The organism is Pseudotabrizicola alkalilacus, assembly GCF_003443995.1.
Taxonomy (GTDB): domain Bacteria; phylum Pseudomonadota; class Alphaproteobacteria; order Rhodobacterales; family Rhodobacteraceae; genus Pseudotabrizicola; species Pseudotabrizicola alkalilacus.
The window spans coordinates 283,127-339,111 of record NZ_QWEY01000003.1; the positions used below are offsets into that span (position 1 = coordinate 283,127).

55 protein-coding genes (2 of these 55 running past the window's edge) are annotated in these 55,985 nt (G+C 64.4%); 24 read left to right on the top strand and 31 right to left on the bottom strand.

Annotation, left to right across the window (positions count from 1 at the left end; translation table 11 throughout):
• From D1012_RS08140 to D1012_RS22800, 3 genes are all read left to right on the top strand, one after another.
• On the top strand, positions 1–239 hold the end of the coding sequence (locus tag D1012_RS08140) for a DedA family protein (protein ID WP_118150927.1). It extends 352 nt beyond the left edge of the window; 239 of the gene's 591 nt are visible here — the last part of the coding sequence; the start codon falls outside the window, past its left edge; the stop codon is at positions 237–239.
• Positions 240–278: 39 nt separating this feature from the next.
• Complete coding sequence (locus tag D1012_RS08145) at positions 279–965, top strand: M48 family metallopeptidase (protein ID WP_118150930.1); 687 nt, start codon at positions 279–281, stop codon at positions 963–965.
• Positions 966–1,062: 97 nt separating this feature from the next.
• Complete coding sequence (locus tag D1012_RS22800) at positions 1,063–1,425, top strand: RodZ family helix-turn-helix domain-containing protein (RefSeq protein ID WP_199489457.1); 363 nt, start codon at positions 1,063–1,065, stop codon at positions 1,423–1,425.
• A 21-nt stretch (positions 1,426–1,446) separates the two neighbouring features.
• On the opposite strand, the gene D1012_RS08155 is transcribed toward D1012_RS22800, so the two are convergent.
• The 3 genes from D1012_RS08155 to D1012_RS08165 all read right to left on the bottom strand — a co-directional run bounded on the left by D1012_RS08155 (position 1,447) and on the right by D1012_RS08165 (position 4,083).
• On the bottom strand, positions 1,447–1,998 hold the full coding sequence (locus tag D1012_RS08155; protein WP_118150932.1) for an RSP_2648 family PIN domain-containing protein: 552 nt from the start codon (positions 1,996–1,998) through the stop codon (positions 1,447–1,449).
• Positions 1,999–2,113: 115 nt separating this feature from the next.
• Positions 2,114–3,298, bottom strand: a complete 1,185-nt coding sequence (locus D1012_RS08160; protein WP_118151182.1) for an RSP_2647 family RNA methyltransferase — start codon at positions 3,296–3,298, stop codon at positions 2,114–2,116.
• A gap of 104 nt (positions 3,299–3,402) precedes the next feature.
• Complete coding sequence (locus D1012_RS08165) at positions 3,403–4,083, bottom strand: DUF6778 family protein (protein ID WP_147335641.1); 681 nt, start codon at positions 4,081–4,083, stop codon at positions 3,403–3,405.
• Positions 4,084–4,230: 147 nt separating this feature from the next.
• Here D1012_RS08165 and D1012_RS08170 point away from each other — a divergent pair, with 147 nt between their 5' ends.
• The 3 genes from D1012_RS08170 (at position 4,231) to eda (ending at position 7,321) form a co-directional block, all read left to right on the top strand.
• Complete coding sequence (locus tag D1012_RS08170; RefSeq protein ID WP_118150935.1) at positions 4,231–4,683, top strand: NUDIX hydrolase; 453 nt, start codon at positions 4,231–4,233, stop codon at positions 4,681–4,683.
• Positions 4,684–4,771: 88 nt separating this feature from the next.
• Positions 4,772–6,577, top strand: a complete 1,806-nt coding sequence (gene edd / locus D1012_RS08175; RefSeq protein ID WP_118150937.1) for a phosphogluconate dehydratase — start codon at positions 4,772–4,774, stop codon at positions 6,575–6,577.
• Positions 6,578–6,679: 102 nt separating this feature from the next.
• Entirely contained in the window at positions 6,680–7,321 is a 642-nt protein-coding gene (gene eda, locus D1012_RS08180; protein ID WP_118150939.1) for a bifunctional 4-hydroxy-2-oxoglutarate aldolase/2-dehydro-3-deoxy-phosphogluconate aldolase, read from the top strand.
• 118 nt (positions 7,322–7,439) lie between these two features.
• Here the strand turns inward: eda and D1012_RS08185 are convergent, their stop codons facing one another.
• From D1012_RS08185 to D1012_RS08200, 4 genes are all read right to left on the bottom strand, one after another.
• Positions 7,440–7,925 carry a DUF2383 domain-containing protein gene (locus D1012_RS08185; RefSeq protein ID WP_233517048.1) on the bottom strand — a complete coding sequence of 162 codons (486 nt, stop codon included), beginning with the start codon at positions 7,923–7,925 and terminating at the stop codon, positions 7,440–7,442.
• 102 nt (positions 7,926–8,027) lie between these two features.
• Positions 8,028–10,094, bottom strand: a complete 2,067-nt coding sequence (glgX, locus tag D1012_RS08190) for a glycogen debranching protein GlgX (RefSeq protein ID WP_118150941.1) — start codon at positions 10,092–10,094, stop codon at positions 8,028–8,030.
• The gene (locus tag D1012_RS08195; RefSeq protein ID WP_118150943.1) at positions 10,094–11,356 is read right to left on the bottom strand and encodes a sugar phosphate nucleotidyltransferase; all 1,263 of its coding nucleotides are present in this window, start codon (positions 11,354–11,356) and stop codon (positions 10,094–10,096) included. The genes glgX and D1012_RS08195 overlap by 1 nt, the downstream gene beginning before the upstream one ends.
• Before the next feature lie 176 nt (positions 11,357–11,532).
• Positions 11,533–13,311, bottom strand: a complete 1,779-nt coding sequence (locus D1012_RS08200; protein ID WP_118151186.1) for an SLC13 family permease — start codon at positions 13,309–13,311, stop codon at positions 11,533–11,535.
• A 287-nt stretch (positions 13,312–13,598) separates the two neighbouring features.
• Between D1012_RS08200 and D1012_RS08205 the strand changes: the two genes are divergently transcribed.
• A complete protein-coding gene (locus D1012_RS08205) occupies positions 13,599–14,576 on the top strand; it encodes a cation diffusion facilitator family transporter (RefSeq protein ID WP_118150945.1) in 978 nt (325 codons plus the stop codon).
• Entirely contained in the window at positions 14,573–14,884 is a 312-nt protein-coding gene (locus D1012_RS08210; RefSeq protein WP_233517049.1) for an ArsR/SmtB family transcription factor, read from the top strand. Before D1012_RS08205 ends, D1012_RS08210 begins: the two co-directional genes overlap by 4 nt.
• A gap of 108 nt (positions 14,885–14,992) precedes the next feature.
• Here D1012_RS08210 and D1012_RS08215 read toward each other — a convergent pair whose 3' ends face one another.
• From D1012_RS08215 to D1012_RS08260, 10 genes are all read right to left on the bottom strand, one after another.
• Positions 14,993–15,262: a hypothetical protein gene (locus D1012_RS08215; RefSeq protein WP_118150947.1), complete on the bottom strand. Its 270-nt coding sequence runs from the start codon at positions 15,260–15,262 to the stop codon at positions 14,993–14,995.
• Between the two features lie 16 nt (positions 15,263–15,278).
• Positions 15,279–18,047, bottom strand: coding sequence for a bifunctional [glutamate--ammonia ligase]-adenylyl-L-tyrosine phosphorylase/[glutamate--ammonia-ligase] adenylyltransferase (gene glnE, locus D1012_RS08220; RefSeq protein ID WP_118151190.1), 2,769 nt, complete (start codon positions 18,045–18,047; stop codon positions 15,279–15,281).
• 275 nt (positions 18,048–18,322) lie between these two features.
• On the bottom strand, positions 18,323–18,682 hold the full coding sequence (locus D1012_RS08225) for a HesB/IscA family protein (protein ID WP_118150949.1): 360 nt from the start codon (positions 18,680–18,682) through the stop codon (positions 18,323–18,325).
• Between the two features lie 27 nt (positions 18,683–18,709).
• The gene (locus tag D1012_RS08230; RefSeq protein ID WP_118150951.1) at positions 18,710–19,453 is read right to left on the bottom strand and encodes a DUF3307 domain-containing protein; all 744 of its coding nucleotides are present in this window, start codon (positions 19,451–19,453) and stop codon (positions 18,710–18,712) included.
• Positions 19,446–20,078, bottom strand: a complete 633-nt coding sequence (locus D1012_RS08235; RefSeq protein WP_118150953.1) for a hypothetical protein — start codon at positions 20,076–20,078, stop codon at positions 19,446–19,448. The genes D1012_RS08230 and D1012_RS08235 overlap by 8 nt, the downstream gene beginning before the upstream one ends.
• 136 nt (positions 20,079–20,214) lie before the next feature.
• Positions 20,215–20,574, bottom strand: a complete 360-nt coding sequence (locus tag D1012_RS08240) for an SUF system Fe-S cluster assembly protein (RefSeq protein ID WP_118150955.1) — start codon at positions 20,572–20,574, stop codon at positions 20,215–20,217.
• Positions 20,575–20,652: 78 nt separating this feature from the next.
• Positions 20,653–21,054, bottom strand: coding sequence for a VOC family protein (locus tag D1012_RS08245; RefSeq protein WP_118150958.1), 402 nt, complete (start codon positions 21,052–21,054; stop codon positions 20,653–20,655).
• A 4-nt stretch (positions 21,055–21,058) separates the two neighbouring features.
• Positions 21,059–21,895 (bottom strand): arginyltransferase, encoded by an 837-nt coding sequence (locus D1012_RS08250; RefSeq protein WP_118150960.1) that lies wholly within the window; start codon positions 21,893–21,895, stop codon positions 21,059–21,061.
• Positions 21,896–21,994: 99 nt separating this feature from the next.
• Positions 21,995–22,459 carry an RDD family protein gene (locus D1012_RS08255; RefSeq protein WP_233517050.1) on the bottom strand — a complete coding sequence of 155 codons (465 nt, stop codon included), beginning with the start codon at positions 22,457–22,459 and terminating at the stop codon, positions 21,995–21,997.
• Between the two features lie 103 nt (positions 22,460–22,562).
• Positions 22,563–22,982, bottom strand: coding sequence for a DUF2852 domain-containing protein (locus D1012_RS08260; protein WP_118151194.1), 420 nt, complete (start codon positions 22,980–22,982; stop codon positions 22,563–22,565).
• A 334-nt stretch (positions 22,983–23,316) separates the two neighbouring features.
• Here D1012_RS08260 and D1012_RS08265 point away from each other — a divergent pair, with 334 nt between their 5' ends.
• From D1012_RS08265 to D1012_RS08280, 4 genes are all read left to right on the top strand, one after another.
• A complete protein-coding gene (locus tag D1012_RS08265) occupies positions 23,317–23,733 on the top strand; it encodes a GNAT family N-acetyltransferase (protein WP_199489459.1) in 417 nt (138 codons plus the stop codon).
• A 102-nt stretch (positions 23,734–23,835) separates the two neighbouring features.
• Complete coding sequence (gene tpiA / locus D1012_RS08270) at positions 23,836–24,579, top strand: triose-phosphate isomerase (RefSeq protein ID WP_118151196.1); 744 nt, start codon at positions 23,836–23,838, stop codon at positions 24,577–24,579.
• 64 nt (positions 24,580–24,643) lie between these two features.
• Entirely contained in the window at positions 24,644–25,573 is a 930-nt protein-coding gene (locus D1012_RS08275) for an EamA family transporter (RefSeq protein ID WP_118150964.1), read from the top strand.
• A 10-nt stretch (positions 25,574–25,583) separates the two neighbouring features.
• A complete protein-coding gene (locus D1012_RS08280) occupies positions 25,584–26,765 on the top strand; it encodes a cytochrome P450 (RefSeq protein ID WP_118150966.1) in 1,182 nt (393 codons plus the stop codon).
• Between the two features lie 147 nt (positions 26,766–26,912).
• On the opposite strand, the gene D1012_RS08285 is transcribed toward D1012_RS08280, so the two are convergent.
• Complete coding sequence (locus D1012_RS08285; RefSeq protein ID WP_118150968.1) at positions 26,913–27,374, bottom strand: Lrp/AsnC family transcriptional regulator; 462 nt, start codon at positions 27,372–27,374, stop codon at positions 26,913–26,915.
• 138 nt (positions 27,375–27,512) lie between these two features.
• On the opposite strand from D1012_RS08285, the gene cobA reads away from it, so the two are divergent.
• The 6 genes from cobA to D1012_RS08315 all read left to right on the top strand — a co-directional run bounded on the left by cobA (position 27,513) and on the right by D1012_RS08315 (position 32,339).
• On the top strand, positions 27,513–28,280 hold the full coding sequence (cobA, locus tag D1012_RS08290; protein ID WP_118150971.1) for a uroporphyrinogen-III C-methyltransferase: 768 nt from the start codon (positions 27,513–27,515) through the stop codon (positions 28,278–28,280).
• Complete coding sequence (locus D1012_RS08295; RefSeq protein WP_118150973.1) at positions 28,277–28,594, top strand: DUF2849 domain-containing protein; 318 nt, start codon at positions 28,277–28,279, stop codon at positions 28,592–28,594. The genes cobA and D1012_RS08295 overlap by 4 nt, the downstream gene beginning before the upstream one ends.
• A 1-nt stretch (position 28,595) precedes the next feature.
• The gene (locus D1012_RS08300) at positions 28,596–30,266 is read left to right on the top strand and encodes a nitrite/sulfite reductase (protein WP_118150975.1); all 1,671 of its coding nucleotides are present in this window, start codon (positions 28,596–28,598) and stop codon (positions 30,264–30,266) included.
• The gene (locus tag D1012_RS08305; protein ID WP_118150977.1) at positions 30,256–31,005 is read left to right on the top strand and encodes a phosphoadenylyl-sulfate reductase; all 750 of its coding nucleotides are present in this window, start codon (positions 30,256–30,258) and stop codon (positions 31,003–31,005) included. The genes D1012_RS08300 and D1012_RS08305 overlap by 11 nt, the downstream gene beginning before the upstream one ends.
• On the top strand, positions 31,002–31,406 hold the full coding sequence (locus D1012_RS08310; protein ID WP_118150979.1) for a DUF934 domain-containing protein: 405 nt from the start codon (positions 31,002–31,004) through the stop codon (positions 31,404–31,406). Before D1012_RS08305 ends, D1012_RS08310 begins: the two co-directional genes overlap by 4 nt.
• Before the next feature lie 96 nt (positions 31,407–31,502).
• Positions 31,503–32,339, top strand: a complete 837-nt coding sequence (locus tag D1012_RS08315; protein ID WP_118150982.1) for a ferredoxin--NADP reductase — start codon at positions 31,503–31,505, stop codon at positions 32,337–32,339.
• 70 nt (positions 32,340–32,409) lie between these two features.
• Here D1012_RS08315 and D1012_RS08320 read toward each other — a convergent pair whose 3' ends face one another.
• A complete protein-coding gene (locus D1012_RS08320; RefSeq protein WP_118151198.1) occupies positions 32,410–33,093 on the bottom strand; it encodes a hypothetical protein in 684 nt (227 codons plus the stop codon).
• A 320-nt stretch (positions 33,094–33,413) separates the two neighbouring features.
• Between D1012_RS08320 and infC the strand changes: the two genes are divergently transcribed.
• Entirely contained in the window at positions 33,414–33,872 is a 459-nt protein-coding gene (gene infC / locus D1012_RS08325) for a translation initiation factor IF-3 (protein WP_233517061.1), read from the top strand.
• 228 nt (positions 33,873–34,100) lie between these two features.
• On the opposite strand, the gene D1012_RS08330 is transcribed toward infC, so the two are convergent.
• The 7 genes from D1012_RS08330 to D1012_RS08360 all read right to left on the bottom strand — a co-directional run bounded on the left by D1012_RS08330 (position 34,101) and on the right by D1012_RS08360 (position 44,283).
• Positions 34,101–35,240, bottom strand: coding sequence for a hypothetical protein (locus tag D1012_RS08330; protein ID WP_147335642.1), 1,140 nt, complete (start codon positions 35,238–35,240; stop codon positions 34,101–34,103).
• An 89-nt stretch (positions 35,241–35,329) separates the two neighbouring features.
• Positions 35,330–36,331 carry a molybdopterin-binding protein gene (locus tag D1012_RS08335; RefSeq protein WP_118150988.1) on the bottom strand — a complete coding sequence of 334 codons (1,002 nt, stop codon included), beginning with the start codon at positions 36,329–36,331 and terminating at the stop codon, positions 35,330–35,332.
• Positions 36,328–37,320, bottom strand: a complete 993-nt coding sequence (locus D1012_RS08340) for an XdhC family protein (RefSeq protein WP_118151200.1) — start codon at positions 37,318–37,320, stop codon at positions 36,328–36,330. Before D1012_RS08340 ends, D1012_RS08335 begins: the two co-directional genes overlap by 4 nt.
• 182 nt (positions 37,321–37,502) lie before the next feature.
• Positions 37,503–39,482: an OmpA family protein gene (locus D1012_RS08345; protein ID WP_147335643.1), complete on the bottom strand. Its 1,980-nt coding sequence runs from the start codon at positions 39,480–39,482 to the stop codon at positions 37,503–37,505.
• Between the two features lie 160 nt (positions 39,483–39,642).
• Positions 39,643–40,905: a vWA domain-containing protein gene (locus D1012_RS08350; protein ID WP_118151202.1), complete on the bottom strand. Its 1,263-nt coding sequence runs from the start codon at positions 40,903–40,905 to the stop codon at positions 39,643–39,645.
• An 85-nt stretch (positions 40,906–40,990) separates the two neighbouring features.
• Positions 40,991–41,893, bottom strand: a complete 903-nt coding sequence (locus D1012_RS08355; RefSeq protein WP_233517051.1) for an AAA family ATPase — start codon at positions 41,891–41,893, stop codon at positions 40,991–40,993.
• A 170-nt stretch (positions 41,894–42,063) separates the two neighbouring features.
• Positions 42,064–44,283: a glycosyltransferase family 32 protein gene (locus tag D1012_RS08360; protein ID WP_118151206.1), complete on the bottom strand. Its 2,220-nt coding sequence runs from the start codon at positions 44,281–44,283 to the stop codon at positions 42,064–42,066.
• A 184-nt stretch (positions 44,284–44,467) separates the two neighbouring features.
• On the opposite strand from D1012_RS08360, the gene D1012_RS08365 reads away from it, so the two are divergent.
• Both D1012_RS08365 and D1012_RS08370 read left to right on the top strand, forming a co-directional pair.
• The gene (locus tag D1012_RS08365; protein WP_118150992.1) at positions 44,468–46,738 is read left to right on the top strand and encodes a glycosyltransferase family 2 protein; all 2,271 of its coding nucleotides are present in this window, start codon (positions 44,468–44,470) and stop codon (positions 46,736–46,738) included.
• Between the two features lie 222 nt (positions 46,739–46,960).
• Positions 46,961–47,938: a phosphoadenosine phosphosulfate reductase gene (locus D1012_RS08370; protein ID WP_233517052.1), complete on the top strand. Its 978-nt coding sequence runs from the start codon at positions 46,961–46,963 to the stop codon at positions 47,936–47,938.
• Between the two features lie 22 nt (positions 47,939–47,960).
• On the opposite strand, the gene D1012_RS08375 is transcribed toward D1012_RS08370, so the two are convergent.
• Both D1012_RS08375 and D1012_RS08380 read right to left on the bottom strand, forming a co-directional pair.
• Positions 47,961–48,368, bottom strand: a complete 408-nt coding sequence (locus D1012_RS08375; protein WP_118150994.1) for a lysozyme inhibitor LprI family protein — start codon at positions 48,366–48,368, stop codon at positions 47,961–47,963.
• Positions 48,369–48,438: 70 nt separating this feature from the next.
• Complete coding sequence (locus D1012_RS08380) at positions 48,439–48,903, bottom strand: hypothetical protein (protein ID WP_118150996.1); 465 nt, start codon at positions 48,901–48,903, stop codon at positions 48,439–48,441.
• 85 nt (positions 48,904–48,988) lie between these two features.
• Between D1012_RS08380 and moaA the strand changes: the two genes are divergently transcribed.
• The 3 genes from moaA to D1012_RS08395 all read left to right on the top strand — a co-directional run bounded on the left by moaA (position 48,989) and on the right by D1012_RS08395 (position 52,488).
• The gene (gene moaA, locus D1012_RS08385) at positions 48,989–50,002 is read left to right on the top strand and encodes a GTP 3',8-cyclase MoaA (RefSeq protein ID WP_118150998.1); all 1,014 of its coding nucleotides are present in this window, start codon (positions 48,989–48,991) and stop codon (positions 50,000–50,002) included.
• A 106-nt stretch (positions 50,003–50,108) separates the two neighbouring features.
• A complete protein-coding gene (locus tag D1012_RS08390) occupies positions 50,109–51,482 on the top strand; it encodes a cytochrome ubiquinol oxidase subunit I (RefSeq protein WP_118151210.1) in 1,374 nt (457 codons plus the stop codon).
• 4 nt (positions 51,483–51,486) lie between these two features.
• A complete protein-coding gene (locus D1012_RS08395; RefSeq protein WP_118151000.1) occupies positions 51,487–52,488 on the top strand; it encodes a cytochrome d ubiquinol oxidase subunit II in 1,002 nt (333 codons plus the stop codon).
• 65 nt (positions 52,489–52,553) lie between these two features.
• Here the strand turns inward: D1012_RS08395 and D1012_RS08400 are convergent, their stop codons facing one another.
• From D1012_RS08400 to argE, 3 genes are all read right to left on the bottom strand, one after another.
• The gene (locus D1012_RS08400) at positions 52,554–53,720 is read right to left on the bottom strand and encodes a M20 aminoacylase family protein (RefSeq protein WP_118151002.1); all 1,167 of its coding nucleotides are present in this window, start codon (positions 53,718–53,720) and stop codon (positions 52,554–52,556) included.
• A 102-nt stretch (positions 53,721–53,822) separates the two neighbouring features.
• On the bottom strand, positions 53,823–55,160 hold the full coding sequence (locus D1012_RS08405) for an NAD(P)/FAD-dependent oxidoreductase (RefSeq protein ID WP_118151004.1): 1,338 nt from the start codon (positions 55,158–55,160) through the stop codon (positions 53,823–53,825).
• On the bottom strand, positions 55,157–55,985 hold the 3' portion of the coding sequence (gene argE / locus D1012_RS08410; RefSeq protein ID WP_118151212.1) for an acetylornithine deacetylase. The gene runs 332 nt beyond the window's last position; the window shows 829 of its 1,161 coding nt (coding positions 333–1,161); the start codon falls outside the window, past its right edge — the gene reads right to left on this strand; it ends in the stop codon at positions 55,157–55,159. The genes D1012_RS08405 and argE overlap by 4 nt, the downstream gene beginning before the upstream one ends.

Consider the following 55,985-nt stretch of genomic DNA (forward strand, 5'->3'; position numbering starts at 1 on the left):
CGCCCTATGCCAACCTGATCGCCGGGGCCAGCCGCATGACCTGGCTGCCCTTCACCACCGCCGCCGTGGCGGGAGAGCTGGTCTGGGTCGGCGTCTATGTCGGGGCGGGCTACGGCTTTGGCGACAATCTGGAGGCCGCGACAGAATTTGCCGGTTCCATCCTGGGCTTTCTGGCGGCGGGGGCGATTGCCGCAGGTCTGGGCTGGTGGCTCTGGCATCTGGCAAAACGCGGTGACTAGCCCTTTCCCTTTCGCGCCCCCCGCCCCATATTCCACGGCATGATCAAGTTCCTCCCCGTCATCCTCGCCATCGGCTACGCCCTGTTGATGTGGCGGTTTTCGGTGTGGCGCACCGCAAAGATGCTGGATCAGGAAAGTCAGCCGCTGACCGACCCCGCCATCACCCGGCTGGCCGACCGCATGGCGGCAGCGCTCGACATCCCCACGATCAAGGTGAACGTGTATGAGATCGAGGCGGTCAACGGCCTCGCCGCGCCCGACGGCCGCATCTTCCTGACGCGTGGCTTTCTCAACCGCAAGGCACGGGGCGAGGTCAGCGCCGAAGAGCTGGCCGCTGTGATCGCCCATGAGCTGGGCCATGTCGCACTGGGTCACACCCGCCGCCGGATGATCGACTTCACCGGGCAGAACGCGGTGTTCGTGATGCTGTCGGCCTTGCTGAACCGTTTCATCCCGTTTCTGGGCATCTGGATCGCCAACCTGATCTCGACCGCGCTGATGGCCCGCATGTCGCGCCGCGACGAGTTCGAGGCCGATGCCTATGCAAGCGCGCTGCTGGTCAAATCCGGCATCGGCACCGCGCCGCAAAAGTCGCTGTTCCGCAAATTGCAGGCGCTGACCGACAATGCCGGTGCGGGCGTGCCCGCCTGGCTGCTCAGTCACCCCAAAACCGAGGAACGGATCAAGGCCATCGAAGCCGCCGAAATCCGCTGGCAAGCCCGTTGATCTGCAACCGGCAGCCGCACTGACCCGCGTTTTGCGGGAACCCCATCACGACCTTGTGCGTTTACCCTGTGTTCAGACTCAAAATGCAGGAGACCTCATGTCCGCCCCACAAACCAATATCGAAAAGCAAAAGCGCCGCCACCGTGGCCCGCTGGTCGGCATGATCGTCGTGGTGATCGCCGTCGGTCTTGGCTATCTGTGGTGGGTCGGCTACGAAGTTGCCGAAAGCAATCCGCCTCAGGGCTCGCAAACCCAGATTGACGGCCGCACCGGAGAACAGGTGCCGCCAGACGGATCTGTCACGGGCACGACCACGGGCACGACGCCTGAGACGGTCGCCCCCCCGGCTCAGCCCGCGCAGCAAAGCTCGCCCGGCGTTCCGGTTCAGAATGTTGACCCGCTGACCCCCGCAGATGTGCCCGCTGTTGACCCGGTGCCGGAGAGCGCGCCCGCAAACTGACTTACGGTACTTGGGCGCTGCTCACGCCTCAGCCGCGTCCAATGCCTTGGCCAATCGGTTCAGCCGTGCCCGTTTCAACAGGGATTTGCGGCTGAACGCCTCACCCGACAACCGGCAGGCGGTGGCATGAACATCATTCACCACCCGTGCCACCGTTTCGGGCTGATCTGACCACAACTGCCACAGGAACCCGTCGGGATCGCGCCGCTCCACCCCTTCTTCGGCCAGCAGATGCCGTGGGAAATCCACCGCGTTAAAGGTCACGATGCAATCGGCCGAGCCACCGATCGCCACCGCCAGCACATGCACATCATCGGGGTCCGGCAATAACAGCCGCGCCTCGATGTTGGTATGCTCGCGCACCACCGCACCCGGAAACTGTGCGCGCAACAGCGCGGCCTCGCCGGTGGCAATCTCTTGCTGCACCGGCCCCAGCTTGGCCGTCGCCCGCACCCATTCGCGCAGGATCCGCTCTGAAAACAGCGGCATATAGAGTCCCGCCGCTGCACATCCCATCAGGATTTCACGCAGCACCGTTGGATACAGTACACACGCGTCCAGCACCGCCCTCATCGCGCGCGCTCATCGCCCGCGCCCGTTGCCGCAAGGTGTAGGGCGGGGTTCACCCCGCCACCCCCGCCACACGATGACCGCAAGCAAGGGCGCAAAGAGCGGCTTCCCCCGCGCATCAGCCATCCAGCCGGAAGGTCAACGCCTTGAGATAGCCCGATTCCGCCAGTTGCGGCAGCATCGGGTGATCCGGCCCGGCAAAGCCGGTGTGGATCAGCTGCGCCCGCCGCCCGCCGCGCCCGATCCCGCGCCCCGACGCATTGCGGAACGACGACAGGTCAGCGGCATGTGAGCAGGAGCACAGCACCAGATAGCCGCCCGGCGCCACCAGCGGGGCCGCCAACCGCGCAACCCGTTCATAGGCGCGCAACCCCGCCTCCAGCGCCGGTTTGGCGGGGGCAAAGGCGGGCGGATCACAGATCACCAGATCAAACTGCGCGCCCTCGGTCCCTAAAGCCTCCAGCACGTCAAAGGCATCGCCCTGACGGGTGGCAAAGCGGCCCTCGACCCCCATCGCCGCCGCCCCTTGCGACGCCAGGGCAAGCGCAGGCGCAGAGCCATCGACCGCCAAAGCACTCTCGGCCCCGGCAGCAAGGCAGGCCAGCCCAAAACCGCCGACATGGCTGAACAGATCCAGCACCCGTGCGCCGCGTGCCAGACGCGCCGTAAACGCATGGTTCGGCCGCTGGTCATAGAACAGCCCGGTCTTCTGCCCGCCCAAAAGGTCGGCCATATAGAGCGCGCCATTCATCGGCACCGTCACCGGCCCATCGACCGCGCCGCGCACAACCGCAACCTCTTCGGTCAGCCCTTCGAGCACGCGCGAGCGGCCAGAGCCGTTCTTGACCACCGACGTCACCCCGGTCACCGCCACCAAAGCAGCAACCAGCATCTCCAGATGCGCCTCGGCCCAGGCCGCGTTCGGCTGCACCACGGCCACATCGCCGAACCGGTCGATCACCACGCCGGGCAACCCGTCGGCCTCGGCATGCACCAGCCGGTAGAACGGCGCGTCAAACAACCGCGTCCGCATCGCTTCGGCCCGCGCGATCCGCGCCTCGAACCACGCCTGATCAATCACCGCCTCGGGATCACGATCCAGCATCCGGCAGATGATCTTTGATTTCGGGTTGACTGTCACCAGCCCCAGCGCCCGGCGCTCGCCATCCTCCAGCACCGCCAGCGTGCCGGGGGTCAGCCCTTGGGTGCGCCGGTCGGTGACCAGCTCATCACTGTAGACCCAAGGGAAGCCATGGCGGATCGCCCGCGCCTCGGCCTTGGGTTTCAACCGCACCACCGGCATCGCACGGGGAGCATCATCGGAAGCGGAGTCGGGGGCGTCATGCGCAAAGGGAGGGGTCATCATCCCCTCCCTTTACGCTAACTTGATGCTTTGGGAAATGCCCCTCAGCGCAGGGTCACATCACTCGGCTGCGACAGCGCCTGGCTGATCAGCATCGGGTCGGTGACCCGCGCCGACAGCTCTGACCGGATCGCACTGGCCAGCCGCTCGACAACCACCACCCGCTGGGTGCGGCCCATCTGTTCCTCGGCCACCGCCTGCGCGCCCCCGGCTGCCTTGGCATCCGCCGCCACCAGGCGCGGCCCGTCCAGCACCACCCCGGTTTCAGCGTCCCGCACCGTCAGCGTGAAGCGCATCGAATGGGTGCCGCCCACCGTGTAGCGGGTCTTTTCCGTCACCGAATGGAACCGCGTCACCTCGATATCCACCACGACCTTGCGGCCCGTGGTCATGGTAAAGGTGCCCCGGTCCATCGCCTCCTTGAAGATCGACATCACTTGCGCATGGCGGTTGCCCATCGGCTCGCCACGCCAGACGATATCGGCCACCGGATAGAACATGTTGGCTTCCGAGACCTTCAGCTTGCTGGGCACCGAGATGCGGATGTCTTGCACATCATATTGCGCCGCCAGCACCTGCCGCACCTCACCCGCCCCCGGATCGGCCCGGCCTTGGGTCGCCAGCGTCATCTGCACCCGGTCCGACCGCATCACATCCGGCCCGCCGCCCGCACAGGCAGACAGACCCATCACCACGGCCAACATCGGAAAAACAAGCGTCTTCATCACCACATCCTCCGGGGGAGGTCTTTCCCCTTGCCCTGACAGGATTACCGGCCAAACATGGCACGATTGCGCGCGAAATTGTGCAAAAGCGGGGTATTGTGGTGGCGTCCCATTGCACAGACTGCAAACGACACCGTACAAAACGCCATGACCTTCGCGCTCCCCATTCCCTCCATCCGCTTCAAGGCTCTGGGCCTGCACTGGCGCGGCAATCGACTGCTCGCCGCCGAAGTTCCGGATGCCTCCGGCCGCGTAAAGGGGGTGCGACCCCTCGGCGGAACCGTCGAATTCGGCGAAACCGCCCGTGCTGCGCTGATCCGCGAATTTCAGGAGGAACTTGACATCACGGTCGAACCTGTCGGTTCGCCGGTCTTCATCGAGAATATCTTCACCCATGAAGGAACACCCGGCCATGAGATTCTGGCTCTGTTCACCGTGCTTTTCCCAACCGGGGCCTTTGCAGAGGCAGATCGCATTCTCTTTCACGAAGATGACGGAACCACAGGCTTTGCTGAATGGTTTCCCCTCGACACGCTGGATTGGCCCGATGGACCACGGCTCTACCCCGCAGGGCTGAAAGCATATTTGACCCGCGACTGACCCCCAAACACCCATTCGCAAGGGTTGTTAGCGCTAACAAACCCTGCTACACTCCCCTCATCGCAAGCCACAACCCCAAAGGCCCGCTATGACCCTGCACCCCACCATCGCCCGCGTCACTGATCGCATCGTCGAGCGCAGCCATGGCCGCCGGGGCGACTACCTGCGCCAGATGGCCGCTGCTGTGGCGGCTGGCCCGGCGCGCAGCCACCTGACCTGCGGCAATCAGGCCCATGCCTATGCCGCGATGGAGCAGGACAAAGACACCCTTGCCACTACCCGCGCACCGAATATCGGCATCGTCACCGCCTATAATGACATGCTCTCGGCGCATCAGCCGTTCGAGCGTTACCCCGACCTGATCCGCACCGCCGCCCGCGCCGCCGGGGCCACCGCGCAAGTGGCGGGCGGCGTGCCCGCGATGTGCGATGGCGTGACCCAAGGCCAGCCGGGGATGGAGCTGTCGCTGTTCTCCCGCGACGTGATCGCGCTGGCCGCCGGCGTGGCGCTCAGCCACAACACCTTCGACTCCGCCCTCTACCTCGGCGTCTGTGACAAGATCGTGCCGGGTCTGATCATCGCCGCCGCCAGCTTCGGCCATATCCCGGCGGTGTTCGTCCCCGCCGGGCCGATGACCTCCGGCATCCCCAACGATCAGAAATCCGCTGTCCGCAACGCCTGGGCCGAAGGCAAAGCCACGCGCGAAGAGCTGATGGCGGCGGAAATGGCCAGCTATCACGGCGCGGGCACCTGCACCTTTTACGGCACCGCCAACACCAACCAGATGCTGATGGAATTCATGGGCCTGCACCTGCCCGGCTCCAGCTTCGTCAACCCCGGCACGCCCCTGCGGGAGGCGCTGACCACGGCGGCGGTGGAACGCGCGGCCCAGATCACCGCGCTTGGCAATGACTTCCGCCCGGCGGGCGAGATTCTGGATGAACGCGCCTATGTCAACGGCCTCGTCGGGTTGATGGCGACCGGCGGCTCGACAAATCTCGTGCTGCACCTGCCCGCGATGGCCCGCGCGTCGGGCGTGATCCTCGATCTGCAGGATTTCGCCGATCTGTCCGATGTGGTGCCGCTGATGGCCAAGGTCTACCCCAATGGTCTGGCCGATGTGAACCATTTCCACGCCGCCGGGGGGCTGCAATTCCTGATCAACCAGCTGCTGGATGCGGGCCTGTTGCACCCCGATGCCAAGACCATCGCCGGAGACGGGCTGGAGGCCTACCGGCAGGAACCCACGCTCAAGGATGGCAAGCTCGGCTGGCAGGATGGCCCGCGCGAGACCCTCAACGATAAAATCGTGCGCCCCGCCGCTGACCCCTTCGCCACCAGCGGCGGGCTGAAACAACTCTCCGGCAATCTGGGGCGCGGCGTGATCAAGGTCTCTGCCGTCGCGCCGGAACGTCACATCGTGCAAGCCCCGGCCCGGATCTTCCACACGCAAGATGCGGTCAAAGCCGCCTTCAAGGCTGGGGAGTTCACCTCTGACACCATCGTTGTCGTGCGCTTTCAGGGCCCCAGCGCCAATGGCATGCCCGAACTGCACTCGCTGACCCCCACGCTGATGGTGTTGCAGGATCGCGGGCTCAAGGTCGCTCTCGTCACCGATGGCCGCATGTCAGGCGCGTCCGGCAAAGTCCCCGCCGCCATCCACGTCTCGCCCGAGGCGGCCAAGGGCGGCCCGCTCGCCCGTCTGCGCGACGGCGACGTGATCCGGCTTGATGCGGTCGCGGGCACCCTTTCGGTCCTCGCCGACGACTTCGACGCGCGTCCCGCCATCACCGCTGACCTCACGGCCAACAGCCATGGCATCGGGCGCGAACTGTTCAACGTCTTCCGCCAGACCGTCGGCACCTCTGATACCGGCGCGGGCGTGGTGATCTGACCCACGATCCGGTGCAAACCCCTTGCCGCATTTTCTGTCTTCAAATATCCCCGCCGGAGGCTCCCGCACGTTCCGCCTCCCCGCCGCCAAAGGACGCACACCATGACCCCCTCCGAACAATCCGCCCGCGCGCTCGAGGTCTGCCGCCTCGCCCCCGTTGTCCCCGTTCTGGTGATCGACGATCTGGCCCATGCCAAGCCCCTTGCGCAGGCCCTCGTCGCCGGTGGCCTGCCCGCGCTTGAGGTCACCCTGCGCACCGCTTGCGCGCTCGATGCCATCCGCGCCATGGCCGAGGTTCCGGGCGGTGTGGTGGGGGCCGGCACGCTGCTGACCCGAGCCGATGTCAAGGCCGCCAAGGCCGCCGGGGCCACCTTCGGCGTCTCGCCCGGTGCCACCGACGCCCTGCTTGATGCCTGCGCCGAATATGAGCTGCCGCTGCTGCCCGGTGCCGTCACCGCGTCCGAGGTGATGCGCCTGCTGGAAAAGGGCTACACCGTGCAGAAATTCTTCCCCGCCGAACAATCCGGGGGGGCAGCTTTCCTGAAATCAATCGGCTCGCCAATCCCGCAGGTCAGCTTCTGCCCGACCGGCGGCATCAGCCTGAAGAACGCCCATGACTATCTGTCGCTGAAAAACATCCTCTGCGTCGGCGGCTCCTGGGTCGCGCCGAAAGAGGCAATGGCAACAGGCGACTGGGCCGCGATCACCAAACTCGCCGCCGAGGCCCGCGCCCTGCGCGCTTAAGGCGTCCCGCCATTCATCTTGGCAAAAAATACTCCCGCGCGGCGCCTCCGGCACCCGCACAGCAAACCGCCGGGGCCATTCCCTGCCCCGGCGGTTCCGTCATCTCTCCTGACAACAGTCAGTCCAGATGCCGCGTGTCCTGCAGCAGCACCACCAGCTCGTCGCGCATGTCACGCAGCAGGGTCACATCGGCGGGCGGCATGCCGGCAGAGCCGATGGCATCGTCAAACGCCTCCAGCACATAATTTTCGCCGTTGCGGATGCTGTCCATCACATCGGCGTCGATGTCATCGAACAGCGCCCGCAGCGACACCACCGCCTTGTTCACAGTGCCCATGAAGCTGCCATCCGCATCCGGCTCCACGCCATGGCGGATCAGCATCGCAGTCAGCGCGGCATTGTGGCGGTCGTGGATCGCGCGATAGCGCTCTGCGACCGGGCGGAACTCCGGTTCGGCCTTGTCCACCATCGTCACATAGCCCGCCAGCGCATCCGCCGTCCGGCGTTGCAGCGCCAGCAGCGCATCGGCGGCATCCGGGGCCGCTTCGGGTGAATCGCTTGCCTCGGTATCAAGCATCATTGCGGCTGTGGTCGGGGTCAGCATGGAAACTCCTTTCATGAAAGGGTCCGGGGGGTAATCCGGCATTCAGGTGGCCGCCACAGGCGGCCTCTGCAGTATCAACGCAGCCCTGCCCCAATAGTTCCTCTATCCACCCGCGCTTTCGACCAGCACCAGCACCGCCTGACCCGCAGCGGTGATCTCACCCTGCATCACCTCCGGCGCAGTCTCGCCCTCGTCGGCACTGCACAGCCGCCGCAGCCACGCACCTTCGGGAAGCACGAACCCGGCATCATCCCCGGCGTTCAGGATCACCAGCACATCTGCGCGCGCGGCCCGGCGCAGCAGCAGGCCAAGCGGCCCCTCCTGTTCCCAGTCGCCGTCCGCCATCTCGCGCCCGTCGGCATGCAGCCAGACCGCCTCATCCGCCACACCGTCGCCATCGCCTGCCCCGGCGGCAAAGCGCCGGTTGGCCAGACCCAGCTCCTGCCGCAACGCGATCATCTGTGCCGTGGACCGGGTCAGCCCCGCATCGGCCCCCGGCCAGTCGATCCAGGCCAGCTCATTGTCCTGACAATAGGCGTTGTTGTTGCCGTGCTGGCTGTTGCCCATCTCGTCGCCCGCCAGGATCATCGGCACGCCCTGCGACATCATCAGCGAGGCCAGCAACGCCCGCGCCCGCCGTGCCCGGCCATGCAGAATGCCCGCATCCTCGGTCGGCCCTTCGGCGCCCATGTTGTGCGACAGGTTGTTGTCATGGCCATCGGCATTGCCCTCGCCATTGGCCTCATTGTGCTTCTGGTCATAAGACAGACAGTCCCACAGCGTGAACCCGTCATGCGCCGCCAGAAAATTGACCGAGGTGGTCGCAGGACGGCGCGAATGATGGAACTGCACCGGCGAACCCAGCAGCCGCTGCGATACCGACCCGCGCACGCCGCCATCGCGCCGCCAGAAGCTGCGCAGATCATCGCGCGCCTTGTCGTTCCATTCGCGGAACGGCCACGGGAATCCGCCGACCTGATAGCCGCCCTCGCCGATATCCCAAGGCTCGGCGATCAGTTTGACATGGGCCAGCACCGGGTCTTGCCGGATCGCCGCAAAGAACGAACCTTCGCGTTCGAACCCGGCACTTTCGCGGCCCAGGGTGGAGGCAAGGTCAAAGCGGAACCCGTCGACATGCATGACCTGCACCCAATAGCGCAGGCTGTCGAGCACCATCCTGAGCACCATCGGATGCGCCACGTTCAGCGTATTGCCGCAGCCGGTGGTGTCAAAGCTGTGGCGCGGGTTTTCCGGCGACAACAGGTAATAAGACGCGTTGTCGATCCCCCGGAACGACAGGGTCGGCCCCATTTCGTTGCCTTCGGCGGTGTGGTTGTAAACCACATCCAGCAAAACCTCGATGCCCGCCTCATGAAACCGGCGGATCGCATCCTTGATTTCCGACAATTGCCCGGTCTTTAGATAGGGTGCATTGGGCGCAAAGAACGACAGGGTGTTATAGCCCCAGTAATTCGACAGCCCCTGTTCCAGCAAATGCCGGTCCTGCACAAAGGATTGCACCGGCAACAGCTCTATTGCCGTGATCCCCAGTGCCTTCAGATGGTCGATCACCGGGGGTGACGCCAGACCGGCAAAGGTGCCGCGATCGGCCTGCACCACCCCGTCATGCCGCATGGTCAGACCTTTGACATGTGCTTCATAGATCACCGTCTCTTCCCATGGCCGCAGCAAAGCGCGGTCTGCCGACCAGTCATAGGCCGGGTCCACCACGCGCGCTTTCGGCATGAACGCGGCAGAATCGCGCACATCAAAGCTCAGATCATCGGTGCCGATCTCATAGCCGAACAGGCTGTCATCCCAGTCGAGCACCCCGGTCAGCTGTCGCGCATAGGGGTCGAGCAGCAACTTGTTGGCGTTGAACCGATGCCCCTCTTCGGGGGCATAGGCCCCATGCACGCGGTAGCCGTAGGCCTGCCCCGGAGCCAGACCGGGCAGATAGCCATACCAGATCCCGCCCTCCATCTCGGGCAGATCCAGCCGTGCCGTCTCGGTCACACCATCCTCGTCGAACAGGCACAGCTGCACCCGCTCGGCATGGTCGGAAAACAGCGCAAAATTCACGCCATCGCCGTCATACTCTGCCCCCAGAACCGAAGGCCGGGCCGAGGCGCGGTCAAATGCCAATCCCTTTGGGGCCACCTTCAGCATCACGACACCGCCTGCTGAAACAGGCCGCGACCGATGCCCCGGTCGCGGCGGTGCATCCGGGCCGCCCGGCGCGACAGCATCTGAGTGGTCACCAATGTGGTGCCCGCCGCCGTCACCCGGAACCAGCGCGCGTCTTCAACCGGGTCTTCCCCCACCACCAGCCCTTCGGGCAGGGTCACCCCCGGCGCGATCAGCGCCCGTGTCAACCGGCAGCCCGGCGACAGCCGCGCGCCATCCATCAGCACCGACGCCTCCATCATGCCCCAGCTTGCCTGTCCCGTCCGGTTGCGCAGCGGCGCAAACAGCCGCAATCCGCCAACCGAGGTGGACATGCCAAACCGCGACAGCGCCGGGGTCATCTCGCCCAGATCGGGCGCGGGCAAGGCGCAGGGCGCATCGCCGGTCTCAAACTGCAGCCATGTCTCGCGCAGCGCATCCAGCGTGCCGACATCGCGCCAGAACACCGGATGACCGACCGCCTGTTCCCAGTTCCAGACATGCGCCTCACCGGCCCGGACCGCGCGCGGCAGGATATCATGGCCGAAATCATGGCTGCTGTTTTCTGATGCCGCATCCTCGGCCAGCATCTGCCGCAGCCAGCGCCAGTCACAGATATAAATCCCCATGCTGGCCAAGGCATGTTCCGGGTCATTCGGTAGGGTCGGCGGAATATCGGGCTTTTCCACAAAATCCGTCACCATCCCGGTGCCACTGGCGGTGATGACGCCAAAGCCGCGCGCCTCATACCGGTCCACCACCTTGGCGGCGAGCGTGACCTTGGCTTCCGAGGCGCGATGCGCCGCGATCAGGGGGCGATAATCCATTTCATAAACATGATCCGCCGACAGGATCAGCACCTCTCGCGGCCCGAGCGCATCAATCTGCGCCGCATTTTTCCAGACCGCATCCGCCGTACCAAAATAGCCGGGCTGTGCCGCTGTCATATCGGCGCCATCCGCGCCACGCCGCAGGATCAGCCCCGCCGCCCCGATCCGCCCCGACCAGGCCGACTCCAGATGCGCCTCCAGCGTCTCGGGCCGGTACTGGCTGGCCACGATCACCCGGTTCAGACCCGACCGCACGATGTTTTCCATGGTGAAATCCACGATCCGTCGCCGCCGCACAAACGGCAGCGCCGGTTTACAGGCCCGGTCGGTCAGCTCATACAGCCGCGACCCGCGCCCCCCGGCCAGCAGGATTGCAACAGGCGCGCCTTCGGTCGCCAGAACAGGCTCATTCACATCAGACACAAGATCGGCCATTTTGCGGAACTCCGGGGCAGAAGAGTGGGAAAGGGGCACGAGCGCAGGCTGCGCGCATCGGTCCGTGCGGACATCTGCACCACAACGCTGCACCCCCCTGCAAGGTTGCATCAAATCTGCACCCGATCACAAATTTACCCGGCCCCACCGGCCATAAGCAAACTCAGGCGCGCGCCCTATAATGGCCAGAACAGCAGGATCGCAGGCACCCCCACCGCCGTCACGATCACCTCCAGCGGCAACCCCATCCGCCAATAGTCCGAAAACCGGTACGACCCCGGCCCCAGCACGATGGTATTGTTCTGATGCCCGATCGGCGTCAGAAACGCGCAGGATGCCGCAATCGCCACCGCCATCAGGTAAGAATCCGGGTTGGTCCCCGTCGCCTCGGCCAGCCGGATGCCCACCGGCACCGCCAGAATGGCGGTCGCATTGTTGTTCAGCACATCCGAGATGAACATCGTCGATACCATCAGAACCGTCAGTCCGACCCAAGGCGGTAGCCCCGCCGTCGCTGTCGCCAGCGCCTCGGCCACCAGACCCGAGGCCCCGGTGGTGTCCATCGCCACCCCCAACGGGATCAGCGAGGCCAGCAGCACGATCACCGGCCAGTCGATATGCTCGTACAGCTCCTCCACCCCCAGCACCCGCGCCAGCACATAGCCGATCACCACCGCGCCCAAAGCCACCGGCATCGTGACCAGCCCCAGACTGACCGCCGCAATCGCAAGCGCAAACATCACCACCGCTGCCACCGCGCGCCGCTCCATCGTGACCGACTCGCGCCGGCTCAGCGGCAGCAGATGCAGCGCATCGGCAATCGCATCGGCCTGCGTCTCGGGGATCAGCACCAGCAGGATATCCCCCGCCAGAATCCGCGTGTCGCGCAGATTGTCGTGCAGGGTCCGGTCCCGCCGCAAAATCCCCAGCAGCACCGAGTCATGATCGACCGCGAGCCGCGCCTGCCGCGCCGTGCGCCCGACGATGCGCGAGGTATTGGTGACCACGAACTCTGCCATCACCTCGCCCGCCAGCGAGATCCGGGGCGCATCCGCCGCCAGCCCGTCGGGATAGGACAGCTTCAGTTCCACCCGCACCTCTTCCAGCAGGGTCGGCGACGCCTCGATCAGCAGAATATCCCCGACCTCCAGCACAATACCGCCGGGTGCGCCATACACCCGCCGCCCCCGCCGCTTCACCGCGATCAGGCTTGCCCCCAGCTTTTCGCAGGCGGCAATCAACTCTGCCTTGGTCTGGCCGATGCTGTCCGACTCGTCCGGCACCACCAGCTCGGCCACATAATCGCGCATCCGCGCTTCGGCATCCTCGGCCACCGGGCCGTCTTCACGCTGCGGCACCAGCCGCCAGCCGACAAAGGCCACAAACAGCAGCCCCGCAACCGCCACGATCCCGCCCGCATAGGCAAAGTCGAAAAACCCGAACGGCTCCCCCAGCGCCTCGCGCCGGAAGCTCGACACGATCAGGTTGGGCGGCGTCCCGATCAACGTCAGCATCCCGCCCAGAATGGTGGCAAAGGCCAGCGCCATCAGCGTCAGCCCGGCCCCGCGCCCCGCTTTGCGCGCCGTCGCCACATCCACCGGCATCAGCAGCGCCAGCGCGGTGACATTGTTCATCACCGCAGACAACAGCGCCCCCACCACGCCCAGCCGCAGCACATGCAAGGAAACCGGCAGATCCGGGTTCGCCAACACCCGCGCCAGCGCATTGATCGCCCCGGTGCGGATCAAACCGGCAGACACGACCAACACCAGTGCCACCGTGATCACCGCCGGATGCGCAAAGCCCGAAAACGTCTCCTCCACCGGCACCAGCCCCAGCAGCGTGCCGACGATCACCCCGCCAAAGGCCACAATATCGTGCCGCAACTTCCCCCAGATCATCAGCCCGACGATTCCCGCGAACAGCGCAAACAGCAAAATCTGGGGTTGGGTCAATTTGGAAACTCCAATCAGGTACAGATCAACGTAGTGGGTGAGTGGCAGTTCCGGCAACACCACCATCACCTTGCGAATAAACTGACCTTTCAGACATACAGCCCGTCGCTTTGGCAAAGACCAGCCCAAATGCCCCAGCCAAGCCGCGCAGCGCACGACAAGGGCGGCCCCGCAGCTGCCCGACAAAAGCTGCCACGTGTTCCACATTTTCGTGCCGCACCCCGCCTCAGATGGTTGACCTTAATACATGAACATGTATTGATATGTTTACTTACAGAGGAAAGCCCATGTCACACGCACACCACGACCACGATCATTCCCACAGCCCGACTGTCACCAACGCCAATGAGCGCAAGGTTCTGCTGTCGTTTGTCCTGATCTTTGGGTTCATGCTGGTCGAAGTGGTGGGCGGCCTCCTGTCCGGCTCGCTCGCGCTTCTGGCCGATGCAGGCCATATGCTGACCGATGCCGCGGCCCTTGCGCTCGCCTATGCCGCGTTTCGCTTCGGTCGCCGCGCTGCCGACAGCAAACGCACCTTTGGCTATCTGCGGTTCGAGGTGATTGCCGGCTTCGTGAATGCCCTCACCCTGTTCGCCATCGTCGCATGGATCTTTTACGAGGCTGTCGAGCGGTTCCGCCAGCCGGGCGAGATTCTGGCCGGCCCGATGTTGCTGGTCGCCACCGCAGGGTTGCTGGTCAACCTGCTCGTGCTCTGGATCATGACACGCGGCGAGACGGAGCACGTGAACATCAAGGGCGCGATCCTGCATGTGATGGGCGACCTGCTCGGCTCTGTCGGCGCAATCGCCGCCGCGATCATCATCTCCCTCACCGGATGGACCCCGATCGACCCGATCCTGTCTGTCGTCGTCGCTGTGCTGATCCTGCGCAGCGCGTGGAAGCTGCTGGCAACATCCATCCACATCCTGCTCGAAGGCGCACCCGCCGATGCAGACCCGGAGGAGATCGTAACAAAGCTGCTCACATCGGTGCCGGATCTTGCCGCAGTTCACCATATCCATGTCTGGCAGATCACCTCGGGCCGCACGATGGCAACACTGAACGTGCGCCCCGCAGATGATATCCACGCAAAAGCGGTGTCGCGCAGGGTCGAAACGCTTCTGAAGTCAGAATTTGGTATCGAACATGTGACCGTTGCGATTGATTGGAACGACGAAATCAACCAAGAGTGCAGCTTGCAGCCCGCGCGGCATGACCATCACGGGCATGATCATGGGCACCATCACAAAGGGCACGCACATTGACGGCCACCGTCCCGGCACTGACACCCGATCAACTGTCGCTGGTCGCCGAAGCCTTCAAGCTTCTGGGCGACCCGACGCGATTGCGGATTGTGATGCACTGTCTGGACGGCCCGAAATCTGTCGGCGACATTGCCCAGAACCTGGACCTGTCGCAAACGCTGGTCAGCCATCATTTGCGCCTGCTGCGCAGCGCGCGGTTGCTGCGGGCCGAACGGCAATCGCGCCACATCTTCTATCATATTTCCGACCACCACATCAGTCACATGATTCTGGATCTCGCCGAACATGTGATCGAGGAAAACGACTGACACCTGTTTGCCAACGCCGCCACACCTTAAAAATGCGTTAATCCCGCACAGTCAACCCACTGATAAAAAACACTTCTTCACTTTGTAACACAGGGGGAACCCACCCCATCACACCCCCATCCGTGCCGCCCGTCCGCCCTTCCGGCGCGGCGGTTCCGGCCGGACCAGCGCCTCGGTCAGCACCCGGCTCATCGGATGCTCCGGTGCGGCCAGCGCGTATTCAGCCAGCACCGCCCGCAGTGCCTCGTCGACCTCCACCCCCGGCTGCAGGCTCAGCGCCCAGTCGATAAAGATCGAGCGGCATTCCGGCCCGCTGATCCCGTCGATCCGGTAGCTCTCCCGCACCAGACCCTTGGGGTCCGCCTCATCCATCCGCATCACACGCCTCCCCAATCTACCCCTCCATCAGCCCCGAGATCACCCGGTCCGCAAGCGCCGTCACCGTCTCCAGCCGCGCTGTCAACGCCTCGGCACTGGTCTCGCCGGTCTCGCGCAGCAGGAACGCCCGCCCGCCGATCCCCAGATCCTCCATCACCAGCGGCCCCTCGGTCAAAAGACGGGTGCCGCATTGCAGCCGCCAGAGCAACCTGTAGGCATCCAGCAGCGCCGTCTGATCCGGTTGCGACACCCCAGCCGCCGCCCCCGCCCCGATCTGCCGCTCCACCCCGCGCGCCGGACTGCCGCCGAGCAGCGCCAGCATCTGCGCGCACAGCTCCACATCCATCAGGCGGCCCGCGCCATTCTTGGCCTCCCAGCTGCCCTTGGCAGGCTTGGCCGCCTGCAACCGCTCGCGCATGGCGGCAACATCGGCCCGCACCGTATCGCCCTTGCCCTTGCGCGCCAGCAGGTCGCGGCGGAATGCCTCCACCTCTGCCGCCAGCTCCGGCTCCCCCGCCAGCACCCGCGCGCGGGTCAGCGCCAGATGCTCCCAGGTCCAGGCCTCATCTTCCTGATAGCCGGTGAAGCTCTGCCAGCCGGTCGCCACCGGCCCCTGCCGCCCCGAGGGGCGCAGCCGCATATCCACCTCATAGAGCCGCCCCTCCGGCATCTGTGCGGTCAGCGCCGTCACCATGCCTTGCGTCAGGCGGGCATAATAGGGCCGCGTGGCAAGCGGTTTCGGCCCGGTGGAGTCCTCCACCCCCGCCGCATCATAGATCATGATCAGGTCCAGATCCGACCCGGCATTGAGCCGCTGCGCCCCCATCGACCCCATGCCGATCAGCACCGCCCCCCGCCCCGGCATCGGCCCGTGCTTGCGGGCAAACTCGGCCGTCACCACCGGCCAGAGCGCGCCCACCACCGCATCAGCCAGATCGGCATAGGCCTTGCCCGCCTCGAACGCGTCTTTGAGGCCACGCAGATGGTGCACCCCGACCCGAAAGTGCCACTCCTTCATCCAGCGCCGGGCCGTATCGAGCTTCTTTTCGTAATCCGCCACCTCGCCCAGCACCCGCGCCAGATCGGCGCGCAGCGCCGCCGTCCCCGGCCAGGCGGTCCAGAAACTGCCGCCGATCACCGCATCCAGCACGCCCGCGTTGCGCGACAGATGCCGCGCCAGTGACGGCGAGGTGCCGGCAATATCGATGATCAGCTCGATCAGCGTCGGATTGGAATCAAACAGCGAAAAGATCTGCACGCCCGCTGGCAGACCAGCCAGAAACCCATCCAGAGCGCGCAGCGCCTCGTCCGGGTTGGCCGCGCGGTGCAACTGCTTCAGAAGTTGGGGCCGCAGCCGCCGGAAAATCGCCTGCGCCCGCTCCGAGCGCAGCGCCGGGTAGTGAATCCAGCCCGACACGATCTTGCCCGCCGCCTCTGACAACTCCGGCCCGGTCTCGGCCTCACCGGGGGCAAAGAACGCATCGGTCAGCGTATCGACGCGCGCAATCCGCTCCAGCAGGCCGGCGCGGAAAGCGGCGTCGTCTTCGCCGCAAAACGCCGCAATCCGCGCCACCCCCTCTGCCGTCACCGGCATGTCATGGGTCTGGGCGTCACCCACCATTTGCAGGCGGTGCTCCAGCTCACGGTGCGCGCGGTAAAGCGTGGCCAGCTCCGCCGCCACATCCGGCGGCACCCAGCCCTTTTCCGCCAGCACCGCAAGCCCGCCCACCGTGGTCCGGTCTCGCAGATCGGGGTCGCGCCCGCCCGCGATCAGCTGCCTTGTCTGGGTGAAAAACTCGATCTCGCGGATGCCGCCCTGCCCCAGCTTCATGTTGTGGCCCTCGACCGTGACCCGGCCGTTCAGCCCGCGATGCTCGCGGATGCGCAGCCGCATGTCATGCGCGTCCTGAATGGCGGCAAAATCCAGATGCTTGCGCCAGACAAAGGGGGTCAGGGTTTTCAGAAACCGCTCCCCCGCCGCCAGATCGCCGCCACAGGGCCGCGCCTTGATATAGGCCGCCCGCTCCCAGGTCCGGCCGACGCTTTCATAATAGCTCTCCGCCGCCGCCATCGACAGGCAAACCGGCGTGACGCTTGCATCGGGGCGCAGCCGCAGATCGGTGCGGAACACGTAGCCCTCGCCGGTCAGATCCGACAACAGCGCCGTCATCTTGCGGGTGACGCGGATAAACGTCGCCCGCGCCTCCTGCTCCACCCCCGGATAGCGGCTCTCGTCAAACAGGCAGATCAGGTCGATGTCGGAGGAATAGTTCAGCTCCCCCGCGCCCATCTTGCCCATGGCAAGGCTGACCATGCCCGCCGCCGTCTCGGCATCCTCCGCCGTCGCGCCGGGGATCTTGCCGCGCCGGATCTCCTCGGCCACCAGCCGCACCATCGCCAGATGCACCGCCCGGTCCGCCAGCCCGGTCAGAGCCGCCGTCACCGCTTCCAGCGGCCAGACCCCGCCCAAATCACACAGAGCCGTCAGCAGCGCAATCCGGCGCTTGGCCTGACGCAGGCCCGCGCCCAGCCCGTCCAAAGCCAAAGCCTCGATCCGGGCAAATTCCGCGTCCAGCGCCGCCTCCGGCCCCTGCCCAAGCGCGTGGCGCAACCAGTCCGCCTCCCGCGTCATCAAGCTCTTGAGATAGGGGCTGCATCCAGCCGCGCCGGCCATCAGTCCGGCCACCTCCGGCCCCAGATCGGCAAACGCGACCCGCACCTCATCGCCGGAGCTGCGGTCATAGGGATGCGGAGAGCGGGTCAGCCGTGCTGAGAAATCGGTCATCATGTCCGCAGCTTTGACCAAGGATGCGGGCAGGGTCAATTCCTGACGCACATCACAGGTGCCAACCGTTGAGGAGGGCGCTGCCCCCGCCTGCGGCCCGCCCGGAGTATTTTCACCAAGATGAAATCCGCGCCCCAGAATTGCTGCTTGCCAAATACTCCCGCGCGGAGCGCAGTACGGAGCCGGTTGGCCGCAGGCCAGAGGCGACTAAAAAAACAATGCGGCGCAGCCGCTCTATTTTCTTAAAGGCAAGCTCAGGTTTCTTAAAGGCAAGCTCAGGCAGAAGGCGCGTCCTTGAACTTGATCGACTCGCCGCAGCCGCAGGCTTCGGCCACGTTCGGGTTGCGGAATTTGAACCCGGCCTGCAGCAGATCGACCTCATAATCGATCTCGGTGCCGATCAGGAACATCTGCGCCATCGGCGCGATCATCACCCGCGCGCCGTCCTGTTCCACCACCTCGTCCAGCGGGTTGACCTCGGACACATAGTCCATGGTGTACTCCATCCCCGCGCAGCCGCCTTTCTTGACGCCGATGCGCAGGCCCTTGCGGTCCTCTTTCGCCATCAGGCGCGAAATCTGCTTTGCCGCCAGCGGGGTCAGGGTGACGGCGGCTTTGCCGGGGATGCCAAACATGTGGTGCTCCTTTGGTCTCTTCCCAATCTAGGGGGAAAGGTCGGGAATTCCAAGCGGCGGCAGCGCGGAAAGCAGCATCACCGTGCCGATTGCCACCAGCATCGCCCAGCCGAACGACGCCAGCGTGCCGATGATCACGTATTCCGACAGCCGCGACTCCTCCTTGACCGCGCCAAAGCGCAGCACCGATTTGGCCGCAATCAGAAAGCCGATACCGCCGGGCTCGCCGCCGAGGATCAACAGAAAGATGATCCCGCGTTCCAGCATGCCGATGATCCGGCCGCCACCGGGCAGACCATCCAGCCCGACCTCGCCCCAGGGCCGCATCAACAGGCCAAGGGCAAAGCCCCCGGCCCGGGTGGCAAGCACCGCCCCGGCGATGACCGTGAGGGCGGCGGGCAGCCAGAGTGGTGTGTGCGGGGCCCAGAAACCTTGCGTCCAAAGCTCGGGCACCAGCATGGCCACCATCAGCAGCGTCAGCAGATGCGCCGCCTGATCCGCCAGAAAGGCGGTGATCGCAGACAGCCGCGCCCCGATGGCCACTTTGGCCGCGTCCACCAGCAGATGCACCCCGGTCAGCCCTGCGACAACTGCCGCCGCCTGCGGCGTCTGCACGCCCAGCACCAGCGCCGTGATCCCGCCCACGATCCCGATATGCGCCAGCATCCAGCCCGGATGCCCCCCGGCCTTGGCCTGCGCCATGCGGTCAGGTTGCAGCACGAAATCGGCCAGCACATGCGCCAGCAACAGCAGGGCGAGGGTTTCAGCCATCGGTCGGCTCCGGTGAAAAATGGGCGGCAAAGGCGCGGGTGGCCTGATGGATCAAGGCAAAACCTGCCGCGTTCAGCCGGGCCGCGAACGCCTGCCGCGAGATCCCGACCATCGCCGCAAGCGCCTGTTGCGGCAGATCAAGGTCCGGGGTCAGCGACCATGCGACCGCTTCGGCCTGTTGCGGGGACCAGCCCCTGACCTGCGCATCAATATAGGCCATAAGGGCGTGGTGCAGCGGGTCTACCCCCTCTCCCGCCAAGGCCAGCCATTGACCATCAGCCATCGCGTCCAACGCCCGCCCCGACCGGACAAAGGCCATACCGCCTGCGGTGCCAAGACTGCCCTGATCAAAGCCATGGGCATCGCCGATTCCCAGCGCCATCCGACTGGACAGGCCCTCATCGGCGCAGAGCTGTGCCGCAAGATAAACCATCGCCCCCAGCCCCTGCCCTGCCGGGCCGACATAGACCTGCCAGCCATCGCCGCGATAGCGGTGAAACCGCGCCTTATCGCTGAACCGTCGCGCTGCTTTCTCGATCAGCGTCATGGTGGCATCCACCTGAGCAGGAGTGCTGCGGGTGGAGAGGATCAGATCGCCGGTGAGGACTGCGTGGAGCTTGACCATGATGCAAGTCATACGGCTTGCATTCAAGAAAAGCAAGCCAAATGGGTTGCATTCGCCTAAGGCAAGTCAAACGGCTTGCAAATGAAAAATGCAAGCCAGATGGCTTGCATTCAAAGGTTGACCAAGGAGGGAACGATTACATGAATCCCAATTCCAGCCGGGCCTCGTCGCTCATCATCTCCATGCCCCAGGGTGGGTCAAAGGTCATCTGCACATCGACCTGCTTGACCCCGGCCAGCGGTTCGACCGCATCAGCGACCCAGCCCGGCATCTCGCCCGCCACCGGGCAGCCGGGGGCGGTCAGGGTCATGGTGACGCTGACTGCGTTTTCGGGGTCAATTTCAATGGTGTAGATCAAGCCCAGATCAAAGATATTGACCGGGATTTCCGGGTCAAACACCGTGCGGCAGGCATCAACCACAGAATCATACAAAGGATGATCGGTGCTCGATGGTTTGATGAGCGGGGTGCCCTCGACTTTTGCTTCGCTGTTCATTCCGGCCTCATCAGGGGTTGTTGAGAGATTATATAGGAAATCCCGCCCGTCCCGTCCAGTGGGGTTCCCTTGATCGCGTCAGCCAGACGCATGTGGGGGCCCGATCAGATCCCAGCGGTTGCCGAACGGGTCGCGCCAGACCGCCACCCGGCCATAAGCCTCATCGCGGGGGCGCTCTTCAAACACCACCCCGGCGCGCAGCATTGCCTGATGGTCGCGGTCGAAATCGTCGGTGCGCAGGAACAGCCAGACCCGGCCGCCGCCCTGCGCGCCGATTGCCGCCTGCTGCACCGGGCCATCTGCCTGTGCCAGCACCAGCCGCGCGCCGCCCCCCGGCGGCTCCACCGTGACCCAGCGTTTGCGGCCCTGATCAATGTCTTCGGTCAGGCGGAACCCCAAGGCCCCGCAGTAAAACACGATGCCCGAGTCATAATCAGGCACGATCAGGGAAACGGCGGCCAGCACCGCGCCTTGGGTCATCCGGTCAGTCCCGGTGCGGGCGGGCTTCAGGCAGGTTGATGCGGGCGACCTGTTCGGCAATCGGGTCCATCGACAGCGGGTGCAACTCGGCCCGGTGCGCGGCGGGATCGCCCAGATCCTGCCATTGCCCGCCCTTGTAAATCTCAAGCGCGGAGAACCCGGCCTTGTAGCCCATCTTGCGGCTGCCGGGCACCCAATAGCCAAGGTAGACGTAAGGAAGACCCGCCTCCCGCGCGATGGCGATATGGTCAAGGATGATGTGGGTGCCAAGCGACAGATCCACCAGATCGGGGTCGTAAAAGCTATAGACCATCGACAGCCCGTCGTCGAACACATCGGTCAGGCAGACCGCAGACAGCACGTGGCCACGCTCCCCCGGACCAGCGGGGCGCGAGTATTCAATCACCCGGCTCTTGATCGGGGTTTCCTCGATCATCGCGGCGAATTCAAAGATATCCATATCGGCCATGCCGCCATCGGCGTGGCGCGCATCCAGATAGCGGCGGAACAGGGTGAACTGGTCTTCGGTGGCCCAGGGACTGGTCGCATTGCGGCGCAGATGGGCAGCGCGGCGCATGATCCGGCGCTGGGTACGGCTGGGCTGGAAATCGGCCACCCGGATGCGGGCGGAAAGACAGGCCGAACATTCGGAACAGGACGGGCGGTACAGCACGTTCTGGCTGCGGCGGAACCCCTGTTTTGACAGCGTGTCATTCAGCCGTTGCGCATGTTCCCCCTGCAGCGCAGTAAACAGCTTCCGCTCCATCCGCCCGTCAAGGTACGGGCAGGGCTGCGGTGCCGTCACATAGAACTGGGGCGCAATGGGAAGGGTGTGGCGCATGATTGACTGATTGGGAAAAGATGCGTCACGTTAGCAAGGCGCGCGCCAGACGCCAAGACGGCATTTCGCGCGCGCGGTCGCTTGCCGATGACCGTCGGATCACCGTGTCGACGGGCTGTTGATCGCCACCGAGCCCAGCACCAGATCGCTCAACCCCTGCCCGCGCGACGAGGTCAGCATCAGGACCACCGACAGCACCTGCGGCATCACAAAGGCCATCGACAGCGTATAGCCCAGCGTGTGCAGCAGCGCGGTCGCACCATCAAAGCGCTGGCCATTGCGGTCGAGAAACTCGATATTCATCAGCCGCATGCCCCAGGTCGCCGAGCGCCCGGTCAAGGTGGCCCAGCGATAGACAAATCCCACCACCAGAAACAGGAACGGCAGGAAAAACAGCGCGGTAAAGGCCGTGAATGGCACGATCACCGCCGTAACCAGACCGATCAGCACCAGATCAATCAGCCAGGCCAGAAGCCGCTTTGGCAAAACGCCTTCGTAAAAGGCGGCATGACGTTCGGGGTCGGGCTGCATATCTGACATCATCATGGGGGAAACAGTGCGCATGGGCGTGGTCCTGAAGCAAGGGGGACTGGAACAAGGGGGCGTGATCAGCAAACGGGCAACCAGAGCGTCAGCGGCCCCGATCGGGGCCGCCGGGCCTCAGGTCTCAGTATTCGCCGCGCGGCGAGTCTTCAGTGGTGGCGGCAGGACGGGCAGCCCCCTTGGCGCGGTCTTCCATGAACGAGTCGAATTCCTGCTTGTCCTTGGCATCACGCAGACGCTGCAGGAAGGATTCGAACGCGCCCTGCTCATCTTCCAGACGGCGCAGCGTATCGGCCTTGTAGGCGTCAAAAGCACTGTTGCCCGAGGAACGCCAGGCCCCATGGCGGCCCACGGATGCGTCACGGCGGCTGCCGCAGAACTTGCCTTTGAACATGCTTTTGCTCCATTTGTTGGCGTAGGTCATATAGATCACAAGGGCGAGGCCGACGGGCCAGACAAAGACAAAGCCCAGCACCATGGCGGCGATCCACGCCCCCCGGCCCCGTGAGTCCATCCAGTCTTCGGCACTGCGCAGTCGGTCCATCAGGCCGCCGAGCGCAGGCGCTTTGGCGGTGGTATCGGTTGAATAGGTCATCAGCGTCTCTCCATCTCGGCGGCAATATCGGCACGGATGTGCCATCAGGCTTGATGTGAATGTCCTTCACATGACCCAAGATGCACATCACCTGCCCCGCATTCAAGATGCGATGTAAAACATTTTTACATTTTCTTGCGGACAAGAGCCTCAGTGGCAAAAACCCCGTACTCCGGCCCCGTGACAACCGACGCTGGGCAGACAGCCGCAGGCACAGTAACATCGCACCATCATGACCCAGCCCGTTGCGCGCCCTTACTCAGCTGAAGATCAAGCCGCCTGCTTGGCGCTGTTTGACAGCAATGTACCGCAGTATTTCGCGCCGTCAGAACGCGCCGAGTTTTGCGTCTGGCTGCAAAACCTGCCGCATCCCGACCGGCCCTATCTTGTGCTGTCACAGCACGGCGCGGCGGTGGCCTGCGGCGGGCTGATGCTGGAACCGGCGACAGGTCAGGCCACGATGGTCTGGGGCATGGTGGACCGTCGGTTGCACCGGCAGGGGTTGGGCACGGTTCTGACACGGGAGCGGATAGGTCTGGCGCTGGCTTGTCCCGGCATCACCCGGCTGCACCTGTCTACCAGCCAGCACAGCACGGCCTTTTATCAGGGCTTTGGCTTTGCCATCACCCGCATTGTGCCAGACGGGTTTGCGGCGGGGCTGGATCAGTATGACATGACCTTGCCGCTTTCAGGGGCATAACAACTTACCCACCTGCCCCTCCGCATCGGGGTTTTGCTGCTTGTGTCACACAGGTCGGCGGCTATGATCGCCGCGATTGAGCGACCTGTGGGAGAACAAGACATGCGCAAGCTGGCGGCTGGAAACTGGAAAATGAATGGCACGGGGGCCAGCCTGTCAGAGGTGGTGACCCTGCTGAACGCGCATCCGGCCCCGGAGTGCGAGATGCTGCTCTGCCCGCCCGCCACGCTGCTGGCACGGATGGCGGATGTGGCCAAGGGCACATCGCTTCGGGTCGGCGGGCAGGATTGCCATGCCAACACCAGCGGCGCGCATACCGGCGATCTGTCGGCGGGCATGTTGGCAGAGGCCGGGGCCACGCATGTGATCGTCGGCCATTCCGAACGCCGCACCGACCATGCCGAGACCGATGCGCAGGTGATGGCAAAGGCGCAGGCCGCGCAGGTGGCCGGTCTGGTCGCGGTGGTCTGCATCGGCGAGACCGAAGGTCAGCGGGATGCAGGCGACACGCTGGATGTAATCGGTCGCCAGCTGACAGGCTCGGTCCCCGAAGAATCCACCGCCGCCAATCTGGTGCTGGCTTATGAGCCGGTCTGGGCCATCGGCACCGGGCGCACGCCGACGATTGCCGAGATTGCCGAGGTGCATGCCTTTATCCGCGCCCGCCTGACCGCCCGCATCGGCGCGCAGGCGGATGGCGTGCGGCTGCTCTACGGCGGCTCCGTCAAGCCCTCGAATGCCGCCGAGATTTTTGCGGTGCCGCATGTCGATGGCGCGCTGGTCGGCGGGGCCAGCCTGAAGGCGGCCGATTTCGGGGCCATCGTCGCGGCGCTGTCAGCGGCCTGATTGCGCCACAGGTCCGTCGCGGGCAGACAAGCCTGAACGCAAGGGGGCGGGCATCACTGAGGGCATGACCCATGCCCCTGCCCTGCTGCCCCCGTCGTCACTGCCGCTGGCCCATCTGGCCTGTGCGGCCTCGATGCTGGTCTGGGCGGCGGGGCTGCCCGCCGCCGATCTGCTGATTCCGCATGTGCCCGCCATCACCCTGACCGCCGCCCGCATGGGGTTGGCGACGATGGTCCTCTTGCCACTCTGGCTTATGATCGACGGGCGGCGCGCGGTGCTGGGCGCGGCCTGGGGCACCGGGTTGCTGATCGGCGCTGTCACCTGTCTGGGCGCCTTTGGCCTGATCCTCGGCCAAGCCCGGTCGGATGCGGTGACGGTCGCCATCGTTTCCGCCGCGATGCCGATTGTCGGCATGGGGATCGAGGTGGTGTTCGATGGCCGCCGGATCACGCCCGCGCTGGTCCTTGGCATGGGGCTGAGCCTGCTGGGCGGGCTGATCGCGCTGGAGGGCGGCGGGGATGCGGCGGGCGGCGGCACGCTGCTGGGGGCGCTGTTGTGCCTGGCCTCGGTGGTCGTCTTCACCTTTGGCTCGCGGCTGACCGTCACCGCCTTTCCCGGCCTGTCGCCGCTGGGGCGCACCACGATCACGCTTTGCGGCGGCGCGCTGACCGCAGGGGTAATGGCGGCACTGGCCACGCTGACCGGCCTGCCCGCCCCGAACTGGTCGGCGCTTGGCGCGACCGAGGCGGGGGCGCTCTTGATCTACGCCTTTGCCGGGCTGGCGTTGTCGCAGCTGTTGTGGATCGTTTCGGTCGGGCGGCTGGGCATTGGCCTCGCCTCGCTGCACATCAACGCCACGCCGTTTTATGTGATGCTGATCCTGTTTGCCGTCGGCGGCCCGTGGCTGTGGCATCAGGTGCTGGGGGCGGCGCTGGTGGCATTGGGGGTGATGGTGGCACAAGGCCTCTTGCACCCGGCCCGCGCCCGGGGCTAAGCCTTTGGCCATGCAGACCCTTGCCCAATCCCCGACCGCGCCGGACTTTGTCCAGAATCCCTACCCGTTTTACGAACGCGCCCGCGCGGCGGGCCCGTTCTTTCACTGGCAGGACTATGACCTGATCTGCACGCCAAGTGCCGCAGCCGCCAACGCGATCTTTCGCGACCGCCGTTTTGGCCGCGAGGTGCCGCCCGAGCTGGCCCGCCCCATCGCGCCGCACACCGCGCCATTCTACGCGGTCGAGGCGCATTCGATGCTGGAGCTGGAACCGCCGCGCCACACCCGCCTGCGCTCCCTCGTGCTGCGCGCCTTTACCTCGCGCCGGATTGCCAGCCTGCACGGCGATGTCGAGAGCCTGAGCCACAGCCTGATCGACGCGCTGCCCGAGGGCGCGTTTGACCTGATCACCGGCTTTGCCCAACCGCTGCCGGTAATCATCATCGCCCGCCTGCTGGGCGTGCCCGAAGATATGGCCGGGCAGCTGCTCCGCTGGTCGAATGCGATGGTCGGCATGTATCAGGCCCGCCGGACCCATGAGATGGAAGTGGCCGCCAGCGACGCCGCCCGCGACTTTTCCGATTTCCTGCGCAGATATGTCGATGAGCGCCGCAAAGCCCCCGCCGATGACCTGATCACCCAGCTCATCGCGGCGGAAAGTGACGGCGAGCGGCTGTCGACCGACGAGCTGATCACCACCTGTATCCTGCTGTTGAACGCTGGCCATGAGGCCACGGTGCACACCATCGGCAACGGGGTGAAGACCCTGCTGCAAACCGGCACGGTCGCGCAGATCCTGTCGCCCGAAACGCTGCCGGGCGCGGTGGAGGAAATCCTGCGCTTTGATCCGGCGCTGCACATGTTCACCCGCACGGCCTATGAGACTGTGGAGGTGATGGGCCACACCTTTCACCGCGGCGATCAGGTCGCGCTGCTTCTGGGGGCGACCAACCGCGACCCGCAGCTCTGGGACCGCCCCGGCAAATTCCTGCCCCATCGCCCCGCCAAACCCAACCTGACCTTTGGCGCGGGCCTGCATTTTTGCGTCGGCGCCCCGCTGGCGCGACTGGAGCTGCAGATCGCCCTGCCGATCCTGCTCCGCCGCCTGCCCGGCCTGCGTCTGGCCGGGGTGCCGCGCTACGCGGATGTATATCACTTCCACGGGCTGGAGCGGTTGATGCTGACCCGGTGAGGGCTGCGCCAGCCCCCCCACCCCAGCCCTCCCCCACGAGGGGGGAGGGAGGCGCAGAATTGCAGGCGGGGCGTCTGGACAGGCTGTGGAAGCCTCCGGCGGGAGTATTGGCAAAGCAGCAATGCGGGGGCGCTGCAGGCGGGGGCGTCAGAGCGGCAGAACGGTGGTGGATTTGATCTCTTCCATGCTCAGAAGCGCGGTGACGTTGTAGATCTTCACCTCGGAGATCAGCGCCTGATAGAACTGGTCATAGGCGCGGGCGTTCTTGACCCGCACTTTCAGGATATAGTCGATGTCACCCGCCAGCCGGTGCGCTTCCAGCACCTCGGGGCGGTCGCGCAGGGTCTTGAGGAATTTGCGCTGCCAGTCGGCCTCATGCTCCGAGGTGCGGATCAGCACGAAGAAACAGGCCTCCAGCCCCAGCGCCTCGGCATCCAGTATCGCCGTCTGCCGGGTGATGACGCCTTGTTCGCGCATCCGGCGGATGCGGTTCCAGACCGGAGTTTTGGATGACCCCACCTTGCGGGCAATTTCATCCAGCGACTGGCTGGCATCCAGCTGCAATTCGCCAAGGATTTTCCGGTCCAGTTCGTCCAGTTGGGCCGCCATTCGCCATTTCCCCCGTTTTACGGAACCCCTGCCCCGCTTTGGCGCAGTATCGGAACAGGTTTCCTTATCTGCAAGGGGGCATGGCCCTGCACAGGGAAAATATCCTATATTGAGGTCTGCAAACCAGAGGATTCTGCCATGACCCCGTTGCATCAGCCCGCGCTGCCCGCTGTCACCTTTGCCGGTGCCGGTCCGGGTGCGGCCGAGCATCTGACGCTGGGGGCCTTGCGGGCGCTGCAGGAGGCCGAGGTGGTGATCCATGACCGGCTGGTGGGCGACGAGATTCTGGCGCTGATTCCGCCGCATGTCGCGCGGATTGATGTCGGCAAGCATGGCTTTGGCCCCTCGACCCCGCAAGACACCATCAATGCCACGCTGGTGGCCCATGCAATGACCGGCGCGCGGGTGGTTCGGCTCAAGGGCGGCGATTGCGGGATTTTCGGGCGGCTGGACGAAGAGATGGATGCGCTGAGTGCGGCCGGTCTGCCCTTCCGCATCCTGCCCGGCCTGACCTCGGCCAGCGTGGCAGCTGCAACCATCGGCCAGAGCCTGACCCGGCGCGGGCGCAATGCCAGCCTGCGCATTCTGACCGGGCATGACATGGCGGGCTTTGCCGAACAGGACTGGCGCGGTCTGGCCCGTGCGGGAGAGGTTGCGGCGATCTATATGGGCAAGAAATCCGCCCGCTTCATTCAGGGTCGACTGATGATGCACGGTACATCGGCCACAACCCCCATCAGCATCGTTGAAAACGTCAGCCGCCCCGATCAGCGGATCATCGGCACCACATTGGCCCAATTGCCCGAGGCCATTGCCGAATGCGACGGACCTGCGGTCATTCTCTTCGGTCTCGCCCCGCGTGAGGCCGGTCATTCCCTTGCCCAGCTGAAAGAAGCCAAAGCATGAGCCGCCGTTTCACCCCCAAAGTCGTCACCGCCAACCGCCTGCGCGAAGGCGATGTGGTCTATCTGACCGCCGATGATCAATGGTCGCTGTTTCACCATGAGGCGGAACTGATCGACGATGAGGCGCATGCACAGATCCGCCTGCTGTTTGCCTCAAGCCAGAAACTGGCGGTGGTCGGCCCCTATCTGGCCGATGCCAAGCAAGGCCAGAACGGGCCAGAGCCGGTGCATTTCCGCGAGGCGTTCCGCACCCGTGGCCCGTCAAACTATGATCACGGCAAACAAGCCGATTTCCCTGCAGATCTGGGGGTTTGAGATGTATTCCTATTCCGATTTCGACGACTCCTTCGTCCGCGCCCGCGTCGCGCAATTCACCCAGCAGGTCGAACGTCGGCTGGATGGCTCGCTGACCGAAGAAGAATTCCGCCCCTTGCGGCTGATGAACGGCCTCTATCTGCAACTGCATGCCTATATGCTGCGGGTGGCGATCCCCTATGGCACGATCAGCCCGCATCAGATGCGCCAGCTGGCCTATATTGCCGACACCTATGACAAGGGCTACGGCCACTTCACCACCCGGCAGAACATCCAGTTCAACTGGCCCAAACTGCCCGATGTGCCTGCCATTCTGTCGGCCTTGGCTGATGTCGAGATGCATGCGATCCAGACCTCTGGCAACTGCGTGCGCAATGTGACCGCTGACCATTTTGCGGGTGCGGCGGCGGATGAGATCGAAGACCCCCGCCCCTATGCCGAACTGCTGCGGCAATGGTCCACTGACCATCCGGAGTTCCAGTTCCTGCCGCGCAAGTTCAAGATCGCCATCACCGGCAGCCCGAATGACCGCGCCGTGACCCGCGCGCATGACATCGGGTTGCGGATGGTTAAGAACGCCGCTGGCGAGTCCGGGTTCGAGGTGATGGTCGGCGGTGGTCTGGGCCGCACGCCGATGATCGCGCATACCGTACGGGATTTCCTGCCCGTGGCCGATCTGCTTCCTTACGTCGAAGCGGTGCTGTCGGTCTACAACACGCTGGGACGGCGCGACAACAAGTACAAGGCGCGCATCAAGATCACCGTGCATGAGACTGGGAAAGAAGAGATTTCCCGCATGATCGAAGAGCGGTTCGCCGAGCTGCGCCCGCTGTTCGGCGGCCATGATCAGGAGTTGCTGGAAGACATCCGAGCCGCCTTTGCGCCTCCCGCCTTCCGCAATGCGCCGGTTGATGCCTATGACGCGTTTTACAAGGCCGACCCGGTGTTCCGGTCTTGGGCCGATACCAATCTGGCCGCGCATCGCAATGACCAGTATGCCATCGTCACCATCAGCGTCAAAGCCCATGGCCAGACGCCGGGCGATGCCTCGTCCGATCAGATGCGGCTGATGGCCGATCTGGCCGAGCGCTATGGCCATGGCGATCTGCGCATCAGCCATGAGCAGAACGTGATCCTGCCGCATGTCCACAAATCCGACCTGCCTGCCGTGCATGCGGCTTTGGCGCAGGTCGGTCTGGCCACCGCCAATGTCGGGCTGATTTCCGATATCATCGCCTGCCCCGGCATGGATTATTGCGCCCTTGCCACTGCGCGCTCGATTCCCATCGCAACCCAGATCGCCGAGCGGTTCAAGGCGCTGGATCTGGAGCATGAGGTCGGGCCGCTGAAGATCAAGATTTCCGGCTGCATCAACGCCTGCGGCCACCACCATGTTGGCCATATCGGCATTCTGGGGCTGGATCGGGCGGGGGTGGAGAATTACCAGATCACCCTTGGCGGCGACGGGTCGGAAACCGCCGCCATCGGTGACAAGACCGGGCCGGGCTTTGCCTATGACGAGATCGTGCCGGCGGTGGAACGCATCGTGCGCGCCTATCTGACAGTGCGCGCAGCACCCCAAGAATCATTCCTCGAAACCTTCCGCCGTCTGGGCATGGACCCGTTCAAGGCCGCGCTCTACGACACCGAAAGCGCTCAGGATGCCGCGTGACCTGCACTCCGGCCCGGTGGCGGACCGGGTGCAGGCGCTGAACGCGCGCTACAAGCACCATTCCGCAACCGCCGTGCTGGAACACTCTCTGCGCGACGCTGATCTGGGCCATGTGGCGCTGGTGTCGTCCTTTGGCGCGGAATCGGTGGTGCTTTTGCATCTGGTCTCGGTGATCGCGCCGGAAACCCCGGTGCTGTTCATCGACACCCGCATGCTGTTTGCCGAGACGCTCGACTATCAGCGTGAGCTGGCGGAAAAGCTGCATCTGTGCGACGTCCGCACCATCCGCGCCAATCCCGCACGGGTAAACTTTGAAGACCCTGACGGCACCCTGCACCAGTTCAACACCGATGCCTGCTGCGCCGTGCGCAAGGTGGAGCCGCTGGAACGGGCGCTGTCAAAGTTCGATGGCTGGATCACCGGGCGCAAGCGCTATCAGGCTGACACCCGCACCACGGTCGATTTCTTCGAGGCCGAAGGCGACACCCGGATCAAGGTCAACCCCCTCGCACACTGGGGCCGCGAAGACCTTGAGGAATACATCGTCAACAACCGCCTGCCGCGTCATCCGCTGGTGGCCAGGGGCTATCCCTCCATCGGTTGCGCGCCCTGCACCAGCCCGGTGAAACCGGGTGAAGACCCGCGCGCAGGCCGTTGGCGTGGAACACAAAAAACCGAATGCGGCATCCATTTCATTGATGGCAAGCCGGTTCGCATCACAAAGGACACCGCCGCATGAGCGTGATCGTCACCGATACGGGCTTTGCGCCCGCCCCGCTGGTCAGCAGCGTCACGCTGGACCAGATCGCCGCCCATCAGGGCGCGCTGGATTTGACCCACACCGATGACCCGGTGGCGGTCGAACCCTATCTGCCCGACCTGTCGCTGATCCGCATCTCGTTTCCCGCCTTCAGCGATGGCCGCGCCTTTACCATCGCGCGCCGGTTGCGGATGCTGGGCTACATGGGCGAGTTGCGCGCGATCGGCCCGGTGATCTCTGATCAATACGCGATGGCCCGCCGTGTCGGCTTTGACTCGGTTGAAATCCCCGATGATCTGGCCGCCCGCCAGCCCGCAGAGCAATGGGTGTTCCGCGCCGACTGGCAGGCGCACAACTATCAGGCCCGCCTGCGCGCCTGAGTCCCCCAACCTGTCCCTGAGACACCCCGCCGCTTTCCTCTGATCCGGATCATAGCTAAAAGGAAGACGCCGGTGTACCCGCCGGACACAACTCTCATGACCGAAGTGACCCTGATGACCGACGAAAAGACCGCCGCAGCCCCCGTCAAACCGCATCTGCCCGATGCGGCCAAGGTGACTTCGGTGACCCATTGGACCGACCGGCTGTTTTCCTTCCGGGTCGAGCGTCCGCGCACCCTGCGCTTCCGCTCGGGTGAGTTCGTGATGATCGGCCTGCTGGGTGACACCGGCAAACCCCTGCTGCGCGCCTATTCCATCGCCTCCCCCGCCTGGGATGAAGAGCTGGAGTTCTACTCGATCAAGGTGCCCGATGGCCCGCTGACCAGCCGGTTGCAGCACATCAAGGTCGGCGACGAGATCATCCTGCGCCCCAAGCCCGTGGGTACGCTGGTGCATGACGCGCTGTTGCCCGGCAAGCGGCTGTGGTTTCTGGCCACCGGCACCGGCATCGCGCCTTTTGCCAGCCTGATGCGCGAACCAGACACCTATGAGAAATACGACCAGATCATCATGATGCACACCTGCCGCGAAGTGGCAGAGCTGGAATACGGTCGCCAGCTGGTCGACAGCCTGAAAGATGATCCGCTGATCGGCGAGATGGTAGGCGACAAGCTGTTGTATTACCCCACCACCACCCGCGAACCCTTTGCGCGCATGGGTCGGGTCACCGACAACCTGTCGTCGGGCAAGGTGTTTGCCGACCTTGGCCTGCCGCCGATGGACCGCGCCACCGACCGCGCCATGGTCTGCGGCAGCCTCGCGTTCAACGTTGATGTCAAAGCCATTCTCGAAGGCTTTGGCCTGCGCGAAGGCGCCAATTCCGACCCGCAGGAATATGTGGTGGAAAAAGCCTTTGTCGGCGACGGCATCTGAGCCCGCGACCAGAGCTAAAATGGAAAAGGCCGCGCAATCTGCGCGGCCTTTTCCATTCTGTCAGCCCGGATCAGAGGCCGAGCGCAGCTTTGACCTGGGTGATCACACCCTGCAACAGCGCCGGGTTGGAAGCAGCAGCATCGACTGCCGATTTCAGCGTGGTCTTGGTGGTGGCATCCAGCGACGAGCCGTCAATCAGACCCTTCACCGCGTCGGCGTTGAAGTTGTCCGGATCAAGCGCTGCAGCTCCAGCAGTGGCGGCACTGCTTGCCGCCTCATCAGCGGCATCGGCAGCATTCTCGGCAGCTTCTGTCGCCGCATTGGCAGCATCAGCGGCACCATCAGTTGCGGCGTCGGCAGCGCCTTCGACAGCCTGAGCAGCGGCGGCGGCAGCACCCTGAGCCGCTTCGGCTGCGGCTGCTGCAGCAGCTTCGGCAGCAGCGGCGGCCTCTTCCACAGCTTCGGTCACGGCGGCGGCTTCGGCTTCTGCGGCGGCTATGGCAGCCTCTGCCTCGGCGGCGGCCTCAGCTTCTGCGGCAGCCAGAGCAACGGCGGCCTCTTCGGCGGCGGCAGCAGCGGCGGCTTCGGCCTCTGCTGCGGCGGCAGCGGCAGCTTCCTCAGCGGCGCGCGCTTCGGCAGCGGCAGTCGCAGCAGCCTGTTCGGCGGCCTGTTGTGCCGGCAGGTAGCTGAATTGATAATACCCGCCCGCCGCCAGCAAGATAACAATGGCGCCGATGATTACACTCTTGTTCATGTTCAGTACTCCCATTGCCGGGTGTCCCGCCCGGTTGTGCGGTTCATATGGCATTTGACACCCCCGTTGAAAAGCCACTTGCCGCGATGCGGCATGGATTCCGCCATGCATTTCGGCGATTCGACGGAAATTCCACGCTTTTCCGGGGTGGTTCGGCAATGAATCGCATTGAACCCAAAGCAAGGGAAGACTATCTTGCCCGCGCTTGAGCAAACCACAAAAGGACGCACACCATAGCCCGCAGACCCCATAACGCCCCGCCACAACGTGACACCGGCCCGCGTATCAATGATCGGATCCGCAGCCCGGAAATCCGCCTGATCGGTGCGGATGGCGAAAACGTTGGCGTCGTGACGCCCGCCCGCGCCATGGCCATGGCGGAAGAGGCCGGCCTCGATCTGGTCGAGATCAGCCCCAATGCCGAGCCGCCGGTCTGCAAGATCATGGATTTCGGCAAGTTCAAGTATGAGACGCAAAAGCGCGAAGCCGAAGCGCGCAAGAAACAGCACATCATCGAGATCAAGGAAATCAAGTTCCGTCCCGGCACCGATACGCATGACTATGACGTCAAGATGCGCTCGGTGCTGAAGTTCCTGAGCGAGGGCGACAAGGTCAAGGTGACACTGCGCTTTCGTGGCCGCGAGATGGCCCACCAGGATCTGGGGCTGGAGCTTCTGAACCGCGTCGCCGCCGATGTGGCCGAGGCCGAGGCAGGCAAGGTCGAATCCTTCCCCCGGCTCGAAGGCCGGCAGATGGTGATGATGATCGGCCCGAAGTAAAGGCCGGAATTTTCGCAGAAAATTCGTATCGGAATGCGGGGGCCAAGGCCCCCGTTTTCACAAAATAGGATATTCTGAGAAAGGAGACGACCCCATACTTTTCCGGGTATCTTGCTGAGATGATACATAGGGTCATTTCACCCCTTTTTCGCAAACAGGGTGGCAAGAAGTGTCACATCTGTCTTCATCAGCCAGTCGAACAAAAGGATCCGTTCAAAGATCACCTCATCAGGTCGTGCCCACGCGAATGAATGTATTGCACAAATCGGTTACGGATTCCACGATGCCGTCGGATTCAAAGGCCCTGTATCTTTCCCGGAAGTCGGACATTTTGCTGCCCAGCTTCCTTTTTGTGAAGGCCTCGCCGCCGGACATACGGTACACGTCCTCCTTGGGCGCGCCCAGATACCCTACAAGCCTGCCGGCTCCCATGTTCTGCACCAGAAATGCAGGCACCTGAAAACTGGTGGAATCCAGACAAATCATGCTCATCTTGCTGACCTGACCTGTCTTGATCAGGAAATAGACAAGCGGTTCCAGCGTCAGCGCCTGACTATAGAAAGAGTCCAGATCGATAACGTCGAAGCGAGACGAAAGAAGCCTCCTGACCAAGTCTGACTCCCGCTTGTAGCGCTCATCAGCCCGGAAAATCACCTTTAAGCTTCGGCCGTGATCTTTCTCGGCGCGCTCTATCAGACTCCCATAAAGGATGGCAAGCTCCTGCTGATTTCCAAAATCGTACATCCCGTCGTGAAATGTTTTCGTGCACCAGGGACGATAGGCAAGCATCACACATTCGTCCAGGTCGACTCCGGAAAGCTTTTCCAGATTGCAGAACTTCCTGATCTTGACGCTGCGATCGAAGAAGTCAGTAAGAAGCGAAAAACTCAAAGTTTGGATTGGGCGATCAGCCGCCAACTTGACAGTTGTTTTGTGCACGAATCCGAAACTAAGATATTGATCTACTGTCACTTCATCTGAAAAGACATTAGACAATCTTTCCACATATGATTTTCCATGCATCGCGTTCCCAAATCCGTCAGGATAAAAGGAAACCAAATTTCGCTTTTTCGGAAAGACTGTGCGCACCATATTCAGGTTCCTGACAAGAGCCTGGAACTGAGTGTCGTCGTGATGAAAACAAACAGATCTTATGCTGTCGCAATCCTCAAAATACTGCACCGCGGTCTCAAAATCACAGAAGTCATCCCCAATTTCCTGAGCCTGTGGCAGCATGTTTTTGTCAATCACAATCTTCGATTTCTCCCCTGCGGCAGTAAAGAACTCGTGCATCATAATTGCCGGAAGAAGAAAGAGCTTGGTGCTGGGGCAGAAAATAATATTACCGCATTTTCCCGTTTCAGGCATTATGGTCTTTTCCATTTACTTTTGAGAGCCCCAGGTCGCTGAGGTGTTGCCCCAAGATCGCCTGATGAGGCGAGAGGATCAAGCGCTCTTTACCCACGCTCGCGCGGGTGCGGGCGGATCGGGATTTCTTTCAGCAGACCACCTACCCCCATCGCCGCGATTTCGGCATCCGTCAGCACCAGCCCGCAGGCCAGCCGCTCCAGCACCCAGTCGGCCCCGTTCAGCGCCGGGCTGCGTGCACATCCCGGTAGTCCGATCACCGGACGGCTGCCCAGCTGGCCGTGAAACAGCAGATTGCCCGGATCGACAGGCATACCGAACCGCGCCACCTGCCCACCCGCGCGGCGCAGCGCCTGCGGGGCAGTGTCATGCAGGTCTGACGTGGCTGATCCGGTCAGGATCAGCACCATGGCACCCGCGCTTGCACCAAGCGCGTTTGCGATCGCGACCTCCTCATGCGGCACCGTCACGCATTCCCTCAGCTGCATCCCCAGGGCGCGCAGCCGCGCCGCCACCGCCGCGCGGCCCTTGCTGGCCAGCTTGTCCGGCAGGCCCGGCACCTCGGTCAGGATCAGGCTGGCATCGGGCAAGACCACCGGGCGCACCCGGATCGCCGCGCGCGCCAGATCGCAGGCCCGCGCCAGACCGGATTCGGACACAGCATAGCTGATGATCTTGACCGTCCCCGCCAGCGTTCCCGGCTCCACCCGGGTAAAGGGCGCAAGTGTGGCCAGCGTGATCGACGGATCCACCGCATTCAGCGCATGGATCGCCGCGGCATCCAGCTCCACCAGCCCCGGCCCCACTGCGTTCAGGTTGACGCGCCCGGTAAAGGCCTTGGTCAGCGTCAGACCGGCCGCCACCGGGTCGGGCACCAGCGCCTGCGCCAGACGGGTGGCGGCGCTGTCCTCATCGACATCGCCGGGTTCCAGCCGGGCCACCATCACCCGCGCCACACCTGCCGCCCGCAACTGCGCCAGCTCGCCCGCGCCCAGCACCACACCCTTGCGCAGCCGACCGCCGCCGTCCATGACCGAATGCGCCAGCACCGCGCCCTCCGCCTGATCCAGCGGCACTTCGGCAAAGATCATGCGCCCCTCCGCAGGGTCAGGGTGATCTGCGCCAGCACCGACACCGCGATTTCCGCCGGGGTCTTGGCGCCGATATCCAGCCCCACCGGCGCATGGATGCGCGCAATGGCGGCCTCCGTCACGCCCGCCGCCCGCAACCGCTCCAGCCGTTTGGCATGGGTGCGGGTGGAGCCGAGGCAGCCGAGGTAAAAGCACGGGCTGTCCAGCGCGGCCAGAATGGCGGGATCGTCCAGCTTGGCATCATGGGTCAACGTCACCACCGCTGTCCTTGCATCGGGGGCAAGCGCTGCCATCGCCTCATCGGGCCAGTCCTCTACGATCTGTTCACCCGGAAACCGCTCGGCGCTGCCAAAGGCCGCGCGCGGGTCGATCAGGGTTGGCGCATAGCCACAGGCCCGCGCCATGATCAGCAAGGGCTGGGCAATATGCACCGCCCCCACCACGATCAGCCGCAGGGGCGGGTTCTGCACCGCAACAAAGCGCCCGTCCTCCTCCATCCCTGACTTGTCCGACCGCAACCGGGCATCCACCGCCGTCTCCTGTCCCGGTTCGACCAGCGCGCGCGACCAGTTGTCCAGCGCAACAACATAGCCCCGCGCCTGACGCGCCGCCCGCGCCGCCACCAGCGCCTCCAGCAGCGCAGGCGGCAGGCGGTCGCCGCCCGCGCCCACCGGCTCCACCAGCACCCGGATCGTGCCGCCACAGGCCAGCCCGACCGCAAAGGCGCTGTCATCGCTGACGCCAAAGGTCAGCAGGCGCGGCACGCCATCGGCCATCGCCTCCAGCGCCTCAGTCACCACCGCGCCTTCGACACAGCCGCCCGAGACCGAGCCCATGATATCGCCCGCGCCCGAGATTGCCAGCTGGCTGCCCGCCTGACGCGGGGCAGACCCCCAAGTCTCGACCACGGTGGCAAGCGCCGCCCCACGCCCGGCGCGATGCCAGTCAAGGGCGATTTCGGGAATACGATCGTGGTCAAGGGCGGTCATGGTCATCCTCACTCCGCCTCAGGGCGGGCTTTGCCCGAGTATGAGCCACAGGGTTGCGCTGTGCCACTGGCAAAAGGTGGCATGTGCGCAGACCGGACGCGGGCACAGCACTCTTGCACAGTAAAACGCCGCAGGCACAAAGCCCGCGGCGTTCAATCGTTTTTGCCTTTTTCTGCGCGCCTTTAACGCAAGGCTGCGGTCCGCATCAGCGGCGTGATCACCCGCACCACGGCGCGGCGGTTGCGACGTTCATCTGCCTGCGTATCAACGCGCAACTCTGACTCGCCATAGCCCTGCACCACCATGTTTTCCGGCGGGATGCCGTAATACTCGGTCAGCGCCAGAGCCACCGACTCCGCCCGCCGGTCCGACAGGGTGAGATTGTAGGACGCAGATCCCACGGCATCGGTATGCCCTTCGATCAGGAACACCTCACCGGGGTTGTCCAGCAGGATGTCGTCAATGATCCGGCCAATCGAGGCCAGCTTGCGCGCCTCGGTCGGGCGGATGACCGCCGAGCCGGAGTCAAAGGTGATGTTGTCGACATCAATCGTCGCCGCCAGATCCCGCACCTGCGGAATCTCGCGGATCTGACGCAGGCTGAAGGTCCGGCCCAAGGCCCGTGCCTCTTCACGGGCAAGCGCCGCTTTCATCGCGGCATCGCTGTCATTGGTCGAGATCGTCACCCGGTCGGGGCGTGGGCGCGGCAGGGTTGAGATGTCGATCTGCTCTTCACGCACCAGATCGTCGATCAGCACCACCTCGTTGCCACGGTCGTCATAGGTGGCACGGCGCAGCACCCGGCCAGACGCGTCGCGGATCGTCACAACCTGCACCCCATCTTCCCGGTCCACGGTCGAGCGGGTCGAGCCATCATTGAACGTCTCGGTCCGCACCGTGGCCCCCGGACGACGCAGCAGCGTGTCGTCATCCTTGTAGACTTGGAAATTGCCTTGCGGATCGCGCACCACCACGCGGTCGCCGGTGTTTTCCACCACTTCCCGCCCGTCGCTGAGCACCTTGCCGACCACCAGCGCGCCAAGCGCCAGCAGGCCGACCTTTTCCAGATTGGACAGGCCGGATTTCTTGTTCTCCCCCACCGCTGTCGGGGCGGCGGTGAACTCTTCGGCAGAAGAACGGGTGGAGTCTTCGGTGACCGTGGTCACTGTCACGTTGTCAGGAACCGGCTGCGCGACAGGAGCCTCGGCCCCCTCGGCAGGTGTGGCCCCGGTTTGTACGCCGAAGGCAGCAATCGCCGCCGCAATGGCACTGACGGGTTCACCCGCATCCCCATTGGCATCCGCAGTGGAATCGGGTGCTGTCAGCAGCTGAAACAGCGACTCATTCTCTGCTTCGGTCACAACCGGCACGTCCACCGGAGCGGCTGCAGGCTCGGGGACGGCTACCGTTTCTGGCGCGACCGGCGCTGCCTCGGCGGGCGCTGGGGCCGGTTCTGCTTCAGGCGCGGTTTCCGCCGTCGCCTCAGGTGCTGCAGGCTCTGCCGAAGCCTCGGGCGCGACCGTCTCGACCGCTGCGGCCTCTTCTGCCACACGGGCAGCTTCTGCCGCTGCGGCTTCTTCCGCTGCTACGCGCTCTGCCTCCGCCGCCTGCTCTGCCGCCGCCTGCTCTGCGCTTGCCTGCTCTGCGGCGACCGCTTCAGCTGCGGCTGCGGCTTCCGCCGCTTGTGCAGCCTCTGCCTCTGCGGCTGCGGCTTGGTCAGCTGCCCGCGCGGCTTCTGCCGCTGCGGCCTCGGCTATGGCCGCCTGCTCGGCTGCCGCTGCATCTTCTGCGGCACGGGCCGCCTCTGCGGCGGCAGCTTCTTCTGCCGCAAGTGCCGCAGCTGCCGCCGCCTCATCATTGGCCACATCTGCAACATCGGCCGCGACTGCAGCCTCAGCTTCTGTGCGCGCAGCATCCAGCGCGGCCGCCGCTGCAGCTTTCAGCTGCTCTGCATCCCCTGCCAGAAACTGTATCGTGATCTGATCCATGTTACAGACCTGCCCAGCCGGAACCGAACACAGAACTGATCCGTCCTGCATCAGAATGGAGCCATCTTCGGCAACGGTCAGCTCGTCGCCAAAGCCCTGCGCCATCAGCGGCCAGGGCGTGATGGGGGTCAGGGCAAGTGACAGAACCGTAGTGGTCGAGAGCAATCGTTTCATGGTCTTCCTTTCGCGTGGAACCAGTCCGCACCGCACCCGCGACTCGGACCGCCGTTAAGCGTGGACGGACCCTAGGGCGCAGGGCTTTGCTATGCGATAACAAGCCCCGGAACAGCCGGGAACCACACCAACTTACGCCCCTTAACGCGCAAGCCTGCGGTCAGGTTCCCGACATCATACGCAACAGCCGCTGTTTCTCGCCGCCGTCGCCGGGGTCCGAGATCACAGCCCCCAGCGCCTCCAGCGAGGCAACCGAATGTCCGGCGCGGAACGCATCGCAATGCGGCAGCATCGCGCGGATGCCCTGAGCCTTTGGCGCAAAGCCCTCCCACCGCAGCAGCGGGTTCAACCAGATCAGCCGGCGACAGGACAGATGCAGCCGCTCCATCTGGCGTGACAGCTGGCCGGTGTCGTCGCGGTCCAGCCCGTCGGTGATCAGCAACACCACCGCGCCCTGCCCCAGCACCCGCCGCGACCAGTCGCGGTTGAAATCCGCCAGACAAGACCCGATCCGCGTGCCGCCCGACCAGTCCTGCGCCTCGGCCCCGGCCGCGCGCAGCGCGGCATCGACATCGCGGGTCTTCAGATGCCGGGTGATGTTGGTCAGCCGTGTGCCAAAGGTAAAGCCATGCACCTGCGCCCAGCCCTGCCCCTGCCGGTTGGCCACCGCATGAATGAAATGCAGCACCAGCCGCGAATACTGGCTCATCGAGCCGGAAATATCGCAAAGCACCACCAGATTGGGCCAACGCGGGCGCGGGGCTTTTAATGCCAGCCGGGTAATCTCGCCACCCTGCCGCAGGCTGGCGCGCAGGGTGCGGCGCAGATCGACCTGCGCACCCGAGGTCGCGGTGCGATAGCGCCGGGTAATCAGCGGTTTGACCGGCAGTGACAGCCGCGCCAGCATCCGCTTGGCCTCGGCCACCTCTTCCACCGACATCTGCTCGAAATCCAGCGTTTTCAGCCGCTCCTCATGGCTCATGGTGGCAGATGCGTCGATGTCGATTTCGGCATCCTCGTCCGGGCCGTCGTCCCGTTCCGGCAGATCCCGCTCCACCCCGTCCAGCAGCGCCTGCGCCGCGCGCTTCTCCGCTGCCGCCGCCAACCGATCCTCCTGCAGCCCTTGGACCTGCGGCAACAGCAGGCTCATCATGTGATCCAGATACTTCGGATCGCGCCAGAACAGCCGGAACACCTGCTCATAGATCACCCGCTCTTCGGGACGGCTGACGAAACAGGCGTGCAGGGTCCAGTAGAAATCCACCCGTTCGGAAAACCCCGCCACCTCCACCGCGCGGATCGCCTCCAGCACCCGCCCCGGCCCTATGGGAAGACCGGCCTTGCGCAGCGCGCGGGCGAAATGGGCAATGTTCTGCGCCAGCTTGCCGTCATCGGGAATGTCGAGCGGAGCATAGGTTGCCATCGTTGCACCGGGGGGTTTCACACCCCCCGGACCCCCCGTGGGATATTTGGGGACAGAAAATGGCACAGAGCAGCGGGCGCCTGGGTCATGCCGGGGTCAGCTCCTGCCGGACCTGCTCCAGCATACGCTTGGCTTCCGAGCCGCTGATCTTCTGGATATCATCCTGATACTTCAGGATCGCCCCCAGCGTGTCGGCAATCACCTCGGGAGACAGCGCGATCACATCCAGCGCCAGCAGGCATTTTGCCCAGTCAATGGTTTCCGCCACCCCCGGTTTCTTGAACAGATCCTCGCGCCGCAAGCGCTGAACAAAGCCGACAACCTCGCGGCTCAGTACCTCTTGCGCCTCCGGCGCGCGGGCGTGCAGGATCTCCATCTCGCGGTCAAAGCCGGGATAATCCACCCAATGATAGAGGCAGCGGCGTTTCAGCGCATCATGCACCTCACGCGTGCGGTTCGAGGTCAGGATCACGATCGGCGGCTCGGGCGCGCGGATGGTGCCCAGCTCGGGGATCGTCACCTGCGCCTCGGACAAAGCCTCCAGCAAAAACGCCTCAAACGGCGCATCGGTGCGGTCGATCTCGTCGATCAAAAGGACCGGCGCGCCGCCCGGCTGCGGCCGCATCGCGGCCAGCAGCGGGCGTTCGATCAGGAACTCTTCGGTGAACAGATCGGCCTTGGCCGTGCCGCCCCCGGTTGCCTCCGCCGCCCGGATCGCCACCATCTGCGCCGCAAAGTTCCACTCTGCCACCGCCGATGCGGCATCCAGACCCTCATAGCACTGCAGCCGGATCAGCCGCCGCCCCAGCGCTGTGGCAAGGGTCTTGGCGATCTCGGTCTTGCCCACCCCGGCTTCGCCTTCCAGAAACAGCGGGCGGCCCAGCTTCAGCGACAGGAACACCACCGTCGCCAGCGCCCGGCTGGCGACATAGCCTTGCCCTGCCAACAGGGTTTCGGTCGCGTCAATCGTGGCCGGAACAGCGCTCACACAGCATCCTCCCCTGAACCCGGCCATGCTGGTCACAACGCCGGGCAGGGTCAAGCTGACATGCGCGCAGCTACGACCAAGGCACTAGTCGGAATGCGGCACGGCCCTTGGAATTGCTGCTTTCCAAATACTCCCGCCGGAGGCTCCTCCGCCCCAGCCCGGAGCAAGGCTTACAAGACCAGCATCCCCTGCCTGATGAACCTGTTGTCCCCCCGCGTCAGCACCCATCGGCCCAACTTGCGCGCAAGGCCGGGCCGCCCCCGGTCCAGCGCGCGCTTGAACAGCTCACGCTGATAGCGGGGAAAGGTCTTGCGGGCGCGCAAGGTGCGGTAAAACTCGGCCTCGGTGAGCGTGCCGTTCAGCGCGGCCAGCGTGATCGGGGCCAGAATGCCCATCTGTTGCAGGCTCGACCCCAAGCGGTGGCCCAAAAGCGGGGCGCGCAGTTTCACCACATTCGCCCCGGTAAAGCGGTCGGCATGGCCGGTGTCCAGCGGCTCATAGGGATCGTACAGCAGAAACACCCGCCCCGCCGCATGGCTGGCCTGCGCCGCATCGCCGTAGGGGCCGGAATAATCCCGCCCCCAGGCGGTGTGATAGCGGGTTTCCCAGGGCACCAGCGCCTTGTCCAGCGTCGATTGTGGCGAGATCGCCACCACATCCGCCCCAGGACAGGCGGCGACAAAGGCGCAGGCGGCATAGCCACCCATCGACGCGCCATAAAACACTACCCGCTTGAATTGCTTGAAGAAACCGGAATCGCGCAACGCGTCAAACTGCTGCCAGACCCACGGGTCGCGATACCAGGTCCAGCCGTTCGCCATCACCCCCAGCATCGACCAGCCCTGCTTTTCGATGAAGGAGAACCCCCAGGGGCGACGGTCTTCACGTTTGCCCATGGCGATGTCGAGGTTGTCAAAGGTCACGACCAGCGTATCCGAGCGTTTGATGAACAGGACCGAATGCTCCGGGCTGTCGCGGAAGAAGCCCTCCTGCCCGGCGAGGGTGGTCGCGATCTCGGCCCAGCTGCCCTCTTCGGGCGGCGTCGGAGCCTCTTGCGCAACCGCCTGCGGTCCGGCGCGGAACAGCGCGCGGGTGATGGTCACGCCATCGGCGTCGCGCGTCGTGACCGTCTCGCAGCTGCCATAGGCATTGAGCAGCGGATAGGCCCCCGAGCCTTTGCGGATGTCGGTCAGCATCCGGGTCTGTGCATGAAGTGATGCTTTAAGAACCGCCTCCAGATGCTTGACTTTATTGACATCTCCAAACCCTGACAGATTGGCGATCACATCGACGGGCCGCAGATCACCGGCACGCGAAATACGGGCGATCTTTGCCTCTGGCACACCATGCGCGGTCAGAAAGGCCGTGTAGGGCACGACCCATGGGGATGGGGTAGCGGGCCAGTTGCCCTTGTGATCAATGTCGATCAGCTGAATATCGCAATCCCACTTGTTCCATGCTGCCAGAGCCAGAGATTGCGCATTGCCACCCAGATCGGCGAATGTCTGCGCTTCGGCAATGTCCAGACGGTCCACCAGCCCGGCATCGAATACATGCTTGCCGCGCCCCTTGATCGGCGCGGCTTCGGCCTGAATGTCATGCAGCCTCAACAGCTTGTCGAGGTAACTTCCCGCAGGCGGTATCCCGTGGTGGCGCAGGCCAAGCTCGCGCTTGTTCGACGCCCACAGATGCAGCGCGGTGGTGTGCGGCGTGATCATGCCCTCGGCCACCGCCGCCGGGCGCAGGAATTTCAGCCGGTCGGGAAAGGTGACCGGATAGAACGCGTCCAGCGGCTGCACCTGATCTGCCAACCCGAGTGCATGGGTGAAATGCGTCACCATCATCGGCCCCCAGACCCCCCAGGGCTGCTGGCTGACATGCACCGGCTGGCCGGCTGCGGCGGCCGCGCGATACTCTTCCTGCAGCCTGCCCTTTACAAAGGGCGGTATGCCATAGACATCCGAGGTATAGTCCAGCATCGCCCGCAACAGCGGCCCATCCGCTGGCAGGCCCAGCACCGCGTTGTTCACCCGCGCGCCGCCGGGCAGCTCAAACCCCAGGACGTGATCAGCGTCATAATCCATCGGGCGCAGGCAATAGACATCGGTATCAACCCAGATCATGCCGGGATTACGTGCGATCATGTGCAGGCGGAACAGATCAGCAAACAGCGCAAAGCTGTCTTTCTTTTCATATTTCAAGAAGTTATCGGTATCCAGAACCTCGCGCCCGTCGCGGCGGATCACGCCTTCGGGCACATTGGGGATCGGTTCATAGGAAAACAGGGTGATCTGCTGGCCCTGGTCGACAAAGGATTTCAGGCACAGCTGCTCCATCCATGACAGGCTGCCGCCGATCCACAGCGTGCCGACTTCCCTGACCCTGACCATGCCTGCAACCAACCTTCAACCGACCGCTCATTGTGGGCCATAAAGAAACAGTCTGGCGAAATTACGGCGCTTTGCCAAGGGAATGGCGCTCATCCGGCCGTCATATCTTTGCCGTGTTCCTGCCGTCATGCTATGGCATCGGCCAAGGGCGGCACCAGACCGCAGCGAGACAAGGTGACAGGGCATGGCAGGCCGGCCAAAGGGATCAGGGGCTATCGTCCACCATCGCAGCCTTTCGGCGCGCGAGCTGGGCCATGACGGTCTGACGCGGCTGCTGGATTGCGTGCAGCTGCCGGATGGCCGGGTGTTTTCCACCTTTGGCACAGGCACCCACCCTTCGGCGTTTCTGCCCGATGGCGCGCCGGGCTGCGCCACGCCCTTGGAGCTGCGCGAGATTTCCGGCGGGGCTCTGGTGGTGACGGGGGGCACTGGTCCGCTGGCGCTGACCGGTGGTGCCACACTGTCCATTGCCCCCGTGTCCGCCGAACCGGAGCTTTTTGCCGGGCTTAACACCATCTTTGGCTTTCGCATCGACGAAACCGCCGCGCAGGTGGCCGAAGGGCTGATCTATCATGCCCTGCACCACGGGTTGCATGCCGCGCTGATCGTCAGCCGCACGCCGGACGGAGCCGGATTCGCCAAAGCCTTGCGCAAGGCTTTGGGGCAAATCGCGCTGACCGTTGTGGTGCTCGACAGCCCGCTGCCCTTGGGCAAGCCGGAGGAAGGCCCGGTCAACCATCCGTGGTTTGCCCCCGACGCCCCCGGCAAAGACCGGATGGAGCCGCCTGCCCCCGACCCGTGGCGGTCCGGCCTGTCGGAACAGATCCTGTTCGAGGCGTTGAAATGGCGGTTCCTGTCACAGGCCCGCGCCGTGCTGACGCTGGATGTGACCGATATTCTGGCCCCGGATGCCCCGAACGCCTTTGATCTGTGCCTTGCGGCCAAGCATGGCGTGATCCTGCTGGCCGGGCGGAGGATCTACCCTTGGCGTGTCCGACCAAAGGGCGAGCCACGGTTTGGCGACCACATCTGCCGCCAATTCGATGCGCGGCGCGGCATCGCGCGCTGGGGCGTGGCCCCGGCAGTTGCGGGGCTGGAAAACACCTGGCGGATGGTGCGGGTGGCCTATGCCAAGCCCGACCCGACCGAGGCGGTGCCGTTTTTGCGCGCGATGTCGATCCGGGTGCCGGGGCGGCAGCCGGGGGAGCTGGCCCCCAAGACCTCGCTGATCGAAGACCCGGCGCTGATCGCGATGTCGGAACAGATTTTCAGGCATAAAGCGGTGCGCCCGCCCACTTCACGCCCGCGCACCGCCCCTGGGGCGGCGCTCATGGCCGGGCGCACGGCGATTGTCACCACAATGAAGAACGAGGGGCCGTTCATACTGGAATGGATCGCCTATCACCGCGCCATCGGGGTCGATGACTTCCTGATCTACACCAATGATTGCACCGATGGCACCGACACGATGCTGGAGCTGTTGCAGACCAAGGGGTTGTGCCAGCACCGGGTCAACCCCTGGGTGCCGGGGGGCGATCTGAAGCCGCAGCACGCGGCCTTGCAGGCGGCGGAATCCGAGCCGGTGATGCGCGATTGCGGCTGGGGCATCTGCATGGATGTGGATGAGTTCATCAATATCAGGATCGGCGACGGCACGCTGGCCGCGCTTTACGCGGCCATGGGGGCGGCCAACATGATCAGCCTGACCTGGCGGCTGATCGGCAATTCCGACGTGGCGGAATACGACGACCGGTTCTTGCTGGAGCAGTTCACCGACTGCGCCCCCGAGGTGATCCGCAAGCCGCATCAGGCCTGGGGCTTCAAGACCCTGTTCCGCAACATCGACATTTACAAGAAACTGGGGGTTCACCGGCCAAAAGGTCTGAAGCCCGATCTGTGGGATCAGGTCCGGTGGCTGAATGGCTCAGGCCGGCCGATGCCCAAAGAGCTGTTCCGCAACGGCTGGCGTTCGACACTGGAAACCTATGGCTACGACTGGGTGCAGCTGAACCATTATGCGGTGCGCTCGGCCGAAAGCTTTCTGGTCAAGCGCGACCGGGGCCGGGTCAATCATGTCGACCGGGATCAGGGCCTGAACTACTGGTTCCGCATGAACCACAACGCCGACCGCGACACCTCGATTCAGCGGATGATCCCGGCGCTGCGGGCGGAATATGACCGGCTGCTGGCCGATCCGGAAATCCGGGCCGCACACGCGCATTCGGTGGCCTGCCACCGGGCCAAGATCACCGAGTTGATGCAGACGGAGAATTATCAGGCGTTTTATGCCGAACTGACCGGCGCGCGGATGAAAAAGCTGTGCCGGTTGCAGCATCATTTCGGATCGGCGGTGTTCAATGCCGGGCCGGGCGTGATTCCCGCCGATCTGCACACGCGTGAGCTGCCGCCCGGATTTTTCTTTACGGTCGAGCATAGCGGCGAAGCAGAGCACTGACCCCGCAACTTTTCTCGAAAACTCAACGGCAAAAGTCGGCTGCGAAAGCCGGAACCTGACAAGCGGCACAGTTTTGCTGATCGCGCAGACAGCAAGCGGCGGGAAACAGTCTGTCGCGGCGACACGCCTTGCCTCAAATCTGCCAAAGTCAGAGACTACTGATAAGATCCCTGCCACTGACCGGCGCAAGCGCTTGCTCTTGCGTCTCTTACGGAGATGATCATGTCGGATACGCTTTCCCCGCCCCGCACGGCGGATGTGGCCGCAACGCCAGCATCCGAAGGGTCGGCGACTGCGCCCGACAGCCGCGAAAGCTGGTTGGCCCTGCTGGACCAGATCGGCGAAGACGCCGGTTACTTCGAGCCGCTTGGTGCCCGGCACTGGGCATTTTTCATTGACGAGAATCCGACCCTGCTGGTCAGCTTTGAGCAAGCCGATGACATTCGCGCCCGTCCGGGGCAGATGCCGCTGGGCCATGACATTGCCAAGGAAAAGGGCTGGTCGCATCTGTGCCTGATCGCCGATGGCGACACCTGGTATCGTGACCCGCGGGTGTATGGCTATTTCGACCGGTTGGTCGATGATGCGTTTTTCGAAGATTTCGATTCGGTCTTGTTCATGGGCGCCGGTGTGCAAGGCTATGCGGCGGCGGCCTATTCCGTCGCGGCCCCCGGTGCGGCGGTTCTGGCGCTGAGCCCGCGTGCCACCCTGTCGCCCGACACTGCGGGCTGGGACAAGCGCGCAATGAAATCGCGCAAGCTGGATTTCACCAGCCGCTATGGCTACGCGCCCGATATGGTGGATGGCGCGGGCCGGGTGTTCATCCTGCACGACCCGGAGGTGACGGAGGATGCCATGCACGCCGCCCTGTTCCGGGGCGAACATGTCACCCATCTGCGCTGCCCCCGGCTTGGCAGCCGTCCGGACGTGGCCCTTGCCCATATGCAGATCGTGCCGCAGCTCGCTCAGGCGGCGATGGCGGGGACGCTGACCCGGCACAGCTTTGCGCAGCTTTGGCGCGGGCGGCGCAATTTCGGTCCCTACCTGCGGGTCTTGCTGACGCAGACCCAGGCAGAGGGCCGGTTGAAACTGGAAAAGATGATCTGCCAGAACGTGACATCGCGGGTCAATGCGCCCCGGTTCCGCAAGCGTCTGGCCGATATTCTGGCCGCAGAAGCAGAGCAATCCCTCAAAGAGTGATCCCGGCGCGGCAAAGCCACCTTCAGCCCTCTATCCCGGCGGCAAGTGTCCACAGATCCTGCGCGCGCTGTTCGGTCAGGCGCGCCTTGCAGCCAAAGACCAGCAAGGGCTCTGCCGATCCGCCGCGCATCTGAAAGCCCTCGGCCAGGCAGGCGTTGTCGCGAAACGTGATCCAGGCCCGTTGCGCGTCGCGCAACGCGGTCTCTGCGCCCGCCTGACTTGCGCTGAGTTCGCCATCAATCCGCCGCATGGCAGAGCGTGCCCGCGCATAGGCAGCATTCAGATCCTTGTCAGCGGCATTAAAAGCGCTCGCGGCGCAGGCGTTCATTTCCATCTGGGTTATGGCGTTGTCGCAATCCACGGTCTGGGCCTGCGCCGCACCGGCAAAGCCTGCGCCAAAAACCACAGCCATCACTGTCATAATCCGCATCGCCGCTCCAGTTCTCCATCTGCGCGACAAGCCGGGGCACGGTGGTGCCCCCAACCCGCCACAAGAAAAATCAGTTTGCAAAAACAGTCACTTCTGGCAAGGCAGTCAGCGACAGGCCAAGCGCCACATAGGCGGGCAAAGACAGTTGCGCTGCGCCCTGCCCCGGCAGCAGATCGACCGCAACCGACTGACCGGAAGCTGTGACAACGCGGCCTTTGCCGGGTGCGCTGACCAGCGAGCTGCGCAGCCAGATGCCGGGTTCTGCCGGGCTGCCAAGGCTGACCGAGACCTTGCCCAATGACCGCTCGCCGCTGGCGGCGGGCGCGGCAAGGGCGGCCTGCTTTTCCGCCTCGGTGGTGGTGTCGAGCGTGGTGGCGGTCGCCCCGGCACCCAGAACCGGCGCAGGCGCCGACGCGACGGCGGCCCCCGCATCAACGGTGGCGGCAGGTGCCTCGGATGAGGGTTTCAGACGGTCCAGCACCGCGCATCCGGAAATGGCGGTCAGGGCGAGGCTCAGGAAAATGACATTACGCATGGCATGACGATAGTATGCCCCCGCCGCGCCCGCAATGCCGCGATCACAGCTTGTCAGGAGGTGAGCGGAGTCTTACCTTCCTCTGATGACCCAAGCCACCGCCCCCCTGATCGACCCCTTTGCGCGCGCGATCTCTTACCTGCGCGTCTCGGTCACCGATCGCTGCGATTTCCGCTGTGTGTATTGCATGGCCGAGAACATGACCTTTCTGCCAAAGGCCGATCTGCTGACGCTGGAAGAGCTGGACAGGATGTGTTCAGCCTTTGTGCGGATGGGGGTGGAAAAGCTGCGCATCACCGGCGGCGAGCCTTTGGTGCGCAAGGGCATCATGACGTTTTTCCGCGCCATGTCGCGGCACCTCGACTCGGGCGCGCTGAAAGAGCTGACGCTGACCACCAACGGCAGCCAGCTGGCGAAATACGCAACCGAGCTGGCGGAGTGCGGGGTGCGGCGTATCAACGTGTCGCTTGACACGCTCGACCCCGACAAATTCGCCCGCATCACCCGCTGGGGCCGCCTGCCCCAGGTGCTCGACGGGATCGCAGCGGCACAGGCGGCGGGGCTGCGGGTCAAGATCAACGCGGTGGCGCTGAAAGGCTTCAACGAGGATGAACAGTTCAGCATCACCGACTGGTGCGCGCAGAATGGCCATGACCTGACCTGGATCGAGGTCATGCCGATGGGCGATCTGGGCAATGAGAACCGGCTGGATCAATACTGGAGCCTCAAGGATCTGCGCGCCCGCTATGCCGAGCGCTTTGCCCTGACCGACCTGACCGAGCGTTCGGGCGGCCCGGCGCGCTATGTGCGGATCGAGGAAACCGGGCAGAAAATCGGCTTCATCACACCGCTGACCCATAACTTCTGCGAAAGCTGCAACCGGGTCCGGCTGACCTGCACCGGCGAGTTGTATATGTGTCTGGGTCAGGAAGACATGGCCGACCTGCGCGCGCCGTTGCGCAGCAGCGTGGGGGATGCGGCGCTGGAAGCCGCCATCCGCACCGCCATCAGCCACAAGCCCAAAGGCCATGATTTCGACTATTCCCGCACCGGTGTCACGGGCAAGATGACCCGCCACATGAGCCACACCGGCGGCTAAGCCGCGGCTTACCGGCGTCTGACCCACCCACACGTGACCGCTGGTCGCACCGGGTTTTCCACCTGACTGTCTGGCCCTAGATTGGGTCCAACAGCAAAGGTGTATGATGGACACGTTTTTACTTTCGCGCATCCAGTTCGCGGCAAACATCAGTTTTCACATCCTGTTTCCGACGATCACGATCGCCCTCGGCTGGGTGTTGTTGTTTTTCCGATACCGCTTTGCCCGCACCGGCGACGGCAAATGGATGGACGCCTACATGTTCTGGGTCAAGGTGTTCGCCCTGTCCTTTGCGCTTGGCGTCGTCTCGGGCATCACCATGTCGTTTCAGTTCGGCACCAACTGGCCGGGGTTCATGGAGACGGTCGGCAATGTGGCGGGCCCTCTGCTCGCCTATGAGGTGATGACAGCGTTTTTCCTTGAAGCGGTGTTTCTGGGCATCATGCTGTTCGGCGCGCGCCGGGTGCCACCGTGGCTGCATATCCTGGCCACCTTTCTCGTCGCCTTTGGCACCACGATGAGCGCGTTCTGGATTCTGGTGCTGAACTCGTGGATGCACACACCGCAGGGCTATGAACTGCGGGACGGGATCGTGCATGCAACCGACTGGTTTGCCATCGTTTTCAACCCGTCACTGCCCTACCGTCTGGGCCATATGCTGCTGGCCTCGGGTCTGACAGTCGCCTTTCTGATCGCCGGCATCGCGGCGTTCCGCCGCCTGATCGGCGACCGGCAAGAGGCGACGCTGACCCAGCTGCGCTTTGGTCTGATCCTTGGCGCGATGCTGATCCCGCTGCAGATTCTGATGGGCGACATGCACGGGCTGAACACGCTGGAGCATCAGCCCGCCAAGGTCGCCGCGATGGAGGGCAACTGGGACACTGGCCCGAATGTGTCGCTGCTGCTGTTCGCAATCCCAGATGAGGCCGCCCGCACCAACCACGCCGAGATTGCCATCCCGAACGGCGCGAGCCTGATCCTGACCCATTCGGCGGGCGGTATGGTGCCGGGGCTCAATGACTTTGTGGCCGAAGACGGCACCGTACTGCACCCGCCCGTGGCCCCGGTGTTCTGGGGGTTCCGGGTGATGGTCGGCACCGGCATGGCGATGCTGGCACTGTCCTGGCTCGGCACCGCGCTGATCTGGCGACGCGGGGCCGAGGCCCTGCCCCGGCCGTTCCTAATGGCCGCGACCGCGATGGCCTTCTCGGGCTGGCTGGCCACTTTGGCGGGCTGGTATGTCACCGAAATCGGCCGCCAACCCTGGCTGGTGACCGGGGTTCTGACCACCAAAGCCGCCGTCGGCGATATCGCCGCCCCGATGGTGATGGCCACGCTGATGACCTATCTCGCGGTCTATCTGGCCCTGATGATCGCCTATATCGGCGTCATCCTGCACCTCGCCCGCCGCGCCGCCGAAGGCAAACGCCCGGTCCGCGAAGAAGTGCGCGACGACCCGATCACCGTTCCTGCGGAGTAGTCCGATGACCCTTGATGCCACCACCCTGCCCGTGATCTTTGCCGCCCTGATGGGGGTGTCGATCCTGCTCTATGTCATTCTCGACGGCTTTGATCTGGGGGTGGGGCTGTTGTTTCCCTTTGCCGGCGCCGAGGAACGCGACCGGATGATCGCGTCAATCGGGCCGTTCTGGGATGCGAATGAAACCTGGTTGGTGCTGGCCATCGGCATCCTGCTGGTCGCCTTTCCCACCGCGCATGGCACGATCCTGACCGCGCTGTATCTTCCGGTCGCCATCATGCTGATCGGGCTGATCCTGCGCGGCGTCGCGTTCGAATTCCGCGCCAAGGCCCCGCTGGCGCACAAACGGTCGTGGGACCGGGCGTTTTTTGCCGGCAGCCTGATGACCTCGGCCTCGCAGGGGTTCATGCTGGGCATGTATGTGATGGGGCTGGAATGGACGCTGTTTCACATCGGCTTTGCGGCTTTGACCGCTGGCGCGCTGACCGTGGCCTACAGCTTCATCGGTGCGGGCTGGGTCATTCTGAAAACCGATGGCGCGTTGCAGATCAAGGCGGTGAGTTGGGCGCGCGGCGGGATCTGGGGCATGGCGCTGGGTCTGGGGGCGGTGTCCCTGGCGACACCCTTTATCAGCACCCGGATCTTCGAGCGCTGGTTCAGCTTTCCCGAAGTGGTGTTGCTGGCGCCGTTGCCGCTGATCTCGCTGGCGCTGATCGTGCTGGTCTGGGTCGCGTTGCGACATCTGCCGACGAAAAACGACCATTTTGCATGGTTCCCCTTTGCCGGGGCGACGACGCTGATGGTGCTGGGGTTTTTCGGGATGGGCTACAGCTTTTATCCCTATATCGTGCCCGAGCAGATGACGATCTATGAGGCGGCCTCCAGCCCCGAAAGCCTCAAGATCATCCTGTTCGGCGCGCTGATCGTGCTGCCGATGATCATCGGCTACACCGTGCTGTCCTACACCGTGTTCCGGGGCAAGGCGACCAGCTTGACCTATGACTGACTCGTTGAGGGGGGCTGTCTGCCCCCCCCCGAGGATACTTTTGAACAGAGGAAACGCAGGCCGGTTCAGGCCGACGGCATCCGCGACTCGACCATCCCGGCATACCAGCTGGAGCCGAAGGGGATGGCGTTGTCGTCGAAGTTATAGGCCGGGTGGTGGACCATCGCGGTGTCACCATTGCCAAGGAAAATGTAAGCGCCGGGCCGCGCATTGAGCATGAAGCTGAAATCCTCGGCCCCCATCAAGGGCGCGGTGTTTTCGTCGACCTGCCCGGACACTGCCTGCGCCACTGCAACCGCGTGGCGGGTGTTGTCCTCGGCATTCACTGTCACCGGGTAACCGCGCTGATAGGCCACCTCGGCCCTGGCCCCCAAAGCCGTGGCAGTTCCGGTCACGATTTCGGTGATCCGCCGCTCGACATAATCCTGCACAGCCGGGTCCATGGTGCGGACGGTGCCCTTGAGCTTGACCACCTGCGGGATCACGTTATGCGCGGTGGAATCGGTCTGCACGGTGCAGACGCTGACCACCACCTGTTTCATCGGATCGACCCCGCGTGAGGCAATGGTTTGCAACGCCACGATGATATGCGCGGCAACCACGGTGGTATCAATGCAATCATGCGGCTTGGCGGCATGGCCGCCCTTGCCGGTCACGGTCAGCTCGAACTGATCCGCCGCCGCCATGATCGCGCCCGGGCGAATGGCGAAAGTGCCCAAGGGAATGCCGGGCATGTTATGCATGCCGTAAACTTCCTGCACGCCGAACCGGTCCATCATGCCCTCTTCGACCATCTCGCGCCCGCCACCACCGCCCTCTTCGGCGGGCTGGAAGATCACCACGGCCTTGCCGTCAAAATTGCGGGTCTCTGCCAGATACTTTGCGGCCCCCAGCAGCATCGCCGTATGGCCGTCATGGCCGCAGGCATGCATCACGCCGGGGGTGGTCGAGGCATAGTCCACCCCGGTCTGTTCGTGGATCGGCAGCGCATCCATATCGGCGCGCAAGCCAATGACCCGGCCCGCCGTATCGGTCTTGCCATGGATCACGCCGACAACGCCGGTACGGCCAATGCCTGTCACCACCTCGTCACAGCCAAACGCCCGGAGCAGATCGGCCACTTTCGCCGCCGTGCGATGCACCTCGAACAGCAGTTCCGGATGGGTGTGAAAATCACGCCGCCATTCGGTGATTTCGGGCAGCATTTCGGCGAAACGGTTCTTGACGGGCATATCGGCCTCCTCTCGATCAGGGTGCGGGGATGGTGGGCCGGAAAGCGGGCGGCATCAAGAGGCGCGCGTGGCCAATCTGACCTTTTGATCAAAATTCAGGCGTCAGGCGAGGGCCGGGCCGACCTGTGACGCACTGCCATCACTGAACCGCGACAGGCGAAAGCGCGACAGATCATGCCCGGTGGACCGCCCCATCACCAGATCAGCGATAACCCGTCCCATGCCTGGGCCAATGCCAAAGCCATGCCCGCTCATCCCGGTGGCGATGGTCAGGCCGGGGATAGGTGCATGATCAACGATTGGCACCACATCGGGCATGGTGTCGATCATCCCGGCCCAGGCGGATTTGATTTTCGGGCGGCCCAGACCGGGAAAGGCCTCAGCAAAACGGTCCTGCACGCGGGACAGGCTGGCGGGGTTGGGTGCGGGGTTGAGGATGCGCATCGCCTCGAACGGGCTGGGGCCATCGCCCCAGCGGCGCGGGGTGCCCCAGGCGTCGGGAAAGCCCTTGGGCGCAAGCGCGCGGAAATGAGTCGACCGGAAATCCTGTTTCAGAACCGGCAGATAGCGCGCAAAGCTGCGAAAGGCGTCGGGGCCGATGAAAAAGTCATGCTCCGCCCCCGGTGCCAGCGTATAGCCGCCATCCATCCGCCGGCGAAAGGCAAAGTGATCATCCGCAGCGGCACCCGGAAAAATCTGCGCCATCGGTTCGGATTGCGCGACACTCGCCAAAACCGACAGCTGCGGGATCGTCACACCCTGCGCCGCCAGAAACAGCCGCGACCATGCGCCGCCCGCCACCACCACGCGGGCGGCGCGCACCCGGCCCTGTTCGGTCACAACGCCCACGACAGCGCCTGCCTGCACGTCGAGGCAGCGCACGGCACAATGCTCCACGATGCACACCCCCGCCTCTGCCGCGAGGCCCGCCAGCAACGGCACCGCGACAAAGGGCTCGGCCCGCGCGTCCGACGGCGTGATCATCCCGCCTTTCCACTGGGCGGATGTGCCAAGCAGCGCCGCGATCTCGTCGCGTGCCATCATCCGTGTGTCGACCCCGTTGGCCTGTGCATGGGGCAGAAACGACTCGTAGCCCTCCAGCGCGGTGTCGGAGTTGGCGAGATAGACCACGCCGGTCTGGCGAAACCCAAGTGCGTCGCCAAAGTGCTGCGCAAAGCCCTGCCACAGCCGCATCGACTCCACCACGATCGGCAATTCGTCCTTGTCGCGGCCCTGTTGCCGGATCCAGCCCCAGTTGCGGCTGCTTTGCTCAGCCGCGATCCGGCCTTTTTCGCACAAGACCACCTTTTGCCCGGCCTGCGCCAGATAATAGGCAGTCATCACCCCGATGATGCCGCCGCCCAGTACCACCACATCGGCAGCCTCTGGCAGCGGGCCGGGAAAGCGGATCGGCGATTGGAGTGTGATCGGAAAGGTCATGACAGATCAGCCAGCAATTTTTCCATGAACGCCTGCCCGGCGTGAAACTCGGACAGTTCCAGATATTCATCGGCCTGATGCGCCTGCGCGATGTCGCCGGGGCCGCAGACCACCGCCGAATGGCCCGCCGCCTGAAAATGCCCGGCCTCGGTGCCGTAGCTGACGACATGGGTGGCGTTGTCGCCGGTCAGACGGCGCACCAGTGCTTCCGCTGCGCCCTGATCCTCGGGCACCAGCGGCGGCACGTCAAAGAACCGCTCAAGCAACACATCCGCCTCGGGTCGTACCGCCTGCATCGCCGCGCGCAAGCCCGCCACCTCGGCCTCGAACGCTTGACACCAGTCTTCCGGAGCCTCCCCCGGCACCACGCGGAATTCCATCACATAGCGGCAATCGGCGGCGGTGATGTTATGCGCGGTGCCGCCCGAGATCATGCCGGTGTGCAGCGTGGTAAACGGCGGATCGAACAGAGCCGCCACCGCAGTTGCAGGCTGCGCCCGGTTTTCGGCGTTACGGTCGTTGGCCCACATGATCAGCCGGGCCGCCTCCATGATGGCGCTGACACCTTGGGGCAGCAACGAGGAATGCACCTCGAACCCGCGCACATGCACGCGGTAGCCCGCCCCGCCCTTGTGGCCATTCACCGCTTTCATCCGGCTGGGTTCGCCGATGATCGCCAGTTCGGCTTTTGGCAACACGGCCTGCATGGCGGCAATCAGCGGGGGTGCGCCCATGCAGCCGGTTTCCTCGTCATAGGAAAGCGCAATCTGCAACGGGCGGCGAATCCCGCGCGTATGGGCCTCGACCAAGGCCCAGATTGCCAGC

What these genes read in the sequence shown, in the direction of transcription:
- D1012_RS08145 (WP_118150930.1), top strand. Translation starts at nt 279, where the DNA reads ATGATCAAGTTCCTCCCCGTCATCCTCGCCATCGGCTACGCCCTGTTG.
- D1012_RS22800 (WP_199489457.1), top strand. Translation starts at nt 1,063, where the DNA reads ATGTCCGCCCCACAAACCAATATCGAAAAGCAAAAGCGCCGCCACCGT.
- D1012_RS08155 (WP_118150932.1), bottom strand. Translation starts at nt 1,998, where the DNA reads ATGAGGGCGGTGCTGGACGCGTGTGTACTGTATCCAACGGTGCTGCGT.
- D1012_RS08160 (WP_118151182.1), bottom strand. Translation starts at nt 3,298, where the DNA reads ATGCCGGTGGTGCGGTTGAAACCCAAGGCCGAGGCGCGGGCGATCCGC.
- D1012_RS08165 (WP_147335641.1), bottom strand. Translation starts at nt 4,083, where the DNA reads ATGAAGACGCTTGTTTTTCCGATGTTGGCCGTGGTGATGGGTCTGTCT.
- D1012_RS08170 (WP_118150935.1), top strand. Translation starts at nt 4,231, where the DNA reads ATGACCTTCGCGCTCCCCATTCCCTCCATCCGCTTCAAGGCTCTGGGC.
- edd (WP_118150937.1), top strand. Translation starts at nt 4,772, where the DNA reads ATGACCCTGCACCCCACCATCGCCCGCGTCACTGATCGCATCGTCGAG.
- eda (WP_118150939.1), top strand. Translation starts at nt 6,680, where the DNA reads ATGACCCCCTCCGAACAATCCGCCCGCGCGCTCGAGGTCTGCCGCCTC.
- D1012_RS08185 (WP_233517048.1), bottom strand. Translation starts at nt 7,925, where the DNA reads ATGCTGACCCCGACCACAGCCGCAATGATGCTTGATACCGAGGCAAGC.
- glgX (WP_118150941.1), bottom strand. Translation starts at nt 10,094, where the DNA reads ATGCTGAAGGTGGCCCCAAAGGGATTGGCATTTGACCGCGCCTCGGCC.
- D1012_RS08195 (WP_118150943.1), bottom strand. Translation starts at nt 11,356, where the DNA reads ATGGCCGATCTTGTGTCTGATGTGAATGAGCCTGTTCTGGCGACCGAA.
- D1012_RS08205 (WP_118150945.1), top strand. Translation starts at nt 13,599, where the DNA reads ATGTCACACGCACACCACGACCACGATCATTCCCACAGCCCGACTGTC.
- D1012_RS08215 (WP_118150947.1), bottom strand. Translation starts at nt 15,262, where the DNA reads ATGCGGATGGATGAGGCGGACCCCAAGGGTCTGGTGCGGGAGAGCTAC.
- glnE (WP_118151190.1), bottom strand. Translation starts at nt 18,047, where the DNA reads ATGACCGATTTCTCAGCACGGCTGACCCGCTCTCCGCATCCCTATGAC.
- D1012_RS08225 (WP_118150949.1), bottom strand. Translation starts at nt 18,682, where the DNA reads ATGTTTGGCATCCCCGGCAAAGCCGCCGTCACCCTGACCCCGCTGGCG.
- D1012_RS08230 (WP_118150951.1), bottom strand. Translation starts at nt 19,453, where the DNA reads ATGGCTGAAACCCTCGCCCTGCTGTTGCTGGCGCATGTGCTGGCCGAT.
- D1012_RS08235 (WP_118150953.1), bottom strand. Translation starts at nt 20,078, where the DNA reads ATGGTCAAGCTCCACGCAGTCCTCACCGGCGATCTGATCCTCTCCACC.
- D1012_RS08240 (WP_118150955.1), bottom strand. Translation starts at nt 20,574, where the DNA reads ATGAACAGCGAAGCAAAAGTCGAGGGCACCCCGCTCATCAAACCATCG.
- D1012_RS08245 (WP_118150958.1), bottom strand. Translation starts at nt 21,054, where the DNA reads ATGACCCAAGGCGCGGTGCTGGCCGCCGTTTCCCTGATCGTGCCTGAT.
- D1012_RS08250 (WP_118150960.1), bottom strand. Translation starts at nt 21,895, where the DNA reads ATGCGCCACACCCTTCCCATTGCGCCCCAGTTCTATGTGACGGCACCG.
- D1012_RS08255 (WP_233517050.1), bottom strand. Translation starts at nt 22,459, where the DNA reads ATGCGCACTGTTTCCCCCATGATGATGTCAGATATGCAGCCCGACCCC.
- D1012_RS08260 (WP_118151194.1), bottom strand. Translation starts at nt 22,982, where the DNA reads ATGGACCGACTGCGCAGTGCCGAAGACTGGATGGACTCACGGGGCCGG.
- tpiA (WP_118151196.1), top strand. Translation starts at nt 23,836, where the DNA reads ATGCGCAAGCTGGCGGCTGGAAACTGGAAAATGAATGGCACGGGGGCC.
- D1012_RS08275 (WP_118150964.1), top strand. Translation starts at nt 24,644, where the DNA reads ATGACCCATGCCCCTGCCCTGCTGCCCCCGTCGTCACTGCCGCTGGCC.
- D1012_RS08280 (WP_118150966.1), top strand. Translation starts at nt 25,584, where the DNA reads ATGCAGACCCTTGCCCAATCCCCGACCGCGCCGGACTTTGTCCAGAAT.
- D1012_RS08285 (WP_118150968.1), bottom strand. Translation starts at nt 27,374, where the DNA reads ATGGCGGCCCAACTGGACGAACTGGACCGGAAAATCCTTGGCGAATTG.
- cobA (WP_118150971.1), top strand. Translation starts at nt 27,513, where the DNA reads ATGACCCCGTTGCATCAGCCCGCGCTGCCCGCTGTCACCTTTGCCGGT.
- D1012_RS08295 (WP_118150973.1), top strand. Translation starts at nt 28,277, where the DNA reads ATGAGCCGCCGTTTCACCCCCAAAGTCGTCACCGCCAACCGCCTGCGC.
- D1012_RS08300 (WP_118150975.1), top strand. Translation starts at nt 28,596, where the DNA reads ATGTATTCCTATTCCGATTTCGACGACTCCTTCGTCCGCGCCCGCGTC.
- D1012_RS08305 (WP_118150977.1), top strand. Translation starts at nt 30,256, where the DNA reads ATGCCGCGTGACCTGCACTCCGGCCCGGTGGCGGACCGGGTGCAGGCG.
- D1012_RS08310 (WP_118150979.1), top strand. Translation starts at nt 31,002, where the DNA reads ATGAGCGTGATCGTCACCGATACGGGCTTTGCGCCCGCCCCGCTGGTC.
- D1012_RS08315 (WP_118150982.1), top strand. Translation starts at nt 31,503, where the DNA reads ATGACCGAAGTGACCCTGATGACCGACGAAAAGACCGCCGCAGCCCCC.
- D1012_RS08320 (WP_118151198.1), bottom strand. Translation starts at nt 33,093, where the DNA reads ATGAACAAGAGTGTAATCATCGGCGCCATTGTTATCTTGCTGGCGGCG.
- D1012_RS08330 (WP_147335642.1), bottom strand. Translation starts at nt 35,240, where the DNA reads ATGCCTGAAACGGGAAAATGCGGTAATATTATTTTCTGCCCCAGCACC.
- D1012_RS08335 (WP_118150988.1), bottom strand. Translation starts at nt 36,331, where the DNA reads ATGATCTTTGCCGAAGTGCCGCTGGATCAGGCGGAGGGCGCGGTGCTG.
- D1012_RS08340 (WP_118151200.1), bottom strand. Translation starts at nt 37,320, where the DNA reads ATGACCGCCCTTGACCACGATCGTATTCCCGAAATCGCCCTTGACTGG.
- D1012_RS08345 (WP_147335643.1), bottom strand. Translation starts at nt 39,482, where the DNA reads ATGAAACGATTGCTCTCGACCACTACGGTTCTGTCACTTGCCCTGACC.
- D1012_RS08350 (WP_118151202.1), bottom strand. Translation starts at nt 40,905, where the DNA reads ATGGCAACCTATGCTCCGCTCGACATTCCCGATGACGGCAAGCTGGCG.
- D1012_RS08360 (WP_118151206.1), bottom strand. Translation starts at nt 44,283, where the DNA reads ATGGTCAGGGTCAGGGAAGTCGGCACGCTGTGGATCGGCGGCAGCCTG.
- D1012_RS08365 (WP_118150992.1), top strand. Translation starts at nt 44,468, where the DNA reads ATGGCAGGCCGGCCAAAGGGATCAGGGGCTATCGTCCACCATCGCAGC.
- D1012_RS08370 (WP_233517052.1), top strand. Translation starts at nt 46,961, where the DNA reads ATGTCGGATACGCTTTCCCCGCCCCGCACGGCGGATGTGGCCGCAACG.
- D1012_RS08375 (WP_118150994.1), bottom strand. Translation starts at nt 48,368, where the DNA reads ATGCGGATTATGACAGTGATGGCTGTGGTTTTTGGCGCAGGCTTTGCC.
- D1012_RS08380 (WP_118150996.1), bottom strand. Translation starts at nt 48,903, where the DNA reads ATGCGTAATGTCATTTTCCTGAGCCTCGCCCTGACCGCCATTTCCGGA.
- moaA (WP_118150998.1), top strand. Translation starts at nt 48,989, where the DNA reads ATGACCCAAGCCACCGCCCCCCTGATCGACCCCTTTGCGCGCGCGATC.
- D1012_RS08390 (WP_118151210.1), top strand. Translation starts at nt 50,109, where the DNA reads ATGGACACGTTTTTACTTTCGCGCATCCAGTTCGCGGCAAACATCAGT.
- D1012_RS08395 (WP_118151000.1), top strand. Translation starts at nt 51,487, where the DNA reads ATGACCCTTGATGCCACCACCCTGCCCGTGATCTTTGCCGCCCTGATG.
- D1012_RS08400 (WP_118151002.1), bottom strand. Translation starts at nt 53,720, where the DNA reads ATGCCCGTCAAGAACCGTTTCGCCGAAATGCTGCCCGAAATCACCGAA.
- D1012_RS08405 (WP_118151004.1), bottom strand. Translation starts at nt 55,160, where the DNA reads ATGACCTTTCCGATCACACTCCAATCGCCGATCCGCTTTCCCGGCCCG.